This is a genomic window from Listeria grayi (assembly GCF_900638015.1).
Classification (GTDB): domain Bacteria; phylum Bacillota; class Bacilli; order Lactobacillales; family Listeriaceae; genus Listeria; species Listeria grayi.
This window is the reverse complement of the sequence record NZ_LR134483.1, coordinates 2,465,514-2,523,184: the sequence shown is the minus strand read 5'-3', so window position 1 is coordinate 2,523,184 and position 57,671 is coordinate 2,465,514. Positions and strand designations below refer to the sequence as shown.

Sequence of the window (57,671 nt, the reverse complement as noted above, 5' to 3'; positions counted from 1 at the left end):
CCGTTTTGAAGGAAAAGCGGCACATGCTGGCTTTGATCCATTCTCCGGTGTCAATGCCTACAGCATGTCCACGCTTTTCAATGTTGGGCTGGGGCTAATGCGTCAGCAAGTCCGTGATGATCAGCTTGTAAGATTCAATCCGATCGTGATGGCAAGTGATATGAGTACGAATGTCATTCCCAATCATGTAACGATCGGAACGGATCTACGGACAAAATCGACGGATTATATGAAAACGGTGGCGAAGCGCTTGGATGATGTGGCTTTAGGGAGCGCCCAAGCATTAGGCGGGAAAGTAGAGATCGAGACGCAAATGGGTTATCTCCCATTTGTTCAGGATCGCTACTTGAATACCTTTGTCAAAACAGCATTTGAGGAAAATAAAAAAATCACCGCACTTATTGATGATCGGGGAGGCATCGCAGCAGCAGGGGATATCGGCGATCTCGCATTTATGTTTCCTTGTATCCAAATTAGTTATGGCGGTTTTGCCGGAACGATCCATGGCGATGATTTTAGAATGACGGATGAGGAATTTGTATTAACGACATTTCCCGAGTTTTTAAGCGAAGTATTGGTCAAATTAAACGATGTGGACAGAGACAAATTATACAAGCGTTCTTTTGCGGCGTATGAAGAGTTACTGCATTCGATCACTAATTAAAAAGGGGCTTATTGGATGAAAAATTATTTTGGGTATTTTATCGCCTTTGTACTGCTGGTCATCACTGTATCTGAACTGATCGGCATCAAGACGATCGAGATTGGGAAAGTAGATATTACGATCTTGCCGCTCGTTTTCGCGGTGGCGATCGGGATGATCTTTGGGATCCCATATTTTCGTAAGGGGATTTTTAAGAAAATATACAGTGAACATAATGTGAAATTTGCTGGAGGAAATCTGATTTTTATCATGCTGCCACTAATGGCACGGTATGGAGCAGATGTGGCGCCGCATATTAAAGATATTTTAAGCATTGGTTGGGTATTTGTAATTCATGAACTTGGTAATCTCGGAACAGTTCTGCTTGGGCTGCCGATTGCCATTGCATTGGGGTTGCGCCGCGAAGCGATTGGAGCAACTTTGGGATTAGGACGTGAAGGCGAGCTGGCATACATTTCGGAAAAATATACACTGAATTCTCCGGAAGGCCGTGGCGTCTTGTCGATCTACTTGATCGGGACATTGTTCGGTGCGATTTTCTTCAGTATTTTTGCGCCATTGCTTCTATATATCGGATTCGATATCAAAGCGTTGGCGATGAGCTCAGGCATTGGCTCGGCAAGTATGATGACGGCAGCTTCTTCCTCGTTGGTAGCGCAGTCGCCTAAAGAAATGGCAGGAACGATTACTTCTTATGCTGCTGCTAGCCAGCTGTTAACTAGCTTCTTAGGAACTTATATCATGGTGTTCTTAGCGGTTCCATTGCAACGCTTTATGTACCGCGTGCTAACAAAGGGAGGAAGAAAACATGCCTAACGAAACGATCACACGTAAATATGTCAAAACAGGATTGATCTTGTTGCTCAGCATTACGCTGATTTTATTCACGCAGCAAATCAAACTATGGAAAAATCCGGAATCGACACCAATCGAATGGCAGACTTTTGTAGGGCTGCTAGTATTGTGGGCATTCGCTTTTTTGGGGATATTGATTTCTGATCTGACGAAAAAAATCCCTGTCAGCTTCATCCGGAATTTCCCGGTTTTAGGCTGGGTATCACTAGTATCATTGATATTCTGCTTGATCTCCAATTTCTTTGTTCAAGTGATCGGAGCAGTTGATTTTTTATCGATCACTACGCCAGTCTTGGCCTTTGCAGGGATCTCTGTCGCTGATCACTTAGTCGACCTATCTAAGACTTCTTGGCGCGTTGCGATTGTCGCGATCTTTGTTTTCATTGGTATTTACTTAGGTTGTGCAGTTGTTTCACAGATCGGATTATGGATGACGGGAGCAATTTAAATCGATTTGAATAGGTAGACCGCGCAAGCATCCAACAATGCTGCGCGGTTTTATTTTTAGGTGGACTACTTGCCTCAATAGAGAATAAACATGTTATAATGATGTGGATGAATTTAGCCGAGGAGTGTTGAAATGAAGAAAACACATTACGTGCAATTATTATTTATGGCGTGCTTAATCGTGGTTATTGCGCTGCAAGGAACAAATATTATTTCGGAACGTATGGAATATATTATTGTGGCTATCCTACTTGCCGTGTATATCATTAGTTTTGCTGTTTATGGATTTACAAGAAAACGAAAAAAGGAGTAAGTAGCAGAGGACAATTAAATTTGCTTTTTAATTCACGTGTTTCGCAGCCATTGCTCTTTGCAAAGGCTTTTTTTTACCCAATTTTATGAATAAGGGATTATTAGAAGAGATAGATTGTCTCTAAGTATTAAAAACCATCTATTTAGGGAGGGCAATCTTAGGAAAACGCCGAAATCGACCATCTTTCTGGAATAGCCGTAAAAAAAGAATTTATTGATTGCTTTATAAGAATTAAAAGTTGCTATAATGATGTTAGAAACAAAAAATGAACTGGAGGAATAGATATGAAGTGGGGAATCAACGGTTTAGGGCATATCGCTAACGAATTTGCTGAAGGCATGAAGGATGTAGATACTATCTACGGAGTGAGTTCTCGTGACTATGAAAAAGGGTTGGCGTTTCAAGAAAAGTATGGCGTATCGAAAGTCTTTAAAGATTTTGAAGAAATGATAGAGGATCCGGAAATCGAAGTAGTATATATTGCGACTGTGAATTCTGTGCATTATGAAAATATTATGAGTTGTTTAAAGAAAGGCAAACATGTATTATGCGAAAAAGCTATTTGGGGAGATCATAGGGAGTTAGTGGACGCTTACGAATATGCACAGCAACATAATTTAGTTTTAGCGGAAGCCATGACGATCTACCATATGCCGCTGTTTCATAAAATCAAAGCATTGATAAATGAAGGGAAATTTGGAAAACTCAAATATGTAAACGCTAACTTAGGCAGTTTGAAAGAAGATGATCCAAACAACCGCTTCTTTAACAAAGAATTGGGCGGAGGAGCAATGTTAGATATTGGTACGTACGTGCTTTCCTTTTTAAGATTCTTTTTAGAAGGAGAACTGTCAGAAGTCAAATACGTGGTTGGAAAATATCAAACAGGTGTCGATGAGATGTGGAGTATTGCAACGAAGACAAAGCAGCAAGTATTAGGAAATGCGAATATAACATTCCGGGCCAAGCTTCCTAAAATTGCTATTATTGCTGGAGAAAAAGCCTATGTAACCATTAATAATTATGTTCGTGCCGACAAAGCGACGATTGTTTATCCTGACGGAACCACGGAAGAAATTGAAGGCGGCAAGACGAAAGATGCGTTAAAATATGAGATCTTAGATATGGAACAGAGCATTCGAGACAGAAGTAATGATCGCACCTACATCAAAGAAACGCTAGATGTCGTGAGAATTATGGATGATCTTCTGACTAAAGAAGATTTAAAATGATGGAGTGATCGAGATGAAAGATTCAATTGAAAATATAATTTATTATTTATTAAATTTACAAAAGCCAGCGACTATGAAAGAGCTGGCTCAAGTATTTTCAGTTTCTGAAAAAACCATTTGGAACCGCTTACGGAGTTTTGAGGTAGAACAATTACTTGAAGGGGAAATCCAGTTGGTAAAAGAACGAAATGTGGGGGTTTATTTAGTAGGTACTGAAGCCGATCTGGAAAGGCTAAAGACGAAAATTATACGTTCATTTGGAGAAAAAGATTTTACAACGGAAATCAGACATAACTCGATCTTAATTGAATTGCTGCTAAGAAATGTAAATTACACGATCAAAGATTTTGCGGATAAATACTTTGTTTCTAGAAAAATAATTAGCAAAGATCTCGAGGCGATCAATCACTATATCGGCAATTTTGAAGTGACGATCCAAAAGGTTCAAAATCAAGGATTAAAGGTTGTGGGCGATGAGCTCTTGATTCGGCAGCTATTAGAAAAGACGATTTTGCAAATGAGTTTTCACTTCAAACAAGGATTAAGAAAAGATGCTGTTTTTGATGAAGGAATCAAATTGGTTTTAGAGAAATTCCATTTAACTGAAAAACTGACTCAAGTTATTAAGATCGTGGATGAAATTCAAAAGGAAATCTTAGGATTTTTCGCTGATGAAAGCAAAAAAGAGATTATTATTCAAATTTTGGTCAGTCGTTTTAGTAGCAGCAATCACCATATCATCGCGGAAATAGGTGATGATCTATATTCCATGGATCATCACTATAAAGAGTTTAAAGAAATTTTCAATCGAAACTATTTGGATCTAAATGAAAATGATTACCTCTATATTTGGCGCCGATGTGTAAATAATCGCTTTAGTGCCGTAACGAGTGAACAAGTCGTCAACGAAAAAATCATGCAACTATCAGTCTCGCTTCTAGATGGCGTAATTGATACTGATAAAAATAGCGAGTTTTTAATTGAAAATCTGGCTTTTCACCTTATCAGAGCGATTGAAAGAAGCTCAATGGGAATTCGAATCAATAATCCGGTCTTGGCACATATTAAAGAGCAGTATGGGAAATTTTACTCTTTGATGCTAGTCAAAGTAAGCAATATTGAAAAGGCATACAATGTCACTTTAAATGAAGATGAGATAGGATTCATTACATTATATATATGTGCACTGTATGAAAAACAAATGAAAGATAAATATTACAAAGTTCTTTTAGTAAGCAATGAAGACATTGGCCAAACACAGCTGATTTCCATGCAGTTAGTGAAAGATATACCTAATTTGCTCATTCAAAACAATACGAATAGCTTATCCTTATCGACCAGAGAACTGGAAGAATGCGATCTGATCCTAAGCACCACACCTTTATTGCTTCATCCAGAGCATCGGAAAAAATTCATTCGGATCTCTAACTTCATCAACGAAAAGGATATTCGAAATATTTCCGACTATTTATTTAACATCACCAATAGCCAAGTATACGCCGAGCAGACGATGAAAGATTATGATGTGCAATTTGAGATTTTTCATAGCGATTTATCAACTAGAGAGGCGATTCTAAATGAATTTTCTAATAAAGCAGCTGCCTTAGGTCTATGTGATGACGACTTTTCAGCAAGTGTTTTAAAACGGGAATATAGGGCGTCTACTTCCATTGGAAGAGGGATGGCCATACCGCATGGAAACAGTCTGTCTGTTAGGGAAAATGCGGTGTTTATCATTAAAAATAAGAGGAAAGTTTCGTGGGGGGTTGATGAAGTCGACACCGTTATTTTGCTGGTTATTCATTTTAGCGAAGGAAAGAAAGATGGTGAATTTCTTGGTCGGCTCTATAACTGTATGGAAAAAACGGACTTGATCAGAAATGCTACCGGAGAAGAATCTTTGGAAAAAATAAAAAAATATATTTTTAATGGAGAGCTGAATAATGGATAAAAACACTGTGTTTTCTAAAAATAGAATTTTGTTAACAAATACCATTGAAAAAGATGAAATGATCGACATCATGTGTCAAAAACTTTATGAAGATCAGTTGATTACAGATAGAGAGATATTTAAAAAAGAGATCTATTTACGGGAAAAAGAATATCCGACTTATGTCGGCCATGGCATCGCAATTCCGCATGCACTTTCAAATACAGTCCAGAGTGCAGGTGTTTGTTTTATGAAAGTTGCGGAAGGGGTCAATTATGAAGGGGGGGGAAAGGCGCATTTGATTTTTATGTTGGCAGCTCCAGAAAAATCACAAACGCATCTGAAAATGTTAAGCACAATCTCTGCCAATTTGATGCACGAGGAAAACCGAATTAAGTTGTTAGAAGCAGATACGGTTGCAGACATATATAACGTTTTAAGTGGCATGTTGGAAAAGTGAGGGATAAAAAATAGCCAATTAAGAAAGAGGGGGAAATGATGAGAATAGTTGCTGTGACGACTTGTCCAACTGGTATTGCGCATACGTATATGGCGGCGGAAGCAATCAAAATAGCTGCTGAGAAGCGGTCGTTTGAAGTGAAGGTTGAAACACAGGGAGCAATTGAACCGGAAAATGTCTTAACGGCCGAAGATGTTTTAAATGCAGATGTAGTTATTATCGCCGCAGGAAAAGCAGTCAATAAAGATCGTTTTGTGGGAAAACGATTGTATGAAGTGGATGTCTCTAAAGCTTTAAAAGATGCAGACAGTGTCATCGAAAGCGCATTAAAAGATGCAAAAGTTTATGAAGACTCCAAGGTAGTACAACCTTCCGCGGAAGCTTCTGACGGCAAAAAAGGAAATAAGAATTACGCCTCCGAAATTTACAAGCATTTAATGACAGGTGTTAGTTTTATGATTCCAGTTGTAGTTGCTGGGGGGATCTTATTAGCAATCAGTTTTATCTGGGGGCTTAACTCAGCAGATACACACAGTTCTGCATATAACCCGATCGCCGCTGCATTGAATAGCATTGGTGGAGGCGACGGCGCACTGGGATTGATGGTTCCAGTCTTAGCGGCAGGCATCTCGTTCTCGATTTCAGGAAGAATAGGGATAACGGCAGGATTGATGAGTGGCTGGATCGCAAAGGGCATAGGAGCAGGGTTTTTAGGCGGAATGATCGGTGGTTTTGTAGCAGGTTATCTTACATTATTGTTGATCAAATGGATCAAACTTCCTAAAAGCATTGAATCTATAGGGGCAGTTCTTATCATTCCTGTCTTATCCGTGGGTATTTCAGGATTGATCATGACATTTGTAATCGGTACTCCGATTGCGGGATTAATGAATATTTTAGCAGATTGGTTAAACAGTTTAGGAACAAGTAATAAAATCTTACTTGGGGTCATCACTGGTTCCATGATGGCGTTTGATATGGGAGGACCGTTAAATAAATCGATTTTTGCTTTCAGTATGATCGCCTTTGCTAGCGGTAATTATGTACCATTTGCAGCCGTTATGGCTGGAGGCGTTACCCCGCCTTTAGCATTAGCACTATCGACGGTTCTCTTTAAAAATAAGTATACGCGTGAAGAACGCGAACTAGGGAAATCGGCGTGGATATTAGGAGCTTCTAATATTACAGAAGGGGCAATACCGTTCGCTGTAGCCGATCCATTCCGGGTCATCCCCTGTATTATGGTAGCAAGTTCCGTGTCCTCCACGCTTTCCTTGATCTTTAACGTAGCGTGCAGAGTACCGCATGGTGGATTGTGGGCAACATTGATCCCGAATACATTTGAACATCCGCTTTTCTGGATACTAGGAATACTATGCGGGACAGTCGTTGGTGCTGTTTTGCTAGGATTTGTCAAAAAAACCGCTGTGCAAACAGTTTAAAGAAGGAGAAACATTATGTTAACGAATATGGAAACATTGTTGAAAGTCGCGAAAAAAAATCGATTTGCAGTACCAGCCTTTAATATCAGTAGTTTGGAAATGATGAAGGCAGTTATCGAAAAAGCAGAAGAATTACAGGCTCCTGTTATTTTGGAAATACACCCAGACGAGCTGTCCTACTTGGGCGATAATTTGGTTCAGGCGGTGCGGACAGCAGCTGTCTTGGCAAAAATACCAGTTGTTTTGCATCTTGATCATGGTGGTTCGATCAACGATATTATGCGAGCGGTCCGAAATGGGTTTACTTCTGTCATGTTTGATGGGTCAAGATTATCCTATGAGGAAAACGTAAGGCTTACCCAAGAGACGGTCAAATTGGCAAGGCCACTAGGGATTTCAGTAGAGGCAGAGTTAGGAACCATCGGCAACACAGGTACGTCTTCTGAAACGGCAGGCGCTGATATTATTTACACAGACATCGATCAAGCAATTGACTTTGTCGAAAAAACAAAGATCGATACCCTTGCAGTTGCTATTGGAACGGCGCATGGATTATATCCGAAAGATCGGACGCCGGAGCTTAATTTAGAATTATTAGCACAAATACAGCAGGTAATAAATAAACCGCTAGTATTACACGGCGGAAGTGGTAATTCGGACAAAGAAGTGGCGGCATCGGTTGGGCTGGGTATTGCTAAAGTAAATATTTCGAGTGATATCAAAAGCGCCTTTTTCAATAAAATGAAAGAGGTCTTGGCAGAAAATTCCAGCTATGAACCGAATCAGATTAATCCCGTCTGTATGGAAGCTGTGCAAAAAGTCGTAGCTCATAAATTGGAGCTATTGCAAACGGTCCATAAAAGCAATTTGTACAGTTAATTCCATTAAACAAGACAATGTATAGAGTAGCGCCACCTTTCCAGGCATTCATATGAAGGAAAGGTGGTTTTTTCTGCTAATTCGCGAACAAGGGTTTACTAGAAGAGATAGATTGCTTATAATAGGACTAATACATTTTTTTATTTTAACAAATTTTCAGTTTATTAGAAACGATAAGGAGGTTTTCGTGTGGGAGCAAAATTACAAGTAGGGGTGCTAGGCTTTGGGACTGTCGGAAGTGGCGTCATCCATATCCTGGAAGAGCATCAAGAGAAAATAAGTCAAGTAACAGGCTATGACATTGCAGTGAAAAAAGTACTTGTCAGAGATGTGGAAAAAGCAAGACGTTATGAGACCAATGGTTTTACCTTGACTACTGAGCCGCAAGACGTACTAGAAGATCCGGAAATAGCGGTCATTGTTGAGGTGATGGGAAGCATTACCACCGCACGCGAGTATATTTTGCAAGCACTAAGAGCCGGCAAACATGTGGTAACTGCCAACAAAGATCTGATCGCGCTGCATGGCGATGAATTAGTAGCAGTCGCGCAGGAAAATAAATGTGATTTGTTTTATGAAGCGAGCGTTGCGGGAGGGATCCCGATTTTACGAACGATCGTCAATAGTCTAGCTGCTGACAAGATCCAGAAAGTAATGGGTATCGTCAATGGGACGACAAACTTTATGCTGACGAAAATGACAGAAGAAAAGAAAACCTATGAGGAAGCGCTTGAGGAAGCACAGGCACTTGGATTTGCAGAAGCAGATCCGACGAGTGATGTAGACGGAATCGATGCCGCCCGCAAAATGGTTATTATGACGAGACTTGCGTTTGGCATGAACGTCCAACTTGACGACGTGGAAACGAATGGGATCAGAACGATCAATAAAGAAGATATCGAAGTCGCTTATCAATTAGGATATAAAATCAAATTAGTCGGAACGGCAGAAGAAACAAATGGCTCTGTTAATGTGAACGTCGGGCCGGTACTATTGCCACGTTCGCATCCGCTTTCAGGAGTAAACTACGAAAATAATGCTGTATTCGTAACCGGAGCTGCTGTCGGTGAAACGATGTTTTACGGACCGGGAGCCGGGGAGCTGCCAACAGCGACGAGTGTTGTCAGCGATTTGATCACTGTAGCAAAAAACTCAAAACTCGGAACGAATGGGAATGCTTTTAACAGCTACCGTCATGAAACGAAACATACAAGCAAAGAACAAATCTTTTCCAAGCACTATCTGCGACTAACTATGGTGGATAAAACAGGAACATTCTTAAAATTGACGCAAATTTTTGCTGAAGCAGGTGTTGGTTTTGACAAAATCCTTCAAGAGCCTGTCGATGATTTCACAGCAAGTGTTGTAATTGTTACACATGCGACGAGTAAAGCGCAGTTGGAACAAGCAACCAAACGGGTGGAAGAGGAACCGGAAATGCAGATTTTCACCAATTATTTAGTAGTGGAGGGATAAAAGATGTATAAAGGATTGTTAGAAAAATATCAAGCGTATTTGCCCGTAACGGAGAAAACACCTTTCATATCATTAGCTGAGGGAAACACGCCGCTGATCCCGCTTCCGAGTTTGTCAAAAGAATTAGGCATTGAACTTTACGGTAAATACGAAGGACTAAATCCAACCGGTTCTTTCAAAGACCGCGGAATGGTCATGGCAGTTGCGAAAGCGAAGGAAGAAGGTGCCGAAGCAGTCATCTGTGCCTCTACTGGAAATACTTCCGCAGCTGCGGCCGCCTATGCAACACGTGCGGGCTTGAAAGCTTACATCGTTATTCCAGATGGGAAAGTCGCGCTTGGGAAATTAGCGCAGGCAGTTATGTATGGTGCTGATATTATCGCGATCGAAGGTAATTTCGATGAAGCGCTGCAAGCGGTACGAGAATTGGCTGAAACCGAAGCAGTAACGCTCGTGAATTCAGTAAATCCATATCGTTTGGAAGGTCAAAAAACAGCTGCTTTTGAAATTTGTGAGCAGTTAGGCGATGCACCAGATGTACTCGCGATCCCAGTTGGAAATGCTGGTAATATTTCGGCTTACTGGAAGGGCTTCAAAGAATGGCATGAAAAGCATGATACAAAACTACCACGCATGCACGGCTTTGAAGCAGAAGGCGCGGCAGCGATCGTGCAAGGTGCTCCAATCGATAACCCAGAAACGATTGCGACAGCGATCCGGATCGGTAATCCTGCAAGCTGGTCATTGGCAGAAGCGGCGCGTGATGAGTCGCATGGCTTTATCCATTCTGTAACAGATGACGAGATCATTAATGCCTATAAGAAAGTCGCTGCCCAAGATGGTATCTTTATCGAACCTGGATCCGCGGCTTCTCTTGCAGGGATCATCCAGCACGTGAAGAGCGGTGAGATCCAGCCAGGCGAAAAAGTTGTTGCTGTATTTACTGGTAATGGCTTGAAGGATCCTGACACAGCCATGTCTGTCCATGAGATCCCGATTTCACACGTGGAAGGGATCGAAGCAATGCGTGCCCATTTACGTGCCGGAGTAAAAGCGTGATGCGGATTCGTGTCCCGGCAACTACGGCGAATCTTGGTCCTGGTTTTGACTCCTGTGGTTTGGCGCTGACATTATATTTAACGCTTGATGTTATGGAAGAACAAGCAGAATGGCATATCGAGCATGGGCTAGGAGCGGAAATCCCTGCCGATGCGACCAACATCATCATTCAAACCGCTCTCCAGCTAGCCCCGGATATAAAACCTCGTCGGCTAGTGATGGAATCAGCGATCCCTCCGGCAAGAGGTCTGGGAAGTAGCTCGGCAGCAGTCGTAGCTGGCATCGAATTGGCAGTTGCGCTGGGAGGACTCTCGCTGACAAAAGAAGAAAAAGTGGAGATCGCCGCAGAAATCGAAGGCCATCCAGATAATGTTGCACCGGCAATACTCGGAAATCTCGCTATTGGAGCTAAATTAGAAGGGGAAGATTTCTACGTTCGACATCTTTTCCCAAATTGCAGTATTTTAGTATTTATTCCGAAAACGGAACTTCTGACATCGGAAAGCCGAGCAGTTTTGCCGCAAGAGATCCCGTTCAAAGAAGCGGTTCGAGCAAGCAGTATCGCAAATGTTATGATCGGTGCATTGTTACAAAATAACATGGTACTAGCAGGGAAAATGATTGAAAAAGATCGCTGGCATGAGAAATACCGCGCCCGACTTGTACCACATTTGTTGGAAATAAGAAAAATAGCTCGAGAAAACGGCGCTTATGCTACTTGTTTAAGCGGAGCTGGCCCGACCGTCCTCGTTTTTGCTCCAAGCGATAAAACCAACAAGCTGAAAGAACGGTTGCAAACGATCGATCCCGATGCTGCGATTTTGGAATTGGAAGTAGAAGGAAGCGGATCGGAAATTTTTGATTGAATAAAATAAAAGGTGCCCATGGGTGCCTTTTTTATTTCAAAAAGTAATTTATTGTTGCGCCGGAAACAATAATTCGCTATACTAAAAGCAGTAAGCAGGAGGGTAGCGCATGAGTAAACAAGAAGAAGTGATGCGTAATATAAGAAATGTGTTTAATAAAATGGTTTGGCTCAACAAAATCAAAATGGAAGCCAGTTTAAAGGACTATACCTCTTCCGAAGTGCATTGCATTGAATTTATCGGTAAAAGTACCGATCCCAATGTGACAAAACTTGCGGAGGCTTTTTATATGACGAGAGGCGCCATGAGCAAGCTGACGAAAAAACTCATTCAAAAAGGACTTATCGAAACGTATCAGAATCCTGAGAATAAAAAAGAAATCTACTATAAACTTACAACGCAAGGAAAAGCCGTATTCAATATCCATGAAGCGCTGCATCAAGAATTTCAAGAGCGGGACAAAGCTGTGTTTGAACAAGTGACCGAGGAGCAATGGGAGAATATGTTGCTGATCATTGATCGTTACAGTCAGCATTTGGATGAAGAAATAAAGAAGCTGGATAACAAGCCGGAATAATTAAATTGCAAGCAACCTGATCTGCAAAGATGGGTTGCTTTTATTTTGTTGACAAGGAAACAAAAAGGTGATAATATTATTTTGTTTCCAAGGAAATAAAAACCAACTCCTGAAAGGAGAATAATATGTCAACAAATCAATCCAAACAATCAGGAATACCGAAAGACGTGCTGGCAGCTGCTTGGGCGATCGCGCTCGGAGCAATTGCCCCAATGCTAGATTCTACGATGGTAAATATCGCCGTCGATAAACTTACAAAAGATTTTGGCACCACGCTCGATATCATTCAATGGGCAATAACTGGCTATGTACTCGCGCTAGCGATCGCTGTTCCAATTGCAGGCTGGCTGATGAATAAATTTAACGGTAAAAAAATCTTTATCGGAGCGGTAATCGTCTTCGGAATCACTTCTGTACTTGCAGGAATCAGCTGGAATGTGTCCAGCTTCATTGTATTCCGCTTATTACAAGGTTTTAGCGCCGGGATCATTACTCCGCTGATGTCCACGTTGCTCGTAAAAACAGCCGGACCGGAAAACTTAGGGAAAGTCATCTCAATTGTAACGACGCCAATGATCTTTGGCCCGATATTAGGACCTGTCATCGGTGGCTTTATCATACAGGCTGCATCATGGCAATGGATTTTCTTCATCAATGTGTTCGTTGTATTGATCGCCGTACCTTTGATGATGAAAACGATCCCTGACTTTGAACCTTTCAATAAAGCGAGCAGGCTCGATGTTTTTGGTATCATTGACTTATCTTTGATGAGTGCTGCTTTGATTTTTGGGATCACCAAAGCTGCTGATCACGCATCATTCCAAAATAGCGAAACGATTCTCTGGGGCGGGATCGGACTTGGCCTAGCAGTTATTTACTTTATTTATGACCGAATCAAAAAGAATCAGACGGTGTTGCCGATGAATCTATTTACACATAAGCGTTTTCTCGCTTCAAGCGTCGGTCTCTTCCTAGCCAATATTGCCATCATGGGACCAATGCTGATCCTTCCGTTGTTTTTCCAAAATTTCCGCCACTTTACAGCGATGGAAGCAGCGATCGCACTTATTCCGCAAGGTCTGGGCATGCTAGTGACGCGTCCGATAATCGGAAAAATGATTGACCGTTTCGGCGCGAAATATGTGGTCATGGTCAGCATTGTCCTCTCGCTGATCGGCTCGATCCCGCTCGTATTCATTACAGATCAAACTAGTATGATCTGGATAGCGATCGTATTATTTGTCCGCGGAACTAGTATCGGCGGTATCAATCTGCCGCTAATGAGCGATGCTTATACCGGACTAGACAACAAACAACTTCCGGAAGCGGGCGTTGGCGTCAACATTATTGAGAATCTTGGCTCGAGTTTTGGCTCTGCTGTCATCGCAACTACAGTCGCAACGTTCATTCAGGGCTTGCAACCAACGATTGAAAATGGCTTGAGAGGCTACCAAGCAGGATTTTTGGTTTCAGCTATTGTGCTTGCCTTGATTTTCATTCCGAGCTTCTTTCTCACCAATAAAAAAGCGGCAGAAAAGTAACTGCCATTCCAATAGACACCAAGCGGGTGTCTATTTTTGTTGCTAAGAAAAGGAAAAACTATCCCCACGCACGCAACCGATATGATAAAATAGGAAAAGAGTTTAAAAGGTAAGGAGCGTTTTCAAATGGCACAGTTATTTTTTCGCTACGGCGCGATGAACAGTGGGAAAACAATCGAGATTTTAAAAGTTGCCCATAATTATGAAGAGCAAAATAAGCCAGTCGTCATTTTCACATCTGGCATTGACGATCGAGATAAAGTTGGGACGATCTCTAGCCGAATCGGCTTAAAAAGAGATGCTACTCCCGTATTCCATGATACCGATATTTTTGAGATCGTAGCTGGCATGGAAGCAAGACCCTATTGTGTATTATTAGATGAATCACAGTTTTTAGAGAAAGAACATGTTTTTCAGTTAGCAAAGATCGTCGATGAACTGAATATTCCAGTTATTGCTTACGGATTGAAAAATGATTTCCGCAATGAGTTGTTTGAAGGCTCTAAATATTTATTGCTTTATGCAGATAAGATCGAAGAAATGAAAACGATTTGTTGGTTTTGTGCGAAAAAAGCCACGATGGTCCTACGCGTGGACGATAAAGGAAAGCCGGTTTACACCGGAGAACAAATCATGATTGGTGGAAATGACCGATACTATCCAGTATGCCGAAAATGTCATTCGCATCCGCCGATCAACTAATGAACGAGGTGAAGGATAATGTATGATCGATTACAATCAGTAGAAAATCGATATGAAGAATTAAACGAATTGCTGAGCGATCCGGATGTGGTTTCTGATCCGAAGCGCCTGCGTGATCTTTCAAAAGAACAATCTTCTATCAGTCAAACTGTGGAAACTTACCGCGATTATAAAGAAGTGACGGATCAAATTGCAGAAACGAAAGAACTGCTGAATGAAAAATTAGATGATGACATGCGTGAAATGGCAAAAGAAGAATTGAATGAACTGCAAGAAAACAAAACCCATTTAGAAGAAAAACTTAAATTACTATTAGTTCCTAAAGATCCGAACGATGATAAAAACGTTATTATGGAGATCCGCGGAGCTGCAGGTGGTGATGAAGCGGCATTATTTGCCGGCGATCTGTTCCGAATGTATAGCCGCTATGCAGAAAGTCGAGGCTGGAAAGCGGAGATCATGGATGCCAATCCAACTGGGATCGGCGGTTATAAAGAAGTCATTGTGATGATCAATGGCGATGGTGCTTTTTCCCGGTTAAAATATGAAAACGGGGCGCACCGTGTACAGCGTGTGCCAGAAACAGAATCAGGCGGTCGTATTCATACCTCTACTGCAACGGTCGCGATTTTACCAGAAGCAGAAGACGTGGAGATCGATATCCAAGATAAAGATATTCGGACAGATACATTTGCTTCCACCGGTGCAGGTGGACAAAGCGTCAATACAACCATGTCCGCAGTTCGTCTTACTCATATCCCGACTGGAATCGTTGTATCGATGCAGGACGAACGTTCTCAAATCAAAAATAAAGAAAAAGCAATGAAAGTTTTACGTGCACGGATCTATGATAAATTTGAACGCGAAGCACGTGAAGAATACGATGCAAATCGAAAATCTGCAGTCGGAACAGGCGACCGTTCAGAGCGTATCCGGACGTATAACTTTCCGCAAAACCGTGTAACCGATCATCGCATTGGCCTTACGATCCAAAAACTGGATCAAGTGATGGAAGGTAAGATCGACGAAATCATCGACGCACTGATCGTAGAAGATCAAACAAGCAAGTTGGAGCATTTAAACGATGCAGAATAAGCGAATCGGTGACTTTCTACAACTATGCCGTGAAAAACTTGCTGCCGGAAATTTAGACAGCAATATCGGTGAGATCATTGTAGAAACAAGGCTTCAGCTGACTCGCTCAGAACTGTGGCAATCACATGGAATGCCGCTGGAACAAGAAATGTACCAGCAATGTCTGCAAGATTTGGATCGTTATCTAGCTGGCGAACCGATCCAGTATATCCTAAAGACCGCTCCTTTTTTCGGCTACGATTTTTATGTGGATAACCACGTACTGATCCCAAGACCAGAAACAGAAGAATTGGTTTATAAGGCACTGGAAACGGCAAAGAAAACAGGCTTTCGAAAAGTACTGGATATTTGTACGGGTAGTGGTGTTATTGGGATCACGATGAAAAAAGAGCTGCCGGAGCTTACGGTTACATTATCGGATATTTCCCCCGAAGCACTGCAAGTTAGTAAAAAAAATGCGCAGCAGCTCGGTGCAGAAGTGCGATGCATCGAAACAGATGTTGCGGATTATTTTGTGGATAACTGTGAGAAATATCAGCTGATCATAGCTAATCCCCCATATATTGCCGAGCACGAACGGCTGGGCATGTCGGATCTAGTGTTGAAAAACGAACCGGAACTGGCTTTGTTTGCTGAAAATAATGGGTTAGCAATTTATGAGAAGCTTGTGAAGCAACTTCCAGCGATCGTAGAAGCTGATTTTTGGATCGGTGTGGAAATCGGTTATCAACAAGGTGAATCAGTCAGAGCGCTATTTCAAAAAAGTTTTCCACAAGTTCCTGTAGTTATCCACAAAGATATCAACGGGAAGGATCGAATGGTTATTTGTTCAAATACGTTGGTATAGAGCGTTTCTCTTGTGAGGACGCTTTTTTTATAATTTATTTTATCCACAAAACTGTGGATAAAATTTTGTGCAAAAAAATTTTTTTAATCATATCTTAATGTTAAAAATACGATTAAATAAAGATATTTACGATTTTTCCACAATTCACAAGAAGTTATCCACATTGACAAAGTTATTATCCACAGAAAGTGGATAACTTTATATGAAAAAGGCTGTGAAAAAAGGAAAAAAGACGTTAAAATAGAGATATTACAAAATAAAGGAGTCTCCTAAATATGGAAACGAACTATTGGAAGCTTACAGATACCTCATCTAATGAGGAAATCTATCAAGCAGCCACTGACTTATTAAAAGCAGGCGAGTGTATCGCTTTTCCGACAGAAACAGTCTACGGATTAGGAGCAGATGCCACGAATGAAGCAGCTGTGGATAAAATATATACCGCAAAAGGGAGACCCTCTGATAATCCACTAATTGTCCACATTGCACACCTTGAACAACTGGAAAGCCTTGTAACAGATGTGCCCGATAAGGCTAAAGAACTGATCAAGCACTTTTGGCCAGGTCCTTTGACGATTATTTTGCCTTTAAAAGCAGGTAGCCTAGCAAAAAATGTAACAGCTGGATTGCAGAGTGTCGGGATCCGCATGCCTGAAAATGAGGTAGCTCATGACTTTTTAGCTTATTCCGGTCTGCCCTTAGCAGCTCCAAGTGCAAACAGTTCTGGCAGGCCAAGCCCTACTACCGCACAGCACGTGCAAGAAGATCTGACTGGCAAAATCGCTGGGATTATTGATGGCGGGGATACTGGTGTCGGATTGGAGTCAACCGTGATCGACTGTACTGTACCTATTCCAGCGATTCTAAGACCAGGCGGCGTAACCCAAGAAGAGATCGAAGCCGTTATTGGTCAACTGGCATACACTGCTGTAACCAGCAAGGCAGCAGAAGCTCCCAAAGCGCCGGGAATGAAATACACACATTACGCTCCGCAAGCCCCAGTTTATTTAATAGAAGGAAGCAGTGCATATTGGATCAAGCAGATCGAAGCGGCAAAAGCACGAGGCGAAAAACCGGGACTGTTGATTTCGGAAAAACAGAAAGCAGTATTGCAACAAGACATTCCTGTTTACAGTACCGGTAATTCATTAGCAGAAGCAGCTACTCATTTATATGATGGTTTAAGAAGCTTTGATCATTTAGACGTCACGTGCATTTTCGCAGAAACATATCCACAAGCTGGCATCGGTGTCGCACTTATGAACCGATTGGAAAAAGCAGCAGGTGGAAAATATTTAACAGAATAGCTAAAGGAGAGAGTGCCGTGAATGTTTTATTTGTTTGTACAGGGAACACCTGCCGCAGTCCGATGGCAGAGAAGATACTGGCGAAAAAGCGACCGGAACTGAACGTTCAGTCAGCCGGAACACATGCCTTGCAAGGTCAACCGCTGGCGATGTCTGCGAAACAGTTGCTGCGAGAGCATGGCTTGAATGAAACACATTATGCCCAGCTTGTTTCCGAAGAACTGCTGGATTGGGCAGATGAGGTGTATACAATGACAGCTCAACAAGCAGAAGAATTACGTTATCGCTATCCACTTGTAAAAAAGAACATCCAAAGCCTGCGCCCATCTAAAGCTATTGCTGATCCATACGGCCAGTCCATGGAGGCTTATCGAGCATGCTTTGCTGAACTTCAAGAAGCTATATCCGAACGTTTTGTTGAAAAAGAATAAAAATCATCGTATTTTCATAAAAAACACTTGCATTTATTAATGAGATAAGGGATTATAAGGGTATTACGGAATTTTCTTTCAATTTAAAAAATGGATGGGGGCAGAGGAATGGTTTATTTGCAAAAACAGGATAAAGAAGTATTTGATGCAATAAAATTAGAACTTGGCAGACAGCGTAATAATATTGAGTTGATCGCTTCTGAAAATTTTGTCAGTGAACAAGTGATTGAAGCGATGGGATCAGTGCTTACGAACAAGTATGCAGAAGGTTATCCGGGAAAACGATATTATGGCGGTTGTGAATACGTCGATATCGTAGAAAATCTGGCGATCGATCGTGTCAAAAAATTGTTCGGTGCAGAATACGCAAATGTTCAGCCGCACTCCGGTGCTCAAGCAAACATGGCTGTTTATCAGGCTTCAATCAAACCGGGTGATGTTGTCTTGGGGATGAACCTTTCTCATGGTGGTCATTTGACGCACGGAAGTCCTGTTAATTTCAGCGGGCTATTATATAAATTTATCGAATATGGTGTTGATCCTGAAACAAAATTGTTGGATTATGAGAAAGTGCGTGAATTAGCATTAGAACATAAACCAAAAATGATCGTTGCAGGTGCGAGTGCCTATCCACGTGCAATCGATTTTGCCAAATTCCGCGAGATCGCTGATGAAGTCGGGGCTTATCTCATGGTCGATATGGCACACATCGCAGGTCTAGTGGCAGCTGGACTCCATCAAAATCCTGTCCTATATGCAGATTTCGTTACTTCTACTACACATAAAACACTTCGTGGTCCCCGCGGCGGCTTGATCCTTGCCAAAGCAGAGTGGGAAGCGAAACTAAATAAAGCCATTTTCCCAGGCGTACAAGGCGGACCGCTTATGCACGTAATCGCTGCTAAGGCAGTGGCCTTCGGGGAAGCTCTCCAACCTGAATTTAAAACGTATGCAGAACAAATCATCAAGAATTCCCAAGCGTTAGCGAAGACATTGACAGAACAAGGCATTAGCGTCTTAACAGGCGGTTCCGACAATCATTTGCTGCTGATCGATCTAAAACCGCTCGGCCTAACCGGCAAAGTAGCTGAAAAACGATTAGACGAAGTTGGCATCACGGTCAATAAAAATACGATCCCGTTTGAAACAGAGAGCCCATTTGTGACAAGTGGAATCCGAATCGGCGTAGCTGCAATCACTACCCGCGGCTTTGATGAAGCGGCAACAGCTAAGGTCGGAGAATTGATCGCAGAAGTGTTACATGATTCCGAAGATGAAGAAGTACTTGCCAAAGTGAAATCGGCAGTATCCGATTTGACAGCATCCTTCCCGTTGTATCCAAGTTTATAAATCAAAAGAAACAAAGACCTGCTTTTTAATTGAAAGCAGGTCTTTGTCTAGAAAAGAATTAATTCCAAGAAAAACTTGCAGATGTGTTATCTTCTGATACAATAAGAGAAGGAAATTTTTAGTAGAAGAAGGAGAGAGCGGAAAATGTCAAATGTACACATTATCAATCACCCGTTAGTTCAACACAAATTAACCATCGTTCGAGATAAAAATACAGGAACAAAAGCTTTCCGAGAATTAGTTGACGAAATTGCAACGCTGATGGCTTACGAGATAACTCGCGATATGGAATTAGAAGATTTTGAAGTAGAAACACCGATCCAAAAAATGACAGCCAAAACATTGACCGGTAAAAAATTAGGCGTTGTTCCGATCTTACGCGCAGGTCTAGGTATGCAGGACGGTATCTTAAAATTGATCCCAGCTGCTAAAGTAGGCCACGTAGGTTTATACCGCGATCACGACTCATTAGAACCAGTAGAATATTTCGTGAAACTTCCTTCCGATGTAGAAGAACGCTTATTCATTGTTGTAGATCCAATGCTTGCAACAGGCGGTTCCGCAATCATGGCGATCGACTGTCTGAAAAAACGCGGTGCTAAAAATATCAAATTCATGTGTTTAGTAGCAGCTCCAGAAGGCGTAGCGGCTTTAGAAAAAGCACATCCGGATGTAGACATCTACATTGCAGGATTAGATGAAAAATTGAACGAAGAAGGCTACATCGTACCCGGCTTGGGAGATGCAGGCGACCGTTTATTCGGCACAAAATAAGAGGGAAAAAAGAGGGAGCTTTTAATGACGAAAATAAAGGTAATGAGTGTGTTTGGTACAAGACCAGAAGCTATCAAAATGGCGCCGTTAGCCATTGAACTACAAAAACAATCCGATGTCTTTGATTCAAAAGTTGTCATTACTGCACAGCATCGTGAAATGCTAGACCAAGTTTTGGATATTTTTAGTGTGGTCCCAGATGTGGATCTGAATATCATGAAAGCTGGTCAAACATTAGCAGATATTACGTCACGCGTTTTAAACGGTTTAACAGAAGCGATTCGGGAATATCAACCAGATATTATCCTGGTCCATGGGGATACCACCACTAGTTTTGCAGCTGGACTAGCAGCATTTTACGAGCAAAAAAGTGTTGGGCACGTAGAAGCAGGACTGCGCACGTGGAATAAATATTCTCCTTTCCCAGAAGAAATGAATCGTCAATTGACAGGTGTGATAGCGGACTTGCATTTTGCACCAACGCTACAAGCTAAAAACAACTTGCTTGCAGAAGGAAAAAATAACGAAAGCATCTATATCACGGGCAATACTGCGATCGATGCTTTGAAGACAACGGTCAAAGAAGATTATCACCATCCGATCTTAAACAACCTTGGCGATAATCGTTTGATCCTAATGACAGCACATCGTCGAGAAAATCTTGGCGCTCCGATGCAAGGAATGTTTGAAGCGGTTCGGCAAATCGTGGAAGATCGTCCTGACGTGGAATTAGTCTATCCAATGCACTTGAATCCGGCTGTACGTGAAAAGGCGTTGAAGGTACTCGGCGACCATCCCCGTATCCATCTGATCGAACCATTGGATGCGATCGATTTCCACAATTTCTTAAAACGCGCTTATTTAGTCTTTACCGATTCCGGCGGCGTACAAGAAGAAGCGCCAGGAATGGGAACTCCGGTACTGGTTCTTCGCGATACGACCGAACGGCCAGAAGGCGTTGAGGCTGGAACTTTGAAATTGATCGGTACGGCAAAAGAATCGTTATATAAGGAAGCCTTGGAATTATTGGATGATCCAGCAGCTTACGAGGCGATGGCAAAAGCCAGCAATCCGTATGGTGATGGCGAAGCAGCGAAAAGAATCTTGGCAGCGATCCGTAGTTATTTTGAAAACACGGAAAAACCGACAGATTTTACTGTATAAATAGAGGAAAAAGAGCTAGAAAAATCGGCTCTTTTTCTTTATTTATCAATGTAAGCGGATAAATATTACATATTCGTTACAAGACACGATTTCACTAGAGCTTTTCCGTAACATGTGATAAGATTTACAATGTTATTGATAGCAGAGCCCAAAAAGTGCTTCTTGCATAAGCATTTTTTCCGTTCTTTTGCATTGGAAAAGAACTTGATTGCTTGGAAAACAAATACAAGTCTTTTACCAATCTGGTGAAGGACTTTTTTTATTTTGTTTTGTGAGAAATCAAACGTGATTTCATGATCATTTGGAGGTGTTGTAGGTTTTTCATTAAGGTATTTGGAACGTCGTTTTAAAATTGTTAAATATTAGCGATTTTTCTAACAATTGTTTTGTAGAAGGTCTTAATTATGTTACTATTAACATGAGGTTGAGTAATTTGTGAAAGCGTATTGACTTTTCTTCTAGCCCTGTGTATGCTTAAAAATGACACGCTGATAAGGCTTTCAGACGTGGCGGAAAAAGGGTTAAGGGGAAGGAATGTATTTGTTTTCACAATGTTGCCCTCTAGTCTCTGTTTCTTATAGACAGAGTGCTATTTTAAGGCAGAAAGGATTGCATCCAACATGTTAGAGTCACTGATCGGCATGTATCAACGACACGAAAAATATCTTGCTGCTTTCATTGGTGCCTGTCTATTAGGCTGGTTCTTCACTCCCTATGTGCACATATTTCTAGGACTTAAATTGGGGCTGATCGTAGGTTGGTTTAATTACTGGCTGCTTATGAGAAGAACTCATGCAATGACAAAGGCGCTTGCAGAGAACAAGCCGTTCTATGGAATGGGAACGATTGCTAGAATAGGTAGTGTTATCCTTGCAACTATAATTGCGACAAAACTTCCTGAGTATTTTCATATATATAGTACGCTGCTTGGCGTAGGGTTAGTGTATGTGATTACATTTCTAGATTTTATTGTTTATTCCTTATACCGTAGAAAAAAGTTTGCAAAAAGAGAGGGGTGAACCAAGTTGGATGAACATTTTCCAATATTAAAGTTGGGTCCGATCTCGTTTAATCTATCCAATGTACTGATGATTACTGTTACTTGTGTGATCGTGCTGTTTATTGCGATTTTTTGTACGAGAAACTTAAAACGGCGCCCAACAGGGAAACAAAACTTTATTGAGTGGGTAATGGATTTTGTTAGAAATATTATTAACAGTAATATGGACTGGAAAACGGGTGGACGCTTTCACGTTTTAGGTATTACGATATTGTTGTTTGTATTTGTAGCAAATATGCTTGGCTTGCCAATGCAAATCGCCGTTCACGGAAATGTATGGTGGCGCTCGCCAACCGCAGATCCGATCGTAACGCTGACACTCGCGATCATGATCGTCTCGCTGACACATTATTATGGTGTGAAGATGCGCGGATTTAAGAATTATTTCTCAGGTACTTATCTAAGTCCAATGAAATTCTTATTCCCATTAAAAATAATAGAAGAATTTGCAAATACATTGACGTTAGGACTACGGCTTTACGGTAATATCTTTGCCGGCGAAGTACTGTTATCCTTGATTGCGACACAACTTGCGCATGTCAATATATTCGTAGGTATTTTCTCTATTATCCCTGCTATTGCTTGGCAAGCATTCTCCGTCTTTATCGGAGCGATCCAAGCATACATTTTTACAATGCTAACCATGGTTTATATGGCTCACAAAGTTAGCGACGAACATTAATTAAAAACTTATTGAACCAGTCATTCTTAAAATAAAAAATTTCAAAGAAATCAAGGAGGATTTTTATTATGTCTTTAGGTGTTATTGCAGCTGCTATCGCAGTAGGTTTAGGTGCGTTAGGTGCCGGTATTGGTAATGGTCTTATTGTTTCAAAAACTGTTGAAGGTGTTGCACGTCAACCAGAAGCTCGTTCTATGCTACAAACGATCATGTTCATCGGTATCGCGCTAGTTGAAGCCCTTCCGATCATCGCTGTTGTTATTGCGTTCATGGTTCTTAATAAATAATCATAGAATCATTGTCTGAGTAGTTTAAAGCGAATGTTTGGAAAGGAGTGAACGTGGCGTGTTACATCCACAATTTGTAATAGGTGCTGAATTTGCAGCGGGAGATGTACTGTTTACGTTGGTTGCTTTCATTATTCTATTAGCGCTGATCCGCATTTTTGCGTGGAAACCGTTAATGGGTATCATGAAAGAACGTGAAGAACACATTGCTTCTGAAATTGATGCGGCTGAAGAAAGCCGAGCACAAGCTGAAGGTCTGTTAGAAGAACAAAAACAAGTTCTTAAAGAAGCTAGAGTAGAAGCTCAAAATATGATTGAAAATGCGAAACAGCTTGGCGAAAAAGAGCGTGAATCTATCATTCAAACAGCGCGCAGCGAATCTGAGCGTTTGAAAGAAGAAGCAAAAAGCGACATCGCACGCGAAAAAGAAGATGCGATCGCAGCTCTTCGCGATCAAGTTGGTTCTTTATCTGTCCTTATCGCATCGAAAGTTATTGAGAAAAATCTTGATGAAGAAGCTCAGTCCAGCCTAATCGAAGAGTACATCGAAAGGCTTGATGATAAATGAGTAAAGATATCGAAGTAGCTAGCCGCTATGCCAATGCGCTTTTAAGCGTCGCAAAAGAAAACGATGCGCTAGATACCTATGCCGCTCAATTAACAGAAATAAAAAAAGCATTCACCGCACAACCCGATTTCATTAAGTTACTAGATAACCCAACCTTCACGATCGAGCAAAAGAAATCATTAGTAGATAGTGTAATTGCCGGATTAGATGAAAAGCTTAAAAACTTTATTTCTTTGTTGATCGATCGCGCACGGGAAGATTACTTATTAGCAATCATCGACGTCTATCAACAGTATGTCAATGATATCCACGGTGTTGCTGATGCAGAAGTATATTCTGTTATTCCATTGTCGGAAAAAGAACAGGAAACTTTATCGAACGCGTTTGCGAAAAAAATGAATAAGAATAAATTGAATATCCATAATCATATTGATCCTTCCTTATTAGGCGGCGTGAAAGTGGTTATCGGCAACCGTATCTATGACGATACGATCAAAACGAAATTAAAAGACATGGAACGGCAAATTAAGGCTTAGTTCCCGTTTAACGAGGGGTGAATTTAATGAGCATCAAGGCTGAAGAAATCAGCTCGATTATCAAACAACAGATTGAAAATTATCAATCTGAATTAAAAGTGAGTGATGTCGGTACTGTTACGTATATTGGTGATGGTATTGCAAGAGCTCATGGACTTGATAATGCAATGGCAGGAGAACTATTAGAATTCTCCAATGGTGTTATGGGTATGGCTCAGAATTTAGAAACGAATGATGTTGGTATTATTATTCTTGGACCTTATACTGAGATTCGCGAAGGCGATGAAGTGCGCCGTACTGGTAAAATCATGGAAGTTCCCGTTGGGGAGGCTTTAATTGGACGTGTCGTCAACTCATTAGGTTTACCGATTGATGGCCTAGGCCCAATTGAAACAAGCGCAACTCGTCCGGTAGAAGCAATTGCTCCTGGCGTTATGCAACGTCAATCCGTTGATGAACCACTACAAACTGGTATCAAAGCGATTGACGCCTTGGTTCCGATCGGCCGTGGTCAACGTGAATTGATCATCGGTGACCGTCAAACAGGTAAAACTTCTGTTGCGATCGATACGATCTTAAACCAAGCGGACCAAGATATGATCTGTATTTATGTAGCGATCGGCCAAAAAGAATCTACAGTACGTAACGCTGTGGAAACTTTACGTAGCCACGGTGCATTAGATTATACGATCGTTGTATCTGCATCCGCATCTCAACCAGCACCACTACTTTACCTAGCACCATATGCTGGGGTAGCAATGGGTGAAGAATTCATGTATAACGGCAAACACGTTTTGATCGTTTACGATGATTTATCCAAACAAGCAGCAGCTTACCGTGAATTATCCCTATTACTTCGTCGTCCTCCAGGTCGTGAAGCTTATCCAGGGGATGTATTCTACTTGCACTCCCGCTTACTTGAACGTGCCGCTAAACTAAGTGAGGCACTAGGTGGAGGATCGATTACTGCACTTCCATTTGTTGAAACACAAGCCGGAGATATCTCCGCTTATATCCCAACGAACGTTATTTCGATTACCGACGGGCAAATCTTCTTACAATCCGATTTGTTCTTCTCTGGTGTGCGCCCAGCGATCAACCCTGGACTTTCCGTATCTCGTGTTGGTGGTTCTGCTCAAATCAAAGCAATGAAAAAAGTTGCCGGTACACTTCGTTTGGACTTAGCAGCTTACCGTGAATTGGAGTCATTCTCTCAATTCGGTTCCGACTTAGATGCAGCAACCCGCTCAAGACTGGAACGTGGTAAACGCACGATCGAAGTATTGAAACAAGATTTACACAAACCGCTAAAGGTTGAAAAACAAGTGCTTATCTTGTACGCATTGACTAATAAATTCTTGGATGATGTCCCTGTAAACGATGTAGGCAGATTTGAATCTGAACTTTACGCATGGGTAGATCATAATCACCCAGAAATTTTTGAAACGATCCGTACAACGAAAGCTCTTCCAGAAGCAGACGCAGTAAACAATGCGATCAGCGAATTCAAAAAGACTTTCGTTGCTTCTGAAGAAGAATAAATAATTTCAAACCAATCAAAGGTGGTGAAAATCTTTGGCATCTTTAATCGATATCAAACAACGAATCAGTTCCACGAAAAAAACCAGCCAAATCACAAAAGCTATGCAGATGGTCTCTGCTTCTAAACTAGGCCGTGCGGAAGCGAATGCTCGCGCCTATCAGCCTTATGTGTCTAAAATCAAAGAAGTAGTGACCCACGTAGCAGCTACGGGAAATGGCAATGACCATCCGATGATGGTAAAACGTCCGGTAAAACGGATCGGTCATATCGTCATCACTTCGGATACGGGACTAGCAGGTTCGTATAATAGTAATGTAATCAAATCCGTATTCCAAGAAATCGACAGCAATCATCATTCAGATGATGAATATGGTATTATCGCGATTGGTAGAAATGCCCGTGACTTTTTCAAAGCGAGAGGAATGAATATCGTCCTTGAAGTACAAGGGATATCCGATCATCCAGGCTTTGCCGAAATCAAAGAAATCGCGAAAAACACGGTTCAAATGTTTGAAGACGGTCTATTTGATGAAGTGTATATCCATTACATCCATCACATTAACTCCATTTCAAACGAACTTCGTAAGGAAAAACTTTTACCACTTACAGAGTTCCACGAGGCGGGGGAAGAAGAAGTAGATCTTACCACATATGAATTTGAGCCTTCTGAGGAAGAAATCCTAGAAGTCTTGTTACCACAATATGTAGAGAGTTTGATTTTTGGCTCCCTACTTGATGCCAAAGCGGCGGAACATGCTGCTCGTATGACAGCTATGAAGAGCGCAACTGATAATGCATCGGATGTTATCGATGATTTATCATTACAATATAATCGCGCACGTCAAGCTGCGATTACACAAGAAATCACTGAGATCGTCGGAGGAGCAGCTGCACTCGAGTAGCCTGTTCCAGCGATTTTCGGTTAAGTAAGTGAGGAGGAAAAACGGCATGGCAAAAGGACAAGTAATCCAAGTTATGGGCCCAGTTGTAGACGTTAAATTTGAAGGCGGAAATCTGCCTGAAATCTATAATGCCCTAATTGTGGAAGGTTCAGCGAAGTCCGAAAATGAAAAAGACATCAGTCTAACACTCGAAGTTGCGATCCAACTTGGTGATGACGTGGTTCGTACAATTGCAATGGAATCTACAGATGGTATTCAAAGAGGAATGGCTGTACGTGATACAGAAAGTCCAATCACTGTTCCAGTAGGAAATATTACTCTAGGACGTGTATTCAACGTATTAGGAGAAACTATCGACTTAGACGAACCAATTGCAGCGGATATACAGCGTAATAAAATTCACCGTCCGGCACCAACTTTTGATGAACTAGCAACGAAAACGGAGATCCTGGAAACAGGTATCAAAGTAGTAGACTTGCTAGCGCCATATGTTAAAGGTGGTAAAATCGGACTTTTCGGTGGTGCCGGTGTAGGTAAAACGGTACTTATCCAAGAATTGATCAATAACATCGCTCAAGAACACGGTGGTATTTCCGTATTCGCCGGCGTTGGAGAACGTACTCGTGAAGGGAACGACCTTTACTTTGAAATGAAAGATTCTGGCGTTATTGAAAAAACAGCCATGGTATTTGGACAAATGAACGAGCCACCAGGTGCTCGTATGCGTGTTGCCCTAACTGGTCTTACAATTGCGGAATACTTCCGTGATGTAGAACACCAAGATGTATTGCTGTTTATTGATAACATCTTCCGCTTTACTCAAGCCGGATCAGAAGTATCAGCGCTATTAGGCCGTATGCCATCAGCCGTTGGTTACCAACCAACACTTGCAACGGAAATGGGGCAATTACAAGAACGGATCACTTCTACAAATGTAGGTTCTGTAACTTCTATCCAAGCGATCTATGTACCAGCCGATGACTATACTGACCCAGCGCCAGCAACAACATTCGCTCACTTAGATGCAACAACAAACTTGGAACGTAAATTAACAGAACAAGGTATTTACCCAGCTGTTGACCCACTTGCTTCTACTTCCCGTGCGCTTTCTCCAGAAATCGTAGGAGAAGAACATTACAATATCGCAACTGGCGTACAACGTTTATTGCAACGTTATCGTGAACTGCAAGATATCATTGCTATTCTAGGTATGGATGAATTATCTGATGAAGATAAGCTAGCTGTTTCACGTGCACGTCGCGTGCAGTTCTTCCTATCTCAAAACTTCCACGTAGCAGAACAATTTACTGGTCAAGCAGGTTCGTATGTACCAGTAAAAGAAACTGTTAAAGGATTTAAAGATATTCTAGCTGGTAAATATGACCACATTCCTGAAGATGCTTTCCGTTTAGTTGGACGCATTGAAGAAGTGCTGGAAAAAGCGAAAGACATGGGCGTTGAAGTCTGATAATCCAGGAGGGGATACAAAATGAGCTCATTGAACGTAAGTATTGTTACTCCCGATGGTCCTGTCTACGAAGGTAACGCTAATATGGTGATTGCTCGGACAAAAGCCGGTGAACTTGGTATTTTGCACGGACATGTCCCGCTTGTCGCACCACTCAACATTGATATCGTCCGCATAAAGTTGGAGGATTCAGAAGAATGGGTGGCTGTTAACGGCGGCTTTATGGAAGTTAATGGGGAAGAAGTTAATATCCTAGCAGATACGGCAGAACGTGAACAAGATATTGATATCAACCGCGCTGAGAAGGCAAAAGAACGTGCTGAACAAGAACTTCAACTCGCAAAAGATCAAAAAGTAGACGAGTTGATGGCTGAATTGGCGCTTCGACGAGCAATAAACCGCATTCAAGCAAAAAATCATCGTTAAAAACCAAACTCTCTGTCGTAAAGATGGAGAGTTTTTTCTTCATTAAAAGGAAGGAGACTAAAATGTATAATATTATTATGGAGCAACCCATCACGATCATCATCTCGCATCTACTTTTTACCGTGATTGCTTTTTGGGCATTACAAGCGATCCAATACGAAAAATGGCTGAAAAAAAATCATGTCATGCAAGCAAGATTGCTTTTCGTCATGCTTTCTGTCGCGATCGGCTATACAGTCAGCAAGTTTTTTCTCGAATATCTTGCCGCTTCGAAACAGCTCGTGAATTTATTTTCCTAACAAAATATGTCGAAAAGATGTTAAATGTTACAATTGTTACTAAAGGCCTAATTTTCTACTGTGGCCAATAATATTTGCTAAAATCTTCAAGGTAATTAACTTTTTCCTAGGTAATTTAGCATGATTTTCATGGAAAACAGTTTAATTTCTTACATTCCGTGTATACTTATAGAAGTAATTCTAGTAGTCTTTTTTCGGTTGAAATGTTATAGTAAAAAATGGTAGAATGATTTGGATATTATTAATTATATGAACTAAATAAAATAAATGAGAATAAATAATAATTGATTGATGTTATCAGTAACACGGAGGGGTTAGTTTTGGAAAAAATTATTGTTCGCGGAGGAAAACAATTAAACGGTACCGTTAAGGTCGAAGGTGCAAAAAATGCTGTTCTTCCAATTATTGCTGCAACTTTACTGGCGAGCAAAGGCAAAAGCAAATTAGATAATGTACCTAGTTTATCAGATGTCTATACGATTAATGAAGTATTGAAGTATTTAAACGCAGATGTGCAATTTGAAGATGGACAAGTTACTGTAGATGCAAGCGGGGCGATCACTTCTGATGCACCGTTTGAGTATGTGCGTAAAATGCGGGCGTCTGTTGTTGTAATGGGGCCTTTGTTGGCTCGAACTGGTTCTGCTAAAGTGGCATTGCCAGGCGGATGTGCGATTGGTTCGCGCCCGGTAGATCTTCATTTGAAGGGCTTTGAAGCAATGGGAGCTGTCGTGAACATTGAAAATGGCTATATTGAAGCAACTGCTGAAAAATTGACAGGTGCAAAAATTTACTTAGATTTTCCTAGTGTAGGAGCAACTCAAAATATCATGATGGCAGCGACACTTGCAGAAGGTACAACTGTTATCGAAAACGTAGCACGTGAACCAGAGATTGTTGACTTGGCTAACTTCTTGAATCAAATGGGTGCACGCGTTATTGGTGCTGGTACGGAAGTTATCCGTATTGAGGGCGTGAAAGAACTAGTAGCAACTGAACATAATATTATTCCTGACCGTATTGAAGTAGGAACATTCATGATCGCTGCTGCAATCGCTGGCGGTAATGTTCTGATTGAAGATGCAGTGCCAGAACATATTAGTTCCGTTATTGCAAAGCTTGAAGAAATGGGCGTTCAAATCATTGAGGAAGATAAAGGGATCCGTGTTATAGCTCCAGAAAAACTAAAAGCTGTTGACGTGAAAACAATGCCTCACCCAGGTTTCCCTACTGATATGCAAGCACAAATGACAATTATCCAAATGCTCAGTGAAGGTACAAGCCTAATGACAGAAACGGTTTTTGAAAATCGCTTTATGCATGTGGAAGAAATGCGCCGCATGAATGCTGACATGAAAATCGAAGGTCATTCGGTTATTATTTCTGGACCTGCAAAACTTCAAGGAGCTGAAGTTGCTGCGACAGATTTACGTGCAGCGGCTGCACTTATCCTTGCAGGACTTGTAGCTGAAGGATATACACAAGTGACAGAATTGAAATACTTAGATCGTGGTTACTTCAATTTCCACAAAAAACTTCAAGCGCTTGGTGCTGACATCGAACGTGTAGATGATGAAGTTTTAAAAACTCAACCAATTGCCTCTCTATTTGAATAATTAATATCCGACACCTCGTCAAATAATTTTGACGGGGTGTTTTTTTATGAAAAAGCTTTCCTAACGTTGTTTGATTTGTGCTATAATTCAAAAGAAGCGTGTAAATAAAAAGATAAATACATATTAAGAGAGGAGTTAATGGATAGATGGCAAAAGATGTCGGCATAGATTTAGGAACAGCAAACGTATTGATCCATGTTAAGGGAAAAGGTATTGTGATTAATGAACCATCTGTAGTAGCAGTAAACAATAAAACGGGTGCAGTTTTAGCCGTTGGTACTGAAGCAAGAAATATGGTAGGGAGAACACCTGGAGATATTACTGCGATTCGACCAATGAAAGACGGTGTGATCGCAGATTTCGATATTGTACAAGAGATGCTGCGTTTCTTCATTACAAAGCTTAACTTGCGTACCTTTTTTTCAAAACCGAGAATTTTGATCTGCTGCCCTACGAATATCACGACGGTAGAGCAAAATGCGATTAGAGAAGTAGCAATGAAAAGCGGTGGGAAGCAAATTTTCCTTGAAGAAGAACCAAAAGTCGCAGCGATCGGTGCAGGCATGGATATTTATGAACCAAGCGGCAACATGGTCATCGATATTGGCGGTGGGACGGCGGATATTGCGGTCCTTTCTATGGGAGACATCGTAACAAGTCAATCCGTAAAAGTAGCCGGTAACGTATGGGACAACGATATTCTTCAGTACGTGAAGCGTAAATACAATTTATTGATTGGTGAAAGAACTTCTGAAAACATTAAAATTCAAATTGGGACAGCTTTTAAAGGGAACAAGCAGGAACAATTAGAGATTCGCGGTAGAGATCTATTAAGCGGTTTGCCAAAAACGATCACTATTCAAAGTGAAGAAGTGGAAGAAGCGATCCATGATTCCTTACAGATCATTGTTCAAGCGGCGAAACAAGTGCTCGAACAAACACCACCAGAATTATCTGCGGATATTATTGACCGCGGTATCATCATGACAGGTGGAGGCTCATTGCTGGACGGTTTAGACTTATTGCTGGCAGAACAATTGAAGGTTCCTGTTTTAGTAACAGAAAGTCCTTTAGATGTTGTGGCGCTTGGAACAGGTATTTTACTAGATGCTCTTTCTAAAAAGAAAGGGACAAGTAAATTCTAAGTAATTAGGAGGAAATCGTTCATGCTTGATATTAAAGAAATCAAAAAAATATTGCCTCACCGCTATCCTTTTTTATTGATCGATAGAGTAATTGAAGTAGAGGCTGGTAAAAAAGTCAAAGCAATCAAAAATGTCACCGCGAACGAAGAGTTCTTCAATGGACATTTCCCGGATTATCCGGTTATGCCTGGTGTTTTGATCGTAGAAGCATTAGCACAAGCTAGTGGGATCGCGATGCTAGGAGCTGATGGCAATGAAAATAAAATCGGTTTATTTGCCGGCATTGATGGTTGCCGTTTTAAACGCCAAGTTATTCCAGGAGATCAGCTGGTTTTAGAATCAGAAATCACTAGAATGCGTGGTGCTATTGCAAAAGCAAAAGTGAAAGCAACGGTGGAAGATGAGATCGTCTGTGAAGCAGAAATTATGTTTGCTTTATCGGATGTACCTGAATAAATGAGGAAAAAAGAGCTTGCTTGTGAAAATGAGTAGGTTCTTTTTTTAGTATTATGCAGGAATATTTGGCTTTCGGCAACCTGTTAAAAAGTGATTATGTAGCGCTATTATCGGGTTAAAACGATATTTTCTCTTTAGAATAAATGTCGATTTTGAAAAGAAAAAGCTCCCTCAAAAATAGATTTTTGATTAGTAAAGCGCACAAATTCGCCTTTTTTCGTAACATTTTGTTATAAAACTCCTTCAATTTCCCGAAAAAGAACTAGAAAACAACAAAACAAGCCACAAAATCACTAAAAACAGTTCAATATTGTAATGGAAAATTTTTCCAATTATTGTCTGTTTTACTATCAATAGTTCATTTAATGAACTAAGACCTTTTTTTGACGATAAATCGTTATTTGCTTGCAGCACAAAGGATTTGTCGGTTTTTAAGACAGAAATCACTAAAAACTAAAGTTGTCTGAAAAATTCCGCAATCGTGCTTTTTTACAAATATTTCAATGAAAGCGCAAAATATGGCTCGTCTGTCAAACAGGTTTAACTTTCTGGTAACCAAGTCTGTTTTTTCATGTGGTACGATAAGTCTCGTAATTAACAAGGAGGTTTTTATTACATGAAAAAAGCATTCGTAGCGGTAGTTGCAGGATTGATTATCGCAGGAGCAAGCTCCACCCCAACTTTTGCCGCAGAGGTTAAAGTACAAAAAGGGGATTCATTATGGAAAGTATCGAAAACTCACAATGTGTCTATAAATGACTTGAAGAAGGAAAACAATCTAAAATCCAACATCGTTTTCCCTGGACAAGTTCTTAAAATTAACGAAGGATCTTCTAACGTATCCAAATATAAAGTAGTACAAGGAGATACACTTAGTCACATTGCTAAGAAGAAGAACGTTTCTGTTGCTAACTTGAAATCTTGGAATAAACTTTCTTCCGATTTGATCGTAACAGGACAAGTATTAACTATTGGTGGCACTAATAATGATGCTCCAACTGTAGCGGCAACACCAGCTCCAGCACCAAAACAACAAGCACCTGCACAACCAGCGCCAAAACAAGCGCAACCAGCTGAAAACAAACAACAAGCAAGCACTGCATCTGAAGCTAAACCAGCTGCTTCAAGCAATAACTCTTCTGCAAAAGCATGGATCGCACAACGCGAATCCGGCGGTTCTTACTCAGCTAGAAATGGTCGTTATGTTGGGAAGTATCAATTAGACGCTTCTTATCTTAATGGGGATCATTCTGCTGCTAACCAAGAACGTGTAGCAGACAAATATGTTTCTGAAAGATACGGTTCTTGGGACAATGCAAAAGCACACTGGGAATCTAAAGGTTGGTACTAAGAATTAAATGAAATGATCAAATAGGAAGCCGGCTAAGGCTTCCTATTTTTTTGTGGAAAGCCGCGGATAGGGTTAGGAACTCGTATTGATTTATGATAAACTAAAAGATATCATCGTCTATACGAGGAGTAATTGATTATATGGAACGAAAACAAGTAGATATATTAGGAATCCCTTTTTTGGCTGTCACGCAATCGGAATTTGTGCAGCTGCTTATCCAAGACGCACTGGAAGGGAAAAAACGGTTTGTTGTGACCGCGAATCCAGAGATCGTCATGCAGACTAGGCAAGACAACACCTTTAAACAAGTTGTTTTGCAAGCTGACTATATCGTCGCAGATGGCGTCGGGATTTTAATGGCGGCTGAACAATTCGGTGATCCGCTTCCCGAACGTGTAACTGGATTTGATACATTGACGGGCGTATTAGAGGCGGCAAGCGCGCAAAGATTACGGGTCTATTTTTTAGGCGCAAAGCCGGAAATAAGCGAATTAATGAAAAATACATTAGCCGATGCTTATCCTGCGTTAGAAATCGTGGGGATCAGGCATGGCTACTTTGATGTGAATGAGAGCATGGCGATTGCGGAAGAGATACGTGCTAGCGGAGCAGACTTTGTCTTTGTGGCTTTAGGAGCTCCGGCGCAGGAAAAGTGGATCTTATCGCAGTTGCCTACATTTGATAAAGGGATCTTCATGGGAGTCGGTGGTAGCTTTGACGTGCTTTCTGGAAGCGTCAAACGTGCGCCGAAGCTTTGGATCGTCTTGCGGTTGGAATGGTTTTATCGCTTGATGACGAATCCTTCCAGATGGCGTCGCTACTTTGCGATTCCGCAGTTTATGATGGCGGTCAGACGTGAGAAAAAAAGAAGAAACAGGTGAGGAACATGCAGATCCGAAAAGTAGAATGGAAAGAATTGTCCTTGTCATTTCGTGCAAATATCCAGACTAGCTATGGTGTCCAGACTGCCAAGCACTTCTTTTTACTGGCTTTAGAAGACGAGCAGGGCTTTACTGGTTATGGAGAATTAGAAGCTTTTGAGTTGCCTGATTATACCGAAGAAACCTTAGAAGGTGCATTTGGGCTTATTAGAGGGCTGTTGCTGCCACTTTTAATGGAGCATGAGATCAGTCATCCGCGAGAGGTAAGAGCGCTGTTTGGCTGGATCAGAGGGAATGAAATGGCCAAAGCTGCTGTCGAAACGGCGGTGTGGGACTTACATGCGAAACGAAAAGGAATTTCCTTGGCCGAATTGCTGGGAACGCAAAGAAGCACTGTTCCTGTAGGTGTGAGCATTGGGATCCAACCGACGCCGGAAGCATTGGTGAAAACAGTTGGAGCATACTTGAAAGAAGGCTATCAGCGTATCAAGATCAAAATCAAACCAGGCTCAGACTATGAACATCTAAAAGCAGTTCGCGAAGCATATCCGTCTATTTCGATGATGGCAGATGCAAATTCCGCCTACGAATGGCAGGATATAGAACTCTTGAAAAAAATAGACACACTTGACTTGGAAATGATCGAACAGCCTTTTGGTGTAAACGATCTGTTTTATCATGCAGAACTCCAAAAACAGTTGCAGACAAAAATCTGTTTAGATGAAAATATCCGTTCGCTTGCTGATTTGGAGCAAGCTTATCGTTTGGGAAGCTGTCAGGCAGTTAATTTGAAAATCGCTAGAGTTGGCGGGATCGCAGAAGCGTTAGATATTATTTCATTTTGTGTGGAAAACAAACTGCTCGTTTGGTGTGGTGGTATGTATGAAGCGGGGATTGGGAGAGCTTTTAATTTGGCTTTGGCTGGGAATGAAGCATTTACGTTCCCTGGGGATATCTCAGCGACAGACCGTTATTTCGAAAAAGATATTTTGACAGAAGATTTTGTGTTGGAAAACGGCTCGCTACGTATTCCTTCTGGTATTGGGATCGGTGTTGAACTGCGAGAAGATCTGAGCACGTTTACAAAAAGTGAAGGTACATATTATTTCGATAAGAAAGAAGGTGAGTGATAGGTGATTTGGTGGAGTATTTTAGTTGGCTTTTTGGTGGCGCTTATCTTAGTGCCTGTCGTCAGGAAATTCGCTTTTATGATTGGCGCGGTAGATGTGCCAAGACAAAGGCATATGCACAAGAAAACCACCGCTACATTAGGCGGCGTGGCTTTTTTTCTTGGCTTTACAGCTGGCGTCATTTTCTTGCCGATTGATTGGATGGAATTTTTGCCGGTCTATGTCGGTGGCTTGATTATTGTAATTTTAGGAATTATAGATGATATTATTGAACTCGCGCCGCGTTATAAATTGCTTGGCCAGATTGCTGCTGCATTATGTGTCACGGTTTGGGGGCATATTTCGATTGGCTTTATTAATATCCCTTTTTATGGACAGCTGGAATTCGGTGTGTTTGGGATCCCGATCTCTATTTTGTGGATTGTGGCAATCATTAATGCGCTCAACTTGATCGATGGTTTAGATGGCTTGGCAGGAGGAGTTTCCTTTATTGCGTTGATGACGATTGCGGGCATGGCGATCTTGCTGAAGGATACCTTTGTTGCGCCGATCGCATTTGTGCTAGCGGCTGCAGTATTAGGATTCTTGATTTTTAACTTTCCACCGGCAAGCATTTTTATGGGAGATACAGGAGCGCAATTTCTCGGCTACATGATTGCTGTTTTGTCGTTGATGGGATTCAAAAACGTTACCTTTATCTCATTATTAGTACCGATCATTATTTTGGGTGTGCCACTTTCCGATACGTTTTTTGCGATTATCCGAAGATGGAAAGCAAAAGTTCCGATTTCCATGGCAGACAGATCGCATCTGCATCATCGACTGATGGCGTTAGGCTTTACACCGCGTCAAACGGTGCTGCTGATCTATGCGATGGCATTGCTGTTTTCAATGACTGGCTTCGTATTCTCGTTTTCGACTACTTGGGGCGCGGCTATTTTGTTGATCTTATTGCTTATAAGTGTAGAGGTGATCGTGGAATTTATTGGTTTGGTTGGGGAAAATTATCGGCCGATACTGCAGTTGTTGCAGAAGATCCATCGTAAACGAAGATAAAAAAGGCTTCCTTCGATTATTGAAGGAAGCCTTTTTAGTGATCATGGAGAACTTGTTCCGGATGTTGACGTTGAGGAAGAATCTTCATTTTCCTGCTTCATTGCTTCGGAATAAGTCTGTACTCCTGAGAATGGTTTGTTGATGTCTAATTCGTTAGCAAACTCATTACCGATCTGCTGAACAGAATTTTCATCTAATTTGTAATAATAAACCGTATCTGTCGGGTCGTCTCCGCCTTTAAGATCTAAAGAATCAATTTTGATATCGTGTGTCATCCCGTATTTAGCGATCGAAAGCATCTGATCAAACTTCAAGTTTGTTTTCATGCTCTTTCCAACGGTGTCGATAATGCTGGAATATTTACTGATTGAGCTAATAGAAGAAGCTTTCTTCACGATTGCTTTGATGATCATTTGCTGACGCTTGCCGCGCTCGATGTCGTTATCGATGTGACGAGTTCTAGCAAGTGCTAGAGCTTGTTCACTGTTTAAATGCTGTCTTCCTTTGTGAAGTGTGATCGCTCCTGCTTTATCGTCTGAATTTTGTTCGGTGAAAGTAACTGGAACATCCATATCGATACCGCCGAGGGCATCAACAATAGATAAGAATGAATCGAAATTGAATCGGACATAATAATCGATCGGCACTTTGAATTGTTCCTGCACCGTCTGCATCGTCAATGCTGGACCGCCATATGCATGAGCAGCATTTATTTTCGTATACGTATCAATATCTTTCTTAGGGTAGCTGATGTGTACATAAGAGTCACGAGGGATACTCGTCATTTTTACACGGTTTTCTTTCACATTGAATGTCGCTAAGATCAGCGAGTCGCTTCGGGCTGGGCCGTCAGACGCTCGTTTTTTACCAGTATCGACACCAATCAATAGAATAGAAAAACTGTCTTTGATAGGCTCCACTTCGGAAGTACGCAGATCGGACATTTTGCCGTCTCGTACATCTTCAAAGGCATTATCAGCAGCTAGTTTCGTTTTTGCAAATAAGTAAGTACCATAGCCGACTCCAGATAGAACAATCACCATGAGTGGAATCAAGACCCAATACAGAACTCTTCTGCGTTTTTTGTATTTTCGCAGGGCAGAGCGATCTTTCGGTTGTTTAGTCATATATCAATTCTCCTTAAATTTCGGTTTAGCAACAACAAGTTGGTTTGTAATGCTTTGCGCACTGATAACATTTTATCATGCGTTTCCTACAAGAAGATTACACAAAACTAAAGAATTCTTAAAAAGATTAAAGCGATTTTGTGTGTACTCGCTTTATTATACCTAATGAAATGCGAAATATATATACAAAGAAGAAAATTTAAATATTTCTTAAGTATCTTTTAGAGACTGAAACTGGCGAAAAAAATTCAGAACCGTACAAACGTCTTGTGTATATAGCTCGAATTCCTTCGTAGTGGATTGATAATCGAAGTGCAGATTTTCTAGTAAGCGGATCGAAGCGGTATTATCGGGCAGTACCTTGGCTGTGACTCCGCGAAGATATGTCTGTTTTTCAAGTAATTCGATAAAAGTAGTGAGCGCTTCAGTCATGATTCCTCTGCGCCAAAATTGCTGGGCAAGTTCGTATCCGATCTCTGCTGTTTTATCAGCAGACAGGATATCATTGATACCGAGCGAACCTATGATCTGATCTTCAATGAATAATGTATAACGGCAGGCTGCAGGCTCTTCTTCGATCAATCGAATCATTTCTTGAGCTTGCGAAACGGTAGCGAATTTTTCGATATTCATGTATCTTGCTACAGCTTCATCCGACCAAATGGAAAAAAGCGCCGCCGCATGAGCGCTTTTTGTTTTCTTAAAGGTGACTCGCTTGGAGATGATCTCCTCTGGGAGAGTCGTTAAAAATTCAGTGTCTGTCATTTACTAAACACTCTTTTCGCGATATTTTTGTTGTCCCCTTTTTAATACTACTTGACCATTCGTCATTTCAATCAGCCAAGCTTCAAATGTATCTAGATCATTTTGATCGACAAAAATGGTCAAGACAACATTTTCGGTGAAATTCTTTTCATAAATCTGATAATTTTCTTGCGTAAGCAGATTTTCAACTTTCCCAAGTTGGGGATATGAAATCGTACAATCTACTAAGGTAGCTAGTGTCCGTTCGACGACGCCGATCGCTTGGAGTGCTTCGCTCACAGAATTCCCATAAGCTCTAACAAGACCACCGGCTCCCAATTTGATCCCGCCGAAATAGCGAGTAACGACCACCACCGTGTTTTTTAAGCGGCGTTTTTTTAAAACCTCCAGCATTGGCACGCCGGCAGTTCCACTTGGTTCGCCATCATCGTTGGCTTTTTGATGTTGATCTCTTTCTCCGATCAAATAGGCAGAACAATTGTGCGTGGCTTGATTATGCTTTTTTTTGATCTGTGCGATAAATGATTGCGCTTCTTCCTCAGTTTCTGCACGTGAAACGGAACAGATAAAGCGAGATTTATCGATCACGATCTCATGTTCACCGGTTTGTTTGATGGTAAGGTACTGTTCCAGCATAAAATGCCTCCAATATAAGCCGCTTGCTTAAAAGCTAATCCTTTTCCGCAAGCTGTACTTAGTCTAGCGAATCTGATTTTATTTTAGCGGATAGTAGAACGCTTGTACAGTTGTTTCTGCACAAAAGGGCTATTCGAGATGATGTAGGAACAAATCCATGTTATAATATTTCTGCTATTACTTTTGACAGGTGTCGAAAAAGGGTAAATAGGTATTAAGACATTTTTGTATGGCATAGAAAGTTATTAGCTAAGGCATCAGGCCATTTCTGGCGTATGTTATGATAAATAACCAGTACTACTTAAAAAAGGGTGAAAATCATGAATAACACTATAAATTGACCAACAAGATTATTTTGCATGGTCAAAATAACTTTTATGAAGAGAGGGGTAGTCATAATGACACTCAAAATCATGATTGTAGATGATCACCAACTCTTTCGCGAGGGACTAAAACACATTCTTGAAACGGAAGATTCTTTTGAAGTGGTCTTGGAAGCAGAAGATGGCAAAAATATTGTGTCAAAAGTAAGAGAGGCGAGTCCGGATGTTATTTTGATGGATATCAACATGCCCTCTGTAAATGGTTTAGACGCTACGGAGATGCTGATCAGGCAATTTCCAAGCGCAAAAATTATTATGTTATCGATACATGATTCTGATGAATTTGTTTCATCTGCTTTGAAAACTGGCGCAGTCGGCTATCTATTAAAAGAAATGGACGCGAACGAACTGATCGAAGCAATCAAAGTAGTTTATAAAGGTGGTGCTTATATCCATCCAAAAGCCGCTATCAAATTGATTCGGGAATATCGAAATTTAGCCAGTTCCAGCTCTGCGCAGGGTAATTATGGCTACAGACAGCCGGAAGTGAAAATGCCATTGCACTTGCTGACCCATCGAGAATGTGAGGTACTGCAATTGTTGACGGATGGGAAAAGTAACCGCAGTATCGGGGAAGCACTTTTTATCAGTGAAAAAACAGTTAAAAATCATGTGAGTAGTATTTTGCAGAAAATGAAAGTAAATGATCGTACGCAAGCAGTTGTGACTGCTATTAAGCATGGTTGGGTTTATATTCGTTAAAGGGGGATATTATGAAAGAAAAGATTGCGGTTGTAACGGACAGCACTGCTTATTTGCCGGCAGAAACGGTAGAAAAGTATAACATCCACGTCATCCCGTTGTCTGTTATTATTGACGGTGAGGTTTATAAAGAGGGAATTGATATTACAACAGCCGAATTTTACGAAAAAGCAAAAGCGGCAGACCAGTTCCCAACTTCTTCGCAACCTTCACCAGGGGAATTTGTCCAGTTATTTGAAGAAATGAAAGAACAAGGGTATACCCATGTCTTCAGCATCCACCTTTCCAGTGGTATCAGTGGAACCTATCAAAATGCGCTGTCGTCTGGTCAAATGGTAGAAGGCATCGAAGTGATCGGCATCGATTCTGGACTTTCATGCATGGCGCAAGGTTCTCTAGCTGTTAAAGCAAGTGAACTAATTGCGCAAGGCAGTGATTCGCAGGAGATCCTCGAAGCGTTGGAAAAAAAGCTGACAACGATGGATGCTTATTTCCTTGTGGATGATTTAAATAACTTACAACGCGGTGGCCGCCTTTCAGGTGCGCAAGCCTTGATAGGAAGCTTATTACAGATCAAACCGATTCTTTATTTTGAAGATAAGGTCATTACACTTTTTGAAAAAGTACGAACTAAGAAAAAAGCATTGAAGCGAATTGAGGAATTACTCGGTCAAGCAGTCAAAAGAGGAGAAGCAAAGCAAGCTTATGTCATTCATGGCAATGATCCAGAGAGTGGACAAAAGTGGCTAGAGGTCTTACAAACAAACTACCCTACGGTTGAATTTCATTTGTCTTACTTCGGTCCAGTCATAGGAACGCATTTAGGCGAAGGGGCTTTGGGATTGACTTGGGCGAGCAAATAAAGGTAAAAATAGTTTTTTGTGCAGCTAACACTGTGCAAAAAACTATTTTTTTATAGAAGAATATATTATTTTTGAAATGAAGCCTAGCTAAAAATAGCAAAGTAGCTTCTGCAAAGAATGGAGAAATCGTGTATAACTATTTCAAAGGAGGTAGCAGAATGGCTGTTTTTCCTGGGAAGTTATATACGAAGGCGGAATTAGAAGCAACGGATGGCTTACAAACAATTGCAGGGATCAATGGAAACCCTCCTCGCTGTTTTCGCTGCGGAAATCGGGACGATTTTGGGAAGATGCCTTGTTTATGTGGGAAGAAGGATTGTTTGTATTGCCGTCGCTGTATTCAGATGGGTCGCGTCAATGCCTGCACGACTTTATTTTATAGAAAAAGCGAAGAAGAAGCACCATCAAGGAGAACATTTTTGGAATGGCAAGGAGACTTGTCGGAGGCGCAACAGCAAGCAAGTGAGCGTATCGTACAAGCAGTAGTAGAGAAGAAGCCACTCTTACTATGGGCGGTGGCAGGATCAGGCAAAACAGAAATGCTTTTTGCCGGAATCGATCGGGCTTTGCAGAATGGCGAACGCGTGGCGCTGGCGACACCACGGGTAGATGTATGCTTAGAATTACAACCGCGATTAGAAGCAGCATTTCCGCATGTCCCGAAATGCTGTTTATATGGCGGATCTGAAGAAAAGTACTTGGGAGAACGCTTTGTCATTGCGACGACCCATCAGCTAGTCCGATACTATCGAGCTTTTGATACGGTTTTTATAGATGAGGTCGATGCTTTTCCATATAGTCAAGATCCTCTTCTAGCTTATGCTGTTGATAAAGCTGCGAAAGAAAAGTGTACGCAAATTTATATTACTGCTACACCAACGCGTACTTGGCAACAAGAATGTGCGACTGGGCTGCGCGATCATGTCAAAATCCCGGCACGATATCATGGCTATCCACTTCCTGTCCCGATCGCGGTTTGGATAGGCAATTGGCAAAGGAGATTAAAAAAAGGCAAACTGCCATTTCAGATCGAAACATGGCTGGATATGATTCTCTCGAAAAACAAACCGGTATTGCTCTTCTTTCCTAGCATTACTCTGATGAAGAAAAGCTATCCGCTTTTTCAAGCGGCATACAAAGATGTGGAATCTGTCTATGCAGAAGATCCGGAGCGTAAGAGCAAAGTAGAGAAACTGCGTCAAGGGAAAATACAATTGTTGCTCACCACTACGATTCTGGAAAGGGGAGTTACTTTTCCAAATGTCCAAGTCGGTGTTATCGGTGCAGAAGAAGCAGTTTTTAGCGAGTCGGCACTTGTGCAGATCGCGGGACGGGTGGGAAGAAAAACCGAATACCCGCAAGGCGAGATCCGCTTTTTCCATTATGGAAAATCCCTTGCTATTTGCCGAGCGATCAGCCAAATCAATGAAATGAACCGATTAGCTAGGGAAGCGGGACTACTGCGATGAAGCGTAGGTGTCCTATTTGCGGAGCAGTTATTCTGGAAAAAATCGGCTGGACTTTTTGGGAGGTCAATGTAAACCGCTGCTGCCAAACCTGCAGGAATGCCTTTGAACCTATAGAGTCCCCTTGTTGCGAGCGGTGCAGTAAACCTGCTGTCAGTGGAGTCTGTAGAGATTGTGAAAGCTGGAGAACTAGCGGCCGTGCATATCTACAAAAAAACTATTCGCTATATCACTACAATGAATTTGCAAAGGAAGTTACAACTCAATTTAAATTCCGAGGAGACTATGAGATCGCACGTGTTTTTAGCAGACCGCTCCAAAAGCAATTGGAACAGCTTTCGGTAGAAGAGATCATTGTTATTCCACTGCATGAAGACCGTCTGCAAGAGCGGGGCTTTAATCAAACAGAAGCGCTTTTGCAAGTCATCGCCCAACCGTACCAAAACTGGCTGCAACGAAAAGAGCAAGGTAAACAGTCGAAAAAAAGCCGCAAAGAACGACTTCGTATGAAACAAATCTTCTCTTTGACTGCGGATGCAACTATAAACGGCAAAACGATTTTATTGGTGGATGATGTATACACGACAGGCGCTACACTTCATTGTGCAGCAGAACTTTTGCATGAACATGGTGCAAAGCAAATTGAAGCAATTACGATTTTTCGTTAAAAAAGGTTTGCGGTCGGGTCGAATGTGGAAACTAAAGTATAAAATCATAATGGGATAAAAATAAAGAAAACCTTTACAAAAATATGGTATAAATATTTGCAAAAACAGTGTATATACCGTAGACTAAAGGTAAGAAGTTAACGCTTCTTGGTTGTGATTTTTGTTTTATCTCAAAGGAGGAATTGCTATGCTTAAGTACAACATTCGTGGTGAGAATATTGAAGTTACAGAACCGATCCGAGATTATGTGGAAAAGAAAATCGATAAATTAGAAAGATACTTCAATGAAACACCAGACGCAAACGTACACGTCAATTTGAAAGTTTATTCCGATAAGAGTGCAAAGGTCGAAGTGACAATCCCGCTTCCCAATCTAGTATTACGTGCGGAAGAAACAAATGGCGACTTGTATGCAAGCGTTGACTTGATCGCAGATAAATTAGAACGGCAAATCCGGAAGCATAAAACGAAAGTTAACCGAAAATTCCGAGATAAAGGCAGTGAAAAAGACTACTTTGCATTTTCGGAGATCAATGATAGCACGCCGTCTGAAGAAACGGACAGCGATTATGATATTGAGATCGTGAGAACAAAGAGTTTTTCTCTAAAACCAATGGATAGCGAAGAAGCAGTTTTGCAAATGAATTTGTTGGGGCATAATTTCTTTGTATTCAACGATGCAGAGACAAATGGAACCAACATTGTATATAAACGCAAAGACGGGAAGTATGGTCTGATCGAAACAGAAGCAGACTGAGTGATTTTTAAAAATAATGCGACGCCTTACCTGATTGATTGGTAAGGCGTTTTTCTAGTAAGAGAATTAATCATTATGTTGTCTTTTCTGCGTGTTTAGTGATAAAATTAAGGAGCATATCGAAAAAATGAACGAGAATTTATATAAGACAGGATAAAGTTGAAACAGAAGAGGAGAATCAAAATGGCAGGTTTATTAAAACGAATTTTTGAATCTGGGAAAAAGGATTTAAAATATTTGGAGAAAAAGGCAGATCAAATAGAAGCATTAGCAGATGAAACAGCAAGCCTATCTGATGAACAACTACGCGGAAAAACAGATGAATTCAAAGCGCGTTTTGCAAATGGAGAGACCTTAGATGATTTATTAGTAGAGGCGTTCGCGGTTGCTCGCGAAGGCGCAAAACGAGCACTCGGCTTGTATCCGTTCCGTGTTCAGCTCATGGGTGGTATCGTGCTGCATGAGGGTAATATTGCAGAAATGAAAACTGGTGAAGGTAAAACGTTGACAGCTACATTGCCGGTTTATTTAAACGCGCTTTCTGGCGAAGGAGTCCATGTGGTTACGGTCAATGAATACTTGGCTCACCGGGATGCAGAAGAAATGGGTGTGCTTTACGACTTCTTAGGTTTGCGAGTAGGACTCAACTTGAATTCTATGTCCAGTGAAGAAAAACGAGAAGCTTATCTAGCTGACATCACTTATAATACCAATAACGAATTAGGATTCGATTACCTGCGTGATAACATGGTTGTTTATAAAGAAGAAATGGTTCAGCGGCCATTATCTTTTGCCATCATCGATGAAGTCGATTCTATTCTTATCGATGAAGCGAGAACACCGCTGATTATTTCTGGAGAAGCAGAAAAATCTACGCTGCTTTATGTACGGGCAAATTCGTTTGTTACAACTTTAACAGCAGAAACTGACTTTACGGTCGATATCAAGACGAAAACGGTACAATTAACAGAAGAAGGGATGACCAAAGGGGAAAAATATTTTGGTGTAGATAACCTCTTTGATTTAGATAATACGGTGATTCTTCATCATATCGCGCAAGCACTCAAAGCAAATTACACGATGGACTTAGATGTCGATTATGTGGTTCAAGAAGACGAAGTGCTGATCGTGGACCAATTTACAGGTCGTATCATGAAAGGCCGTCGCTTCAGCGAAGGATTACACCAAGCTTTAGAAGCTAAAGAAGGCGTAACGATTCAAAATGAATCGAAAACGATGGCTACGATCACTTTCCAAAACTACTTCCGAATGTATAAGAAATTAGCTGGGATGACAGGTACAGCGAAAACAGAAGAAGAAGAATTCCGCGATATCTACAACATGCGAGTTATTGAGATCCCAACGAATAAAGATATTATTCGTGATGATAAACCGGATTTGATCTATACAACTATGGATGCGAAATTCAGTGCGGTCGTGGATGACATTGCAGAACGCCATGCCAATGGTCAACCAGTTCTTGTTGGTACGGTAGCGATCGAAACATCTGAATTGATTTCGCAAAAACTAAAACGCAAAGGCGTAAAACATGATGTGTTAAATGCAAAGCAGCATGAACGTGAAGCCGATATCATTGCCAAAGCGGGTGAAAAAGGTGCAGTTACGATCGCAACCAATATGGCCGGTCGTGGTACGGATATTAAACTTGGCGAAGGTACTGTAGAAGCTGGCGGTTTAGCGGTTATCGGTACGGAACGTCATGAATCACGCCGGATCGATAATCAGTTGCGTGGTCGTTCAGGTCGTCAAGGAGATCCAGGTGTAACGCAATTCTATCTTTCTATGGAAGATGAATTGATGCGTCGTTTCGGGTCGGACAACATGAAGAGCATGATGGAGCGTTTTGGCATGAGTGATGAAGCGATCCAAAGTAAAATGGTTAGCCGTGCTGTAGAATCAGCGCAAAGACGTGTAGAAGGAAACAACTTCGATTCCCGTAAACAAGTCTTGCAATATGATGATGTTTTGCGTCAGCAACGTGAAGTTATTTATAAACAGCGTTATGAAGTTATCAATGCAGACAATGGATTGCGTGAGATCATTGAGCAGATGATCGAGCGGACGATCAACCGCATTGTATCTGCTCATGCTTCCAGCCATGAACCAGAAGAGGAATGGAATCTACAAGCGATCGTTGATTATGTAGATGCCAATCTGCTGCCAGAAGGCGTTGTCACTACGGATAATTTAAAACAAAAAGATAGCGAAGAGATCCAAAACTTTATCTTTGAAAAAATCAAAGAAGCCTATAATGAAAAAGAAACACTTCTTTCACGAGAAGAGTTTAACGAATTTGAAAAAGTAGTCTTGCTTCGTGTAGTCGATACGAAATGGGTAGATCATATTGATGCGATGGATCACTTGCGAGAAGGCATTCATTTACGTGCCTACGGTCAAATCGATCCGCTTCGTGAATATCAATCTGAAGGATTTGCGATGTTTGATACAATGATCGATTCTATCGATGAAGATGTGGCACGCTACATTATGAAAGCAGAGATCCAACAAAACCTTGAGCGGGAGCAAGTGGCAAAAGGCGATGCAGTCGACCCGTCAGAAGGAAAACCAAAAGCAAAACGTCAACCGATCAGAAAAGACAAACACATCGGACGCAACGACCCTTGCCCATGCGGCAGCGGCAAGAAGTACAAAAACTGTCATGGTAAGCTAGACTAGCCGACATAGAAAAGCGCCTTAGAAAAGGCGCTTTCTGTATGCAACCTAAAATAACAATCAAAAGGTGGAAAATAGAAATGGAATTAGCGGATATTCGTAATGAATTAGAACAAACGGCGGTACAAATCAAAGACTTTAGGGGGTCTCTTTGACTTAGAAAGCATGGAAGCCCGTATTGCCGAGTTAGAAGATCAAATGCTGGATCCGAGTTTTTGGAATGATCAACAAGGAGCTCAAACGGTCATCAATGAAGCTAATGGATTAAAAGACACGTATCAAGCGTTTCATCAATTAGAAGAACAACAGGAAAATCTGGAAGTCAGCTTAGAGCTTTTACGGGAAGAGCTAGATGCCGATCTGAAAGAGCAAGTGGAAGAAGAGTTGCAGACGTTTGTCCGCGAACTGAAAGATTTTGAATTGAAAATGATTTTAAGCGAGCCATATGACAAAAACAATGCGATCTTAGAAATTCATCCAGGCGCGGGCGGCACAGAATCACAAGATTGGGGATCGATGTTGCTGCGTATGTATCAGCGCTTTGCCGATAAAAAAGGGTTCAAGGTTGAAATGTTGGATTATCAAGCTGGCGATGAAGCTGGGATCAAAAGTGTCACTCTGCTGATCAAAGGATTGAATGCTTACGGTTATTTAAAAGCAGAAAAAGGCGTTCATCGTTTAGTACGGATCTCGCCGTTTGATTCTTCAGGCCGTCGTCATACATCGTTTGTTTCGGTAGATGTGATGCCGGAATTGAATGATGATATCGAGATCGAAGTGCGCCCTGAAGATTTGAAAATCGATACTTACCGTGCTACTGGTGCAGGTGGACAGCATATCAATACGACCGATTCAGCTGTTCGGATGACTCACTTGCCGACGGGGATTGTGGTTACTTGTCAATCAGAGCGTTCACAGTTGAAAAACCGAGAACAAGCAATGAAAATGCTAAAAACGAAGCTATACCAAAAAGAACAAGAAGAAAAAGAACAAGAACTTGCAGCGATTCGTGGTGAACAAAAAGAAATCGGATGGGGTAGTCAAATTCGTTCATACGTTTTCCATCCTTATTCGATGGTCAAAGATCACCGCACGGAAGTCGAGACCGGAAATACACAAGCTGTCATGGACGGGGAAATCGATGACTTTATCAACGCCTACTTGCGTTCAAAGATAAATTAAGGAGTAAGTAATGAATAAAAAACGTCGTAAAAAGTCCTCTGCAAGGATAGTATCCAAATGGATGGAATATATATATGTAATCATAGGAGCAGCTATAATTGCGATTGCTTTTAATACGCTATTACTACCGAACCACGTGGCTTCGGGCGGTGTAAGCGGGATAAGCACGATTCTCAACTCGCTTACGGGCTGGACACCAGCATTTATTCAATGGGCGTTTAATATCCCTCTCTTTATCGCAGGCGTATTGTTTTTGGGCTATCAGTTTGGGATCAAGACATTTGTGGGAACGATGCTACTGCCACTATTCGTTTATCTGACGCAGCATTTCGATACGTGGACACATCAGCCACTCGTTGCTGCTCTGTTTGGTGGCGTGCTGGTCGGAGCAGGATTGGGAATCGTTTTCCGTGGCAAAGCTTCGACAGGCGGAACAGATGTTGTCGCACAAATATTGCATAAGTACACGCATCTATCCTTAGGTATATGTGTCGCGCTCATCGATGGCTTCGTGGTGGTTACGGCTATGGCTGTTTTTGACGTGGAATCTGGACTTTATGCGTTAGTTGCGCTATACGCAACTAGTAAAACCATCGATTTGGTGCAAGTAGGTCTCAATCAGTCGAAATCTGTCCTGATCATCTCAGAAAATCAAGATGCGATCCGGGAAGCAGTGCTTTATAAAATCGACCGCGGAATCACCCGATTATCTGCGCAAGGTGGTTATACAGATGATGAAAAGCAGATCCTGCTTTGCGTGATCGAGCAACGAGAATTTACCCGTTTAAAAGAAGTGATCAAAGAAATCGATCCGAATGCCTTTGTCGTGGTCATGAGCGCCAGCGAAGTATTAGGAGAAGGATTTACATTATAATGAAAAAGCTTGATACCGCAATGGTCTCAAGCTTTTTTTATAGTCGCGATAACTACCCGAAAAAAGGGAGAAGCAACTGTAATCATTTTTAATGTGGTTGTAATGTTAATTCTTAGTAAAAACATGTACAATTGGTACCAGTGGAAATTTCCAAGTTCCGCTCTGAAAGTATGAAAAATTACTTGTTACAAATCAATCAGTCAATGTAAAGCACGACATATAACTGTAATGTAAATAACCTATAGATGAAAAACTAGAATGGTATAATGGAGCATGTGATGCAGGGATATGCCCTGCAGACATATATATCTTTCTAGAACTCAGGTTTGCATTGCTAAGTAATCTAAAAAGGAAAGGCATAGCAAGGTGATAACATGATACTCATGGAAGATGTATATAAAAAATATCCAAACGGCATTACAGCTGCGAACGGACTCAATGTACATATAAAACAAGGTGAATTTGTTTATGTTGTTGGACCAAGTGGAGCTGGGAAATCTACTTTTATCAAGATGATCTATCGTGAAGAACGTGCAACGAAAGGTAATATCAGAGTAGATTCTTTTGACCTGATCAATATGAAAAATCGGGAAGTGCCATATCTTCGTAGACACGTTGGAGTTGTCTTTCAAGATTACAAATTACTCCAAAGCAAAACCGTCTACGAAAACATTGCCTACGCAATGGAGGTAGTAGAAGCTGAGCCAGCCGTTATCAAGGAACGTGTCATGGAAGTGCTGGACTTAGTAAACTTGAAACATAAAGTTCGGATGTTGCCGGATGAACTGTCAGGTGGAGAACAACAGCGTATCTCTATCGCCCGTTCAATAGCCAACATGCCCAAAGTCTTGATAGCTGACGAACCTACAGGAAACTTGGATCCGGATACTTCGTGGGAGATCATGAATATCTTGGAAGAAATCAGCAATCGCGGAACGACCATCGTAATGGCAACGCACAATAAAGAAATTGTGAACACATTGAAACATCGTGTTATCGCCATCGAAAATGGACGAATCGTACGGGATGAAGAGCAAGGAGAATATGGCTATGAAATTTAGAACATTTGGGCGACACGTCAAAGAAAGTTTCAAGAGTATCTATCGGAATGGCTGGATGACATTTGCGGCAGCCAGTGCAGTAACTGTTACGTTGATCTTAGTGAGTGTGTTTTTCGCGATTTTGCTCAACGTCAATAAACTTGCATCCGATGTGGAGAACAACGTACAAATCAATGTACATATCAGTCTCGGCGCGAAACAAGCAGAACAAGATACATTGAAAAATCAAATCGAGCAGCTTAATGGAGTTGAAAAAGTCACTTTTTCTTCGAAGGAAGAACAACTTAAAAAATTAGTTGGCTTCTATGGCAAAAACTTCAACCTCTTCAAACAAAACAATCCGCTTTATGATGTTTTTGTGGTTCAAGCTGAAAAACCAGAACAAACGAAAATGGTGGCCGAAGAGATCCACCAACTGAAAAATGTCGACAATGTCGATTATGGTAAGAAAACAGTTGATAAATTATTTAACACACTTAAATGGGCAAGATATGGTGGAATCGTTTTAAGTATCGGCTTGGTACTAACAGCCATGTTCCTGATCTCGAATACGATCAAGATCGCTATCTTCTCTAGAAGAAGAGAAATCGAGATTATGAAATTAGTTGGCGCAACAAACTGGTTCATTAGGTGGCCGTTCATTTTGGAAGGTGCTTGGCTAGGTTTCATCGGAGCAATTATTCCGGTTATCCTAACATTCATTGGATATATCAATACGTATCGTATCGTAAATCCAAAATTAGCCAGCAGTTCACTTTCACTATTACCACCGACGCCATTCGCGTATGAGATCAGCGGTCTAGTAATCGCTATCGGAGTTGTTATCGGTATTTGGGGCAGCGCGATTTCCATTCGCAGATTCTTGAAAGTTTAATTTTAATAGTAGGTATATACCCGTGTAAACGAAAATAAAACAATAAGGCTAGGGAGCTTTAGGAGGTAAATTAATTGAAAAAAAATGCATTTGTAGCACTTTCACTTGCAGCAGTCATTAGTTTAACACCAGCGTTCACAACAAACGCTTTTGCGGACATCAACAAGGATATCCAAGCAAAAGACAGCAAAATCGATAGTTTGAAATCTAAAAAGGATGATTTACAAAGTACATTATCTGATCTGATTACTAAAATCGAAAAAACTAAAGAAAATGCAAAATCTTTACAAGTGAAATTCGATCAAACAAGTAAAGAATTAAAAGAATTGAACCAACAAATTAAAGTTATCAATGAACGTATCCAACAACGCCAAGAAGTTTTAAAAGAACGCGCACGTGCGATGCAAAAAACTTCTAACTCAAATACGTATGTGGACATCATTATCAATTCCGAAAACTTATCTGATTTGATCAACCGTGTATCTGCTGTAAATCAATTAGTTTCCTCTGACAAATCAATATTAGAAGAACAACAAAAAGATGTGAACGAACTTAAAGCGAAACAAGATTCCGTAAAAGAAAAACAAGCGGAACAACAAACTGCTATTCAAAAATACGAAGAAGAACAAAACAGCATTGAAAGCCAAAAAGCGAAAAAAGAAGCTTTAGTAGCTAGCATTGCTGCTGAACAAGCAAAAGCTGAAAACGAAAAAGCTGGTCTTGTAAGCGAACGTAACAAGCAAGCAAAAGCAGCAGAAGAAAAAGCAAAAGCATTAGAAGAAGCAACCAAAGCAGTAGCAACAACACAAGAAAATGATTCCGATAATACACCTGCTGTCACACATACTTCTAACAACGATAACAGCTCTTCTAACTCAAGCGCTTCACACAATTCAAAAAGCACTAGCAATACAAGCTCTTCATCTAACTCAGGCGGCGACAATTCGAGCGCTCCAGCAGGAAAAGGTTACGGAGCAATGATCGCAGATGCAAAAGCACAACTAGGAAAGAGCTACCGTTTAGGAGCAACTGGACCAGACGCATTTGACTGTTCTGGATTCACACAACATGCTTTCCGTGCCGCTGGAATTTCTCTTCCAAGAACTTCTGGTGCACAATATGGCGCAGCAACAAAAATCAGTGCAAGCCAAGCCAAACCAGGTGACTTAGTATTCTTCAGCTACGGTGGAGGAATCGCTCACGTTGGGATCTACGTTGGCGGTGGAACAATGATCAATGCGCAAAATGATGGCGTAAAATACGATAACATCACAAGCGGATATTGGGCTAAATATTTAGTTGGTTACGGTCGCGTAGCAAATTTCTAATAAGTAAGACCAATTAATGTGAATTTTAAAAATAGAAAAGTACCTTTGCGAATTTTCAGGGGTACTTTTTATTTTTCGGCAAAATAGAAAGGAACGTGTTATGAAAAAATTGATTTTACATATTGGATTGCTTGCTTTTTTGAGTGTTGGACTTATGTTTCAGCCTTTTAACGCACAAGCTGCCAGTATAGGTGATTTGGAGCAAAAGCAGGAGTCTATTAAAGACAAAAAATCGAATTTAGATAAAGAAACGCAAGAAAAACAATCGGAAATCGACAAATTAGAAGAACAAAAGAAAGATGCTTCCAAGGATTTGAATGAATTACTTGAGAATATCGAAAAAACGAATTTAAAATTAAAGAAACAGCAAGAAGCGGTTACAAAAGAAAAACAAGAGATCAAACGAATCGCGGATAAGATCCAAGCTTTGAAAAAAGAAATCAAAGCACGTCAAGAAGTACTCAATGAGCGCGCTCGGACGTTGCAAAAAAACGGAACAGCAGATAATTACTTATCCCTCTTGATGGATTCGGATGATTTTAGTGATCTGATCGACCGCGTTGGAATCGTAACAACAATCGTGAAAGCTGATAAAACGATCATGGATGAGCAAAATCGAGATAAGAATGATTTGAAAGATACGCAAGAAAAAGAAAAGAAACAACTTGCAAAAGTGAAACAGCTGGCAGAAGAGGTCAAGATCGCTCGAAATAACATGGAAAGTCAAAAATTAGAAAAAAACGATTTGATCCTAAACCTGGCGAAGAAAAAACATTTATCACAAAGTGAAAAAGCTACTTTAGAAAGTCAAAAAGGTTCTTTAAATGAAGCAGAATCGCAAGTGGCTTCAGCACTTACTTCAGAAAAATCTCGAATCGCTGAAGCAAAACGACAAGCAGAAGCAGAGAAGAAAGCGGCAAAAGCAGCTGATGAATCTAAACAGCAGACTGTCCAACAGCATGACACGGTTGCGCGTAGTGCAGGCTCATCTTCCAGCAGCACGGAAAAAACAGCGGATAACAGTGGTAATGGTATGTTTATTAAGCCAGCTGCTGGTATGCTGACATCGCCATTCAGCGATCGGACTAATCCAGTAACTGGTCAGCATGAATCGCATAAAGGACAGGATATCGCCACAGGCGGAACGGTTCCTATCCATGCAGCAGCTTCTGGAACAGTGGTTTTTGCTGGATTTGGAGTTTCCGGAAGTGGTTATGGCGGTTATGGTTATGTCGTAGAAATCAATCATGGCAATGGCTATCAAACGCTTTACGGACACATGAAAGCTGGAAGCCTAAAGGTGACAGCAGGGCAGCACGTGAGCCAAGGCCAAGAAATCGGGATCATGGGAGCGACTGGTCAAGCGACTGGTCAGCATCTGCATTTTGAGATCCATAAAAATGGTGTACCGGTCAATCCTGCACCGTATCTATAAAAAATCGGGAAAATGGCTTTTTGGATGTTATTTGATCCAAAGGGCCATTTTTTTGCATAAACACGAAACTGTTTTTCTGAAAGTTTTAACATAATGATATTATTTTATGCTATTATAAAAGGAACAGTTATAATTAGGGAAAGGGGAACACAATGGGGATAGTAGCTTTGTTTTTAGTGGTTTTATTAGTGCTGAACGTGTTCTTTGCAGCCGTTACTGTCTTTTTGGAAAGACGTGATACATCTGCGACATGGGCATGGCTTCTAGTATTGACTTTTATTCCAATATTGGGGTTTCTCATCTATTTGATATTCGGCAGAAAGTTATCAAGGAAAAAAATATTTGATTGGAAAGGTCAGGAAAAAATCGGCTTGAAAGAGTCGACCGCGAATCAAATCGATTTGATCCGCCAGAAAGAATTTCCATTCAGCGATGACAATGTTAAGAAACATCGTGATTTGATTTATTTACTGCTTGTCAATGATGGGGCAATTTTAACGCAAGATAATGATGTCGATATTTTTGTCGACGGACACGAAAAATTTGATGCATTGGTGCGCGATATGGAAAATGCCACCGATCATATCCATTTGCTATATTATACGTTCCGCTCGGATAATTTAGGGAAACGTATTTTGGAAGTACTGGAGCGTAAGGCAGCTCAAGGCTTAAACGTGAAGGTCGTTTATGATGCAATGGGTTCCAGAACAACAAAGAAATCTTTTTTTAAACAATTAGTGAAAAATGGCGGAGAAGTGCATCCGTTTTTCCCCTCTAAATTTCCGCTTATCAATTTCCGACTGAACTATCGCAATCACCGTAAGCTGGCGATCATCGATGGAAAGACTGGTTATATTGGTGGGTTCAATATTGGGGACGAGTACCTCGGACTAGCGAAGAAATTCGGCTATTGGCGCGATACACATTTGCGTGTGAGTGGAAAAGCGGTCTATGCGATGCAAACGCGGTTCATCATGGATTGGAATTCAGCGAAGCCGCTGCAGAAACTAGATTATAAATCCCGTTATTTCCCAGCATTCTACGGAGAAGGGCAGTCTAGCATGCAGATCGTTTCAAGCGGACCAGATTCCGATTGGCAGCAGATCAAGAACGGTTATATCAAAATGATCAATTCGGCGAAAAAATATATTTATCTGCAAACGCCTTACTTTATTCCGGATGCGAGTTTGTTGGAAGCGCTGAAAATTGCTTCTTTATCTGGCGTAGATGTACGCATCATGATCCCTAATAAGCCGGATCATGCCTTCGTATATCGGGCAACGACGAGTTATGTCGGTGAACTTATTGAAACTGGTGCGAAGATCTTTATTTATGATAATGGCTTCATCCATGCTAAAACAATGGTAGTCGACGGCGAGATCGCTTCTGTCGGTACTGCCAATATGGATTTTAGAAGTTTCCGGTTGAATTTTGAAGTCAATGCTTTTATTTATGATAAAAAACTGGTACAGCAATTAGAGGATATTTATTTGGAAGATATCTTGAAGTCTTATCAACTGACAAAGGAACTTTATGTCAGCCGTTCGCTTTGGATCAAATTCAAAGAAGCGGTAAGTCGGTTATTATCTCCTATACTATAAAAAAGAAAGGCTGGAATCCGCATGAACTTATGGATAGAAATTCTCGCAATGATCGGCAGATTGTTTATGCAGCCAGTACTCTATATTACTGTGTTGGCTACGCTGCTAGTAGGCTATAGACGCGTAAGACAAGAACGAAGATATTTCCACGTGGGGATCGCTCCTGCGGGGCAAGAACTGAAACGATTATTTGGCTACGGACTATTAGTTGGACTGATGATTTCCATTATCAGTATCGTGGTTGGAGGAACCGTTACATATGAATGGCTCGTGCTGTTCAACTGCGTAAGTGTCATCAGTTTGCTGATATTTGCTTTCCGATTGCATTCAGCGGCGATCTTACTTGGTGTAACGAATTTGCTTTTTTACATTTTACTGTTCAATAAATGGGAGATTCCGGCATTGATAGGATTCCCTAGTAAAAAAGGGGCAGTTTTGGAGGATCCGTTGATGCTCTCGTTGACTGTGCTGCTGAGTGTATTTCTCTTCGCGGAAGCATTGCTGATTTTTGTGACGAAGCGCAAAGGAAACATGCCGACATTACGCAAAAGCCGGCGTGGCAAATTAATAGGTGCTTTCCAATTGAAAAAATTGTGGTTTATTCCGGTCGTTTTATTCATCCCCGGAAGTGTCATTGTAGGCCTGTTTGACTGGTGGCCGGTCTTATCGATCGGGTCACATACCTTCGCATTAGTGATCGTTCCTTTTGCTTTCGGGTATCAAATGGAGGTGCAAGGGGAAGAGCCTGTTCAAGCTGTGAGAAGATTAGCGAAACGTGTCTTGTTACTGGCGATCGTGGTAGCAATATTGGCCGGGTTGAGCTTTGTTTGGCCGATCCTTACATTGGCTGCAGCGCTTGTTGCGATCATCGGTAGGATCGTAATCTCAATCATGCAGACCAGACGTGATCGACATTTACCAAAACGCTACGCTCCACAAGCAGATGGTCTTATGCTCTTAGGCGCAAAAGCAGGATCACCAGCGGAAAGAATGAATTTGATAGCAGGCGATAAAATCGTCGAAGTGAATGGCAAAAAAGTGGCGAATAGGGAACAATTTTACGCCGCACTTAATCTCAACCGCGCTTTCTGCAAGCTTAAAGTACTGGATACGAAGCAAGAGCCGCGGATCGAGCAAACGGCGCTTTATGAAAATGAGTCTTATGAATTAGGCGTTTTATTAGTGGAACCGAAATAGAAAGCCGGTGCTTATCTGGGGAAATGATAAGTACCGACTTTTTTTAAGTTTGTGTAAAGAATAAGTGTTTTCGGTACCATATTTGTAAATTCATGCTATATTTTAGTAAAAGAACGAATAAAGGAGAACCGATATGACGAAGATCCTTGTAGTAGATGATGAACTTTCGATTGTAACATTATTACAATTTAATATTGAAAAAGCAGGTTTCGAGGTTATTACAGCTTCTGACGGGCAAGAAGGATACGAATTAGCCATTGCTGAAAAGCCTGATTTGATCGTACTTGATTTGATGCTGCCAGGAATGGACGGAATCGAAGTAACTAAAAAATTACGCTCGGAAAAAATCGATGTACCGATATTGATGCTAACGGCGAAGGATGAAGAACTGGATAAAATCATCGGACTAGAGCTTGGGGCCGATGACTATTTGACAAAACCATTCAGCCCGCGTGAAGTAGTAGCTCGAATCAAAGCGATCATGCGCAGAACGGAAAGCCGAAAGGAAGCTGCGGAGGAAACCGAAAGCCCGGCGGCGGAATTAACGATTGGAGACTTACACATTTTCCCCGAGAGTTATGAAGCTTACCGCGGAGATCAACTCTTAGAACTTACTCCGAAAGAATTCGAACTGCTGCTTTTCCTAGCCACCAACAAAGGTAAGGTATTTTCTCGTGATCAGCTTCTTGATGCGGTTTGGAACTATGATTACATTGGGGAAACACGGATCGTTGATGTTCATGTCAGCCATTTGCGGGAAAAAGTGGAACCGGATACGAAACGTCCGCTTTACATCAAAACGATCCGCGGCTTCGGCTATAAAATGGAGAATATGAAATAATGAAAAAGTTATGGATGAAGATAGGGGTCAGTTTTATCAGTCTGTTCTTTATCGTTATTGTCTGCATCGGATTTGTTTCCGGTGAATTTATTCGGACTACATATATTGAAAATAAGGAAAAAGAGCTGCAGGATGATGCACGTATCTTGATCGAGTCAAGTCGTCTTGAAGATAGTACAGATCTGCAAGGTGATGGAGCAGCATTGCAGAAGCAACTCATGCCTTTTAACAAAAAAGTCGATGCTCGTATCACTGTTATCAATAAAAATGGGAAAGTGCTGGCGGATACGAAAAAAGATCCTGCTAAACTGGAAAATCATGCTAATCGGCCGGAAGTTCGAGCGATTTTAAAAAGTGGCGAAGATCTAGGCGTAGCAACACATCGCAGTCATACATTGGG

The 57,671-nt window shown here is 41.2% G+C and carries 58 protein-coding genes (2 of these 58 cut by a window edge); 55 read left to right on the top strand and 3 right to left on the bottom strand.

The window, feature by feature from the left end; genetic code table 11:
• The 39 genes from EL241_RS12390 to EL241_RS12200 all read left to right on the top strand — a co-directional run.
• Positions 1-664 carry the 3' portion of a M20/M25/M40 family metallo-hydrolase gene (locus EL241_RS12390; protein ID WP_036105560.1) on the top strand. It extends 593 nt beyond the left edge of the window, so 664 of the gene's 1,257 nt are visible here — the last part of the coding sequence; its start codon lies beyond the left edge, outside the window; the stop codon is at positions 662-664.
• 15 nt (positions 665-679) lie between these two features.
• The gene (locus EL241_RS12385; RefSeq protein WP_036105562.1) at positions 680-1,480 is read left to right on the top strand and encodes a DUF3100 domain-containing protein; all 801 of its coding nucleotides are present in this window, start codon (positions 680-682) and stop codon (positions 1,478-1,480) included.
• Positions 1,473-1,967 carry a hypothetical protein gene (locus EL241_RS12380; RefSeq protein WP_036105563.1) on the top strand — a complete coding sequence of 165 codons (495 nt, stop codon included), beginning with the start codon at positions 1,473-1,475 and terminating at the stop codon, positions 1,965-1,967. The genes EL241_RS12385 and EL241_RS12380 overlap by 8 nt, the downstream gene beginning before the upstream one ends.
• 132 nt (positions 1,968-2,099) lie before the next feature.
• Positions 2,100-2,279 carry a hypothetical protein gene (locus EL241_RS12375; protein WP_036105564.1) on the top strand — a complete coding sequence of 60 codons (180 nt, stop codon included), beginning with the start codon at positions 2,100-2,102 and terminating at the stop codon, positions 2,277-2,279.
• A 284-nt stretch (positions 2,280-2,563) separates the two neighbouring features.
• Positions 2,564-3,511 carry a Gfo/Idh/MocA family protein gene (locus EL241_RS12370; protein ID WP_036105567.1) on the top strand — a complete coding sequence of 316 codons (948 nt, stop codon included), beginning with the start codon at positions 2,564-2,566 and terminating at the stop codon, positions 3,509-3,511.
• Between the two features lie 13 nt (positions 3,512-3,524).
• A complete protein-coding gene (locus tag EL241_RS12365; protein WP_036105569.1) occupies positions 3,525-5,462 on the top strand; it encodes a BglG family transcription antiterminator in 1,938 nt (645 codons plus the stop codon).
• Entirely contained in the window at positions 5,455-5,901 is a 447-nt protein-coding gene (locus tag EL241_RS12360) for a PTS sugar transporter subunit IIA (RefSeq protein WP_036105571.1), read from the top strand. The genes EL241_RS12365 and EL241_RS12360 overlap by 8 nt, the downstream gene beginning before the upstream one ends.
• A 35-nt stretch (positions 5,902-5,936) precedes the next feature.
• Entirely contained in the window at positions 5,937-7,343 is a 1,407-nt protein-coding gene (locus EL241_RS12355; RefSeq protein WP_036105574.1) for a PTS fructose transporter subunit IIC, read from the top strand.
• Positions 7,344-7,358: 15 nt separating this feature from the next.
• A complete protein-coding gene (locus EL241_RS12350; protein WP_126320630.1) occupies positions 7,359-8,222 on the top strand; it encodes a ketose-bisphosphate aldolase in 864 nt (287 codons plus the stop codon).
• A gap of 189 nt (positions 8,223-8,411) precedes the next feature.
• The gene (locus tag EL241_RS12345) at positions 8,412-9,698 is read left to right on the top strand and encodes a homoserine dehydrogenase (RefSeq protein ID WP_003758781.1); all 1,287 of its coding nucleotides are present in this window, start codon (positions 8,412-8,414) and stop codon (positions 9,696-9,698) included.
• A 3-nt stretch (positions 9,699-9,701) separates the two neighbouring features.
• Complete coding sequence (thrC, locus tag EL241_RS12340) at positions 9,702-10,757, top strand: threonine synthase (protein ID WP_003758783.1); 1,056 nt, start codon at positions 9,702-9,704, stop codon at positions 10,755-10,757.
• Positions 10,757-11,623 (top strand): homoserine kinase, encoded by an 867-nt coding sequence (thrB, locus tag EL241_RS12335; protein ID WP_036105578.1) that lies wholly within the window; start codon positions 10,757-10,759, stop codon positions 11,621-11,623. Before thrC ends, thrB begins: the two co-directional genes overlap by 1 nt.
• Before the next feature lie 109 nt (positions 11,624-11,732).
• Positions 11,733-12,200 (top strand): MarR family transcriptional regulator, encoded by a 468-nt coding sequence (locus EL241_RS12330; RefSeq protein WP_036105581.1) that lies wholly within the window; start codon positions 11,733-11,735, stop codon positions 12,198-12,200.
• Positions 12,201-12,325: 125 nt separating this feature from the next.
• Positions 12,326-13,741: an MDR family MFS transporter gene (locus EL241_RS12325; RefSeq protein WP_036105583.1), complete on the top strand. Its 1,416-nt coding sequence runs from the start codon at positions 12,326-12,328 to the stop codon at positions 13,739-13,741.
• Between the two features lie 126 nt (positions 13,742-13,867).
• The gene (locus EL241_RS12320; RefSeq protein ID WP_003758789.1) at positions 13,868-14,443 is read left to right on the top strand and encodes a thymidine kinase; all 576 of its coding nucleotides are present in this window, start codon (positions 13,868-13,870) and stop codon (positions 14,441-14,443) included.
• A gap of 18 nt (positions 14,444-14,461) precedes the next feature.
• Positions 14,462-15,538 carry a peptide chain release factor 1 gene (prfA, locus tag EL241_RS12315; RefSeq protein WP_003758792.1) on the top strand — a complete coding sequence of 359 codons (1,077 nt, stop codon included), beginning with the start codon at positions 14,462-14,464 and terminating at the stop codon, positions 15,536-15,538.
• Positions 15,528-16,385, top strand: coding sequence for a peptide chain release factor N(5)-glutamine methyltransferase (gene prmC / locus EL241_RS12310; RefSeq protein ID WP_126320629.1), 858 nt, complete (start codon positions 15,528-15,530; stop codon positions 16,383-16,385). Before prfA ends, prmC begins: the two co-directional genes overlap by 11 nt.
• Positions 16,386-16,660: 275 nt before the next feature.
• Positions 16,661-17,692 (top strand): L-threonylcarbamoyladenylate synthase, encoded by a 1,032-nt coding sequence (locus EL241_RS12305; RefSeq protein ID WP_036105586.1) that lies wholly within the window; start codon positions 16,661-16,663, stop codon positions 17,690-17,692.
• A gap of 17 nt (positions 17,693-17,709) precedes the next feature.
• The gene (locus EL241_RS12300) at positions 17,710-18,123 is read left to right on the top strand and encodes a low molecular weight protein arginine phosphatase (RefSeq protein ID WP_003758798.1); all 414 of its coding nucleotides are present in this window, start codon (positions 17,710-17,712) and stop codon (positions 18,121-18,123) included.
• 108 nt (positions 18,124-18,231) lie between these two features.
• Positions 18,232-19,473, top strand: a complete 1,242-nt coding sequence (glyA, locus tag EL241_RS12295) for a serine hydroxymethyltransferase (protein WP_036105588.1) — start codon at positions 18,232-18,234, stop codon at positions 19,471-19,473.
• A 144-nt stretch (positions 19,474-19,617) separates the two neighbouring features.
• Entirely contained in the window at positions 19,618-20,247 is a 630-nt protein-coding gene (gene upp / locus EL241_RS12290; protein ID WP_003758801.1) for a uracil phosphoribosyltransferase, read from the top strand.
• 24 nt (positions 20,248-20,271) lie between these two features.
• A complete protein-coding gene (gene wecB, locus EL241_RS12285) occupies positions 20,272-21,411 on the top strand; it encodes a non-hydrolyzing UDP-N-acetylglucosamine 2-epimerase (protein ID WP_003758803.1) in 1,140 nt (379 codons plus the stop codon).
• Between the two features lie 620 nt (positions 21,412-22,031).
• Entirely contained in the window at positions 22,032-22,430 is a 399-nt protein-coding gene (locus EL241_RS12280; protein WP_003758805.1) for an ATP synthase subunit I, read from the top strand.
• A gap of 6 nt (positions 22,431-22,436) precedes the next feature.
• Positions 22,437-23,153 (top strand): F0F1 ATP synthase subunit A, encoded by a 717-nt coding sequence (gene atpB, locus EL241_RS12275; protein ID WP_003758807.1) that lies wholly within the window; start codon positions 22,437-22,439, stop codon positions 23,151-23,153.
• A 68-nt stretch (positions 23,154-23,221) separates the two neighbouring features.
• A complete protein-coding gene (gene atpE / locus EL241_RS12270; protein ID WP_003758810.1) occupies positions 23,222-23,440 on the top strand; it encodes a F0F1 ATP synthase subunit C in 219 nt (72 codons plus the stop codon).
• 58 nt (positions 23,441-23,498) lie between these two features.
• Positions 23,499-24,008 (top strand): F0F1 ATP synthase subunit B, encoded by a 510-nt coding sequence (atpF, locus tag EL241_RS12265; RefSeq protein ID WP_036105595.1) that lies wholly within the window; start codon positions 23,499-23,501, stop codon positions 24,006-24,008.
• Positions 24,005-24,544, top strand: coding sequence for a F0F1 ATP synthase subunit delta (locus tag EL241_RS12260; RefSeq protein WP_003758813.1), 540 nt, complete (start codon positions 24,005-24,007; stop codon positions 24,542-24,544). The genes atpF and EL241_RS12260 overlap by 4 nt, the downstream gene beginning before the upstream one ends.
• Positions 24,545-24,570: 26 nt before the next feature.
• Positions 24,571-26,085: a F0F1 ATP synthase subunit alpha gene (gene atpA / locus EL241_RS12255; protein WP_003758815.1), complete on the top strand. Its 1,515-nt coding sequence runs from the start codon at positions 24,571-24,573 to the stop codon at positions 26,083-26,085.
• Between the two features lie 34 nt (positions 26,086-26,119).
• Complete coding sequence (locus EL241_RS12250; RefSeq protein ID WP_003758817.1) at positions 26,120-26,989, top strand: F0F1 ATP synthase subunit gamma; 870 nt, start codon at positions 26,120-26,122, stop codon at positions 26,987-26,989.
• A 46-nt stretch (positions 26,990-27,035) separates the two neighbouring features.
• The gene (atpD, locus tag EL241_RS12245; RefSeq protein ID WP_003758818.1) at positions 27,036-28,457 is read left to right on the top strand and encodes a F0F1 ATP synthase subunit beta; all 1,422 of its coding nucleotides are present in this window, start codon (positions 27,036-27,038) and stop codon (positions 28,455-28,457) included.
• Between the two features lie 21 nt (positions 28,458-28,478).
• Positions 28,479-28,883, top strand: coding sequence for a F0F1 ATP synthase subunit epsilon (locus EL241_RS12240; protein ID WP_003758820.1), 405 nt, complete (start codon positions 28,479-28,481; stop codon positions 28,881-28,883).
• Between the two features lie 62 nt (positions 28,884-28,945).
• The gene (locus EL241_RS12235; RefSeq protein WP_036105600.1) at positions 28,946-29,182 is read left to right on the top strand and encodes a DUF1146 family protein; all 237 of its coding nucleotides are present in this window, start codon (positions 28,946-28,948) and stop codon (positions 29,180-29,182) included.
• 320 nt (positions 29,183-29,502) lie between these two features.
• Entirely contained in the window at positions 29,503-30,798 is a 1,296-nt protein-coding gene (gene murA / locus EL241_RS12230; protein WP_036105602.1) for a UDP-N-acetylglucosamine 1-carboxyvinyltransferase, read from the top strand.
• Positions 30,799-30,944: 146 nt separating this feature from the next.
• Positions 30,945-31,943: a rod shape-determining protein MreB gene (gene mreB / locus EL241_RS12225; RefSeq protein ID WP_003758827.1), complete on the top strand. Its 999-nt coding sequence runs from the start codon at positions 30,945-30,947 to the stop codon at positions 31,941-31,943.
• A gap of 21 nt (positions 31,944-31,964) precedes the next feature.
• Positions 31,965-32,399, top strand: coding sequence for a 3-hydroxyacyl-ACP dehydratase FabZ (gene fabZ, locus EL241_RS12220; RefSeq protein ID WP_003758829.1), 435 nt, complete (start codon positions 31,965-31,967; stop codon positions 32,397-32,399).
• Between the two features lie 616 nt (positions 32,400-33,015).
• The gene (gene apf, locus EL241_RS13865; protein ID WP_052009147.1) at positions 33,016-33,750 is read left to right on the top strand and encodes an aggregation-promoting factor; all 735 of its coding nucleotides are present in this window, start codon (positions 33,016-33,018) and stop codon (positions 33,748-33,750) included.
• Between the two features lie 140 nt (positions 33,751-33,890).
• The gene (locus EL241_RS12210; RefSeq protein ID WP_036105607.1) at positions 33,891-34,631 is read left to right on the top strand and encodes a WecB/TagA/CpsF family glycosyltransferase; all 741 of its coding nucleotides are present in this window, start codon (positions 33,891-33,893) and stop codon (positions 34,629-34,631) included.
• A gap of 5 nt (positions 34,632-34,636) precedes the next feature.
• Entirely contained in the window at positions 34,637-35,761 is a 1,125-nt protein-coding gene (gene menC, locus EL241_RS12205; RefSeq protein WP_036105610.1) for an o-succinylbenzoate synthase, read from the top strand.
• Between the two features lie 3 nt (positions 35,762-35,764).
• Entirely contained in the window at positions 35,765-36,817 is a 1,053-nt protein-coding gene (locus EL241_RS12200) for a glycosyltransferase family 4 protein (protein ID WP_126320628.1), read from the top strand.
• Between the two features lie 41 nt (positions 36,818-36,858).
• Here the strand turns inward: EL241_RS12200 and EL241_RS12195 are convergent, their stop codons facing one another.
• The 3 genes from EL241_RS12195 to EL241_RS12185 form a co-directional block, all read right to left on the bottom strand.
• Positions 36,859-37,944 carry an LCP family protein gene (locus EL241_RS12195; RefSeq protein ID WP_036105612.1) on the bottom strand — a complete coding sequence of 362 codons (1,086 nt, stop codon included), beginning with the start codon at positions 37,942-37,944 and terminating at the stop codon, positions 36,859-36,861.
• 210 nt (positions 37,945-38,154) lie between these two features.
• Complete coding sequence (locus tag EL241_RS12190) at positions 38,155-38,709, bottom strand: GNAT family N-acetyltransferase (protein WP_003758840.1); 555 nt, start codon at positions 38,707-38,709, stop codon at positions 38,155-38,157.
• A gap of 3 nt (positions 38,710-38,712) precedes the next feature.
• Positions 38,713-39,345: a YigZ family protein gene (locus tag EL241_RS12185; RefSeq protein ID WP_126320627.1), complete on the bottom strand. Its 633-nt coding sequence runs from the start codon at positions 39,343-39,345 to the stop codon at positions 38,713-38,715.
• Positions 39,346-39,743: 398 nt separating this feature from the next.
• Here EL241_RS12185 and EL241_RS12180 point away from each other — a divergent pair, with 398 nt between their 5' ends.
• From EL241_RS12180 to pnpS, 16 genes are all read left to right on the top strand, one after another.
• Positions 39,744-40,430 carry a response regulator transcription factor gene (locus EL241_RS12180; protein WP_036105618.1) on the top strand — a complete coding sequence of 229 codons (687 nt, stop codon included), beginning with the start codon at positions 39,744-39,746 and terminating at the stop codon, positions 40,428-40,430.
• A gap of 11 nt (positions 40,431-40,441) precedes the next feature.
• Positions 40,442-41,293 carry a DegV family protein gene (locus tag EL241_RS12175; protein WP_036105620.1) on the top strand — a complete coding sequence of 284 codons (852 nt, stop codon included), beginning with the start codon at positions 40,442-40,444 and terminating at the stop codon, positions 41,291-41,293.
• 158 nt (positions 41,294-41,451) lie between these two features.
• The gene (locus EL241_RS12170) at positions 41,452-42,762 is read left to right on the top strand and encodes an ATP-dependent helicase ComFA (protein WP_036105623.1); all 1,311 of its coding nucleotides are present in this window, start codon (positions 41,452-41,454) and stop codon (positions 42,760-42,762) included.
• On the top strand, positions 42,759-43,427 hold the full coding sequence (locus EL241_RS12165; protein ID WP_126320626.1) for a ComFC family protein: 669 nt from the start codon (positions 42,759-42,761) through the stop codon (positions 43,425-43,427). The genes EL241_RS12170 and EL241_RS12165 overlap by 4 nt, the downstream gene beginning before the upstream one ends.
• A gap of 187 nt (positions 43,428-43,614) precedes the next feature.
• Complete coding sequence (gene hpf / locus EL241_RS12160) at positions 43,615-44,184, top strand: ribosome hibernation-promoting factor, HPF/YfiA family (RefSeq protein ID WP_003758852.1); 570 nt, start codon at positions 43,615-43,617, stop codon at positions 44,182-44,184.
• Between the two features lie 183 nt (positions 44,185-44,367).
• A complete protein-coding gene (secA, locus tag EL241_RS12155; protein WP_003758854.1) occupies positions 44,368-46,881 on the top strand; it encodes a preprotein translocase subunit SecA in 2,514 nt (837 codons plus the stop codon).
• 77 nt (positions 46,882-46,958) lie between these two features.
• Positions 46,959-48,060 (top strand): peptide chain release factor 2 gene (gene prfB, locus EL241_RS12150; protein ID WP_126320625.1). Its coding sequence is split into 2 segments (ribosomal slippage): positions 46,959-47,030 and positions 47,032-48,060, totalling 1,101 coding nucleotides; the frame shifts between segments, so codons are not numbered across the junction.
• A gap of 10 nt (positions 48,061-48,070) precedes the next feature.
• Entirely contained in the window at positions 48,071-48,934 is an 864-nt protein-coding gene (locus tag EL241_RS12145; RefSeq protein WP_003758859.1) for a YitT family protein, read from the top strand.
• Between the two features lie 374 nt (positions 48,935-49,308).
• Positions 49,309-49,995, top strand: a complete 687-nt coding sequence (gene ftsE / locus EL241_RS12140; protein WP_003758860.1) for a cell division ATP-binding protein FtsE — start codon at positions 49,309-49,311, stop codon at positions 49,993-49,995.
• Entirely contained in the window at positions 49,985-50,869 is an 885-nt protein-coding gene (ftsX, locus tag EL241_RS12135) for a permease-like cell division protein FtsX (RefSeq protein ID WP_036105629.1), read from the top strand. The genes ftsE and ftsX overlap by 11 nt, the downstream gene beginning before the upstream one ends.
• Positions 50,870-50,943: 74 nt before the next feature.
• Positions 50,944-52,197 (top strand): NlpC/P60 family protein, encoded by a 1,254-nt coding sequence (locus EL241_RS12130; RefSeq protein WP_003758866.1) that lies wholly within the window; start codon positions 50,944-50,946, stop codon positions 52,195-52,197.
• 109 nt (positions 52,198-52,306) lie between these two features.
• Positions 52,307-53,632, top strand: coding sequence for a murein hydrolase activator EnvC family protein (locus EL241_RS12125; protein WP_382310983.1), 1,326 nt, complete (start codon positions 52,307-52,309; stop codon positions 53,630-53,632).
• Positions 53,633-53,784: 152 nt separating this feature from the next.
• Positions 53,785-55,233, top strand: a complete 1,449-nt coding sequence (gene cls, locus EL241_RS12120; protein WP_036105632.1) for a cardiolipin synthase — start codon at positions 53,785-53,787, stop codon at positions 55,231-55,233.
• Positions 55,234-55,254: 21 nt separating this feature from the next.
• The gene (locus tag EL241_RS12115) at positions 55,255-56,430 is read left to right on the top strand and encodes a S1C family serine protease (RefSeq protein WP_036105634.1); all 1,176 of its coding nucleotides are present in this window, start codon (positions 55,255-55,257) and stop codon (positions 56,428-56,430) included.
• A 133-nt stretch (positions 56,431-56,563) separates the two neighbouring features.
• A complete protein-coding gene (locus EL241_RS12110; RefSeq protein ID WP_036105637.1) occupies positions 56,564-57,271 on the top strand; it encodes a response regulator transcription factor in 708 nt (235 codons plus the stop codon).
• Positions 57,271-57,671, top strand: partial view of a two-component system histidine kinase PnpS gene (gene pnpS, locus EL241_RS12105; protein WP_036105639.1) — the start only. The gene runs 1,375 nt beyond the window's last position; only the first 401 of its 1,776 coding nucleotides appear in the window; the start codon lies at positions 57,271-57,273; its stop codon lies beyond the right edge, outside the window. Before EL241_RS12110 ends, pnpS begins: the two co-directional genes overlap by 1 nt.

Coding starts and splice junctions, on each gene's coding strand:
- EL241_RS12385 (WP_036105562.1), top strand. CDS start 680: ATGAAAAATTATTTTGGGTATTTTATCGCCTTTGTACTGCTGGTCATC.
- EL241_RS12380 (WP_036105563.1), top strand. CDS start 1,473: ATGCCTAACGAAACGATCACACGTAAATATGTCAAAACAGGATTGATC.
- EL241_RS12375 (WP_036105564.1), top strand. CDS start 2,100: ATGAAGAAAACACATTACGTGCAATTATTATTTATGGCGTGCTTAATC.
- EL241_RS12370 (WP_036105567.1), top strand. CDS start 2,564: ATGAAGTGGGGAATCAACGGTTTAGGGCATATCGCTAACGAATTTGCT.
- EL241_RS12365 (WP_036105569.1), top strand. CDS start 3,525: ATGAAAGATTCAATTGAAAATATAATTTATTATTTATTAAATTTACAA.
- EL241_RS12360 (WP_036105571.1), top strand. CDS start 5,455: ATGGATAAAAACACTGTGTTTTCTAAAAATAGAATTTTGTTAACAAAT.
- EL241_RS12355 (WP_036105574.1), top strand. CDS start 5,937: ATGATGAGAATAGTTGCTGTGACGACTTGTCCAACTGGTATTGCGCAT.
- EL241_RS12350 (WP_126320630.1), top strand. CDS start 7,359: ATGTTAACGAATATGGAAACATTGTTGAAAGTCGCGAAAAAAAATCGA.
- thrC (WP_003758783.1), top strand. CDS start 9,702: ATGTATAAAGGATTGTTAGAAAAATATCAAGCGTATTTGCCCGTAACG.
- thrB (WP_036105578.1), top strand. CDS start 10,757: ATGCGGATTCGTGTCCCGGCAACTACGGCGAATCTTGGTCCTGGTTTT.
- EL241_RS12330 (WP_036105581.1), top strand. CDS start 11,733: ATGAGTAAACAAGAAGAAGTGATGCGTAATATAAGAAATGTGTTTAAT.
- EL241_RS12325 (WP_036105583.1), top strand. CDS start 12,326: ATGTCAACAAATCAATCCAAACAATCAGGAATACCGAAAGACGTGCTG.
- EL241_RS12320 (WP_003758789.1), top strand. CDS start 13,868: ATGGCACAGTTATTTTTTCGCTACGGCGCGATGAACAGTGGGAAAACA.
- prfA (WP_003758792.1), top strand. CDS start 14,462: ATGTATGATCGATTACAATCAGTAGAAAATCGATATGAAGAATTAAAC.
- prmC (WP_126320629.1), top strand. CDS start 15,528: ATGCAGAATAAGCGAATCGGTGACTTTCTACAACTATGCCGTGAAAAA.
- EL241_RS12305 (WP_036105586.1), top strand. CDS start 16,661: ATGGAAACGAACTATTGGAAGCTTACAGATACCTCATCTAATGAGGAA.
- glyA (WP_036105588.1), top strand. CDS start 18,232: ATGGTTTATTTGCAAAAACAGGATAAAGAAGTATTTGATGCAATAAAA.
- upp (WP_003758801.1), top strand. CDS start 19,618: ATGTCAAATGTACACATTATCAATCACCCGTTAGTTCAACACAAATTA.
- wecB (WP_003758803.1), top strand. CDS start 20,272: ATGACGAAAATAAAGGTAATGAGTGTGTTTGGTACAAGACCAGAAGCT.
- EL241_RS12280 (WP_003758805.1), top strand. CDS start 22,032: ATGTTAGAGTCACTGATCGGCATGTATCAACGACACGAAAAATATCTT.
- atpE (WP_003758810.1), top strand. CDS start 23,222: ATGTCTTTAGGTGTTATTGCAGCTGCTATCGCAGTAGGTTTAGGTGCG.
- EL241_RS12260 (WP_003758813.1), top strand. CDS start 24,005: ATGAGTAAAGATATCGAAGTAGCTAGCCGCTATGCCAATGCGCTTTTA.
- atpA (WP_003758815.1), top strand. CDS start 24,571: ATGAGCATCAAGGCTGAAGAAATCAGCTCGATTATCAAACAACAGATT.
- atpD (WP_003758818.1), top strand. CDS start 27,036: ATGGCAAAAGGACAAGTAATCCAAGTTATGGGCCCAGTTGTAGACGTT.
- EL241_RS12240 (WP_003758820.1), top strand. CDS start 28,479: ATGAGCTCATTGAACGTAAGTATTGTTACTCCCGATGGTCCTGTCTAC.
- EL241_RS12235 (WP_036105600.1), top strand. CDS start 28,946: ATGTATAATATTATTATGGAGCAACCCATCACGATCATCATCTCGCAT.
- mreB (WP_003758827.1), top strand. CDS start 30,945: ATGGCAAAAGATGTCGGCATAGATTTAGGAACAGCAAACGTATTGATC.
- fabZ (WP_003758829.1), top strand. CDS start 31,965: ATGCTTGATATTAAAGAAATCAAAAAAATATTGCCTCACCGCTATCCT.
- apf (WP_052009147.1), top strand. CDS start 33,016: ATGAAAAAAGCATTCGTAGCGGTAGTTGCAGGATTGATTATCGCAGGA.
- EL241_RS12210 (WP_036105607.1), top strand. CDS start 33,891: ATGGAACGAAAACAAGTAGATATATTAGGAATCCCTTTTTTGGCTGTC.
- menC (WP_036105610.1), top strand. CDS start 34,637: ATGCAGATCCGAAAAGTAGAATGGAAAGAATTGTCCTTGTCATTTCGT.
- EL241_RS12195 (WP_036105612.1), bottom strand. CDS start 37,944: ATGACTAAACAACCGAAAGATCGCTCTGCCCTGCGAAAATACAAAAAA.
- EL241_RS12190 (WP_003758840.1), bottom strand. CDS start 38,709: ATGACAGACACTGAATTTTTAACGACTCTCCCAGAGGAGATCATCTCC.
- EL241_RS12185 (WP_126320627.1), bottom strand. CDS start 39,345: ATGCTGGAACAGTACCTTACCATCAAACAAACCGGTGAACATGAGATC.
- EL241_RS12180 (WP_036105618.1), top strand. CDS start 39,744: ATGACACTCAAAATCATGATTGTAGATGATCACCAACTCTTTCGCGAG.
- EL241_RS12175 (WP_036105620.1), top strand. CDS start 40,442: ATGAAAGAAAAGATTGCGGTTGTAACGGACAGCACTGCTTATTTGCCG.
- EL241_RS12170 (WP_036105623.1), top strand. CDS start 41,452: ATGGCTGTTTTTCCTGGGAAGTTATATACGAAGGCGGAATTAGAAGCA.
- EL241_RS12165 (WP_126320626.1), top strand. CDS start 42,759: ATGAAGCGTAGGTGTCCTATTTGCGGAGCAGTTATTCTGGAAAAAATC.
- hpf (WP_003758852.1), top strand. CDS start 43,615: ATGCTTAAGTACAACATTCGTGGTGAGAATATTGAAGTTACAGAACCG.
- secA (WP_003758854.1), top strand. CDS start 44,368: ATGGCAGGTTTATTAAAACGAATTTTTGAATCTGGGAAAAAGGATTTA.
- EL241_RS12145 (WP_003758859.1), top strand. CDS start 48,071: ATGAATAAAAAACGTCGTAAAAAGTCCTCTGCAAGGATAGTATCCAAA.
- ftsE (WP_003758860.1), top strand. CDS start 49,309: ATGATACTCATGGAAGATGTATATAAAAAATATCCAAACGGCATTACA.
- ftsX (WP_036105629.1), top strand. CDS start 49,985: ATGAAATTTAGAACATTTGGGCGACACGTCAAAGAAAGTTTCAAGAGT.
- cls (WP_036105632.1), top strand. CDS start 53,785: ATGGGGATAGTAGCTTTGTTTTTAGTGGTTTTATTAGTGCTGAACGTG.
- EL241_RS12115 (WP_036105634.1), top strand. CDS start 55,255: ATGAACTTATGGATAGAAATTCTCGCAATGATCGGCAGATTGTTTATG.
- EL241_RS12110 (WP_036105637.1), top strand. CDS start 56,564: ATGACGAAGATCCTTGTAGTAGATGATGAACTTTCGATTGTAACATTA.